46 protein-coding genes and 1 rRNA gene (1 of these 47 running past the window's edge) are annotated in these 57,671 nt (G+C 33.9%); 13 read left to right on the plus strand and 34 right to left on the minus strand.

The features are described from left to right. The 18 genes from FS85_RS0113985 to FS85_RS0114075 all read right to left on the minus strand — a co-directional run. Nucleotides 1–205: ribosomal RNA gene (locus FS85_RS0113985) — 16S ribosomal RNA — on the minus strand; the annotation flags it as partial. A 576-nt stretch (nt 206–781) separates the two neighbouring features. After that, nucleotides 782–1,288, minus strand: coding sequence for a DUF4252 domain-containing protein (locus tag FS85_RS0113995; RefSeq protein ID WP_010136993.1), 507 nt, complete (start codon nt 1,286–1,288; stop codon nt 782–784). Between the two features lie 3 nt (nt 1,289–1,291). Further along, nucleotides 1,292–1,801: a hypothetical protein gene (locus FS85_RS0114000; RefSeq protein ID WP_010136994.1), complete on the minus strand. Its 510-nt coding sequence runs from the start codon at nt 1,799–1,801 to the stop codon at nt 1,292–1,294. Further along, nucleotides 1,791–2,279, minus strand: coding sequence for an RNA polymerase sigma factor (locus FS85_RS0114005; protein ID WP_010136995.1), 489 nt, complete (start codon nt 2,277–2,279; stop codon nt 1,791–1,793). Before FS85_RS0114005 ends, FS85_RS0114000 begins: the two co-directional genes overlap by 11 nt. Before the next feature lie 5 nt (nt 2,280–2,284). Beyond that, nucleotides 2,285–2,770, minus strand: a complete 486-nt coding sequence (locus FS85_RS0114010) for a DUF4252 domain-containing protein (protein ID WP_010136996.1) — start codon at nt 2,768–2,770, stop codon at nt 2,285–2,287. Nucleotides 2,771–2,963: 193 nt separating this feature from the next. Next, the gene (locus FS85_RS0114015) at nt 2,964–5,822 is read right to left on the minus strand and encodes a right-handed parallel beta-helix repeat-containing protein (protein ID WP_010136997.1); all 2,859 of its coding nucleotides are present in this window, start codon (nt 5,820–5,822) and stop codon (nt 2,964–2,966) included. Between the two features lie 208 nt (nt 5,823–6,030). Next, nucleotides 6,031–8,484 (minus strand): T9SS type A sorting domain-containing protein, encoded by a 2,454-nt coding sequence (locus tag FS85_RS0114020; protein WP_010136998.1) that lies wholly within the window; start codon nt 8,482–8,484, stop codon nt 6,031–6,033. A 385-nt stretch (nt 8,485–8,869) separates the two neighbouring features. Further along, nucleotides 8,870–9,148: a pyrimidine/purine nucleoside phosphorylase gene (gene ppnP, locus FS85_RS0114025; protein ID WP_010136999.1), complete on the minus strand. Its 279-nt coding sequence runs from the start codon at nt 9,146–9,148 to the stop codon at nt 8,870–8,872. Between the two features lie 65 nt (nt 9,149–9,213). Then, nucleotides 9,214–10,182 (minus strand): family 16 glycosylhydrolase, encoded by a 969-nt coding sequence (locus FS85_RS0114030; protein WP_010137001.1) that lies wholly within the window; start codon nt 10,180–10,182, stop codon nt 9,214–9,216. 2 nt (nt 10,183–10,184) lie between these two features. Continuing rightward, the gene (locus FS85_RS0114035; RefSeq protein WP_033194784.1) at nt 10,185–12,770 is read right to left on the minus strand and encodes a glycoside hydrolase family 2 TIM barrel-domain containing protein; all 2,586 of its coding nucleotides are present in this window, start codon (nt 12,768–12,770) and stop codon (nt 10,185–10,187) included. A gap of 196 nt (nt 12,771–12,966) precedes the next feature. Then, nucleotides 12,967–14,742: a cytochrome c oxidase subunit I gene (locus tag FS85_RS0114040; protein ID WP_010137004.1), complete on the minus strand. Its 1,776-nt coding sequence runs from the start codon at nt 14,740–14,742 to the stop codon at nt 12,967–12,969. A gap of 31 nt (nt 14,743–14,773) precedes the next feature. Next, a complete protein-coding gene (locus FS85_RS0114045; RefSeq protein ID WP_010137005.1) occupies nt 14,774–15,838 on the minus strand; it encodes a cytochrome c oxidase subunit II in 1,065 nt (354 codons plus the stop codon). A 33-nt stretch (nt 15,839–15,871) separates the two neighbouring features. Continuing rightward, nucleotides 15,872–17,335, minus strand: a complete 1,464-nt coding sequence (locus FS85_RS0114050; protein ID WP_010137006.1) for a quinol:cytochrome C oxidoreductase — start codon at nt 17,333–17,335, stop codon at nt 15,872–15,874. Nucleotides 17,336–17,357: 22 nt separating this feature from the next. Then, nucleotides 17,358–17,909, minus strand: a complete 552-nt coding sequence (locus FS85_RS0114055; RefSeq protein ID WP_010137007.1) for a c-type cytochrome — start codon at nt 17,907–17,909, stop codon at nt 17,358–17,360. A gap of 5 nt (nt 17,910–17,914) precedes the next feature. Further along, the gene (locus FS85_RS0114060; RefSeq protein WP_010137008.1) at nt 17,915–18,442 is read right to left on the minus strand and encodes a DUF3341 domain-containing protein; all 528 of its coding nucleotides are present in this window, start codon (nt 18,440–18,442) and stop codon (nt 17,915–17,917) included. Next, entirely contained in the window at nt 18,432–19,832 is a 1,401-nt protein-coding gene (gene nrfD / locus FS85_RS0114065) for an NrfD/PsrC family molybdoenzyme membrane anchor subunit (RefSeq protein WP_010137009.1), read from the minus strand. Before nrfD ends, FS85_RS0114060 begins: the two co-directional genes overlap by 11 nt. A gap of 31 nt (nt 19,833–19,863) precedes the next feature. Beyond that, nucleotides 19,864–22,914: a TAT-variant-translocated molybdopterin oxidoreductase gene (locus FS85_RS0114070; RefSeq protein WP_010137010.1), complete on the minus strand. Its 3,051-nt coding sequence runs from the start codon at nt 22,912–22,914 to the stop codon at nt 19,864–19,866. A 62-nt stretch (nt 22,915–22,976) separates the two neighbouring features. Then, a complete protein-coding gene (locus FS85_RS0114075) occupies nt 22,977–24,194 on the minus strand; it encodes a c-type cytochrome (RefSeq protein ID WP_010137011.1) in 1,218 nt (405 codons plus the stop codon). 221 nt (nt 24,195–24,415) lie between these two features. Between FS85_RS0114075 and FS85_RS0114080 the strand changes: the two genes are divergently transcribed. After that, nucleotides 24,416–24,757 (plus strand): hypothetical protein, encoded by a 342-nt coding sequence (locus tag FS85_RS0114080; protein WP_010137012.1) that lies wholly within the window; start codon nt 24,416–24,418, stop codon nt 24,755–24,757. A gap of 79 nt (nt 24,758–24,836) precedes the next feature. On the opposite strand, the gene FS85_RS0114085 is transcribed toward FS85_RS0114080, so the two are convergent. The 14 genes from FS85_RS0114085 to FS85_RS0114155 all read right to left on the minus strand — a co-directional run bounded on the left by FS85_RS0114085 (nt 24,837) and on the right by FS85_RS0114155 (nt 43,767). Then, nucleotides 24,837–25,562, minus strand: coding sequence for an SDR family NAD(P)-dependent oxidoreductase (locus FS85_RS0114085; protein ID WP_010137013.1), 726 nt, complete (start codon nt 25,560–25,562; stop codon nt 24,837–24,839). 11 nt (nt 25,563–25,573) lie between these two features. After that, on the minus strand, nt 25,574–26,335 hold the full coding sequence (locus FS85_RS0114090; RefSeq protein WP_010137015.1) for an SDR family NAD(P)-dependent oxidoreductase: 762 nt from the start codon (nt 26,333–26,335) through the stop codon (nt 25,574–25,576). Nucleotides 26,336–26,361: 26 nt separating this feature from the next. Further along, nucleotides 26,362–27,642 (minus strand): MFS transporter, encoded by a 1,281-nt coding sequence (locus FS85_RS0114095; protein WP_010137017.1) that lies wholly within the window; start codon nt 27,640–27,642, stop codon nt 26,362–26,364. 210 nt (nt 27,643–27,852) lie between these two features. Then, the gene (locus FS85_RS0114100; RefSeq protein WP_010137019.1) at nt 27,853–28,554 is read right to left on the minus strand and encodes a FadR/GntR family transcriptional regulator; all 702 of its coding nucleotides are present in this window, start codon (nt 28,552–28,554) and stop codon (nt 27,853–27,855) included. Nucleotides 28,555–28,682: 128 nt separating this feature from the next. Next, nucleotides 28,683–29,603, minus strand: a complete 921-nt coding sequence (locus FS85_RS0114105) for a polysaccharide lyase family 7 protein (protein ID WP_010137022.1) — start codon at nt 29,601–29,603, stop codon at nt 28,683–28,685. 15 nt (nt 29,604–29,618) lie between these two features. Continuing rightward, nucleotides 29,619–30,515, minus strand: a complete 897-nt coding sequence (locus tag FS85_RS0114110; RefSeq protein WP_010137023.1) for a polysaccharide lyase family 7 protein — start codon at nt 30,513–30,515, stop codon at nt 29,619–29,621. A gap of 18 nt (nt 30,516–30,533) precedes the next feature. Further along, nucleotides 30,534–31,457, minus strand: coding sequence for a PKD domain-containing protein (locus FS85_RS16275; RefSeq protein ID WP_010137024.1), 924 nt, complete (start codon nt 31,455–31,457; stop codon nt 30,534–30,536). A gap of 32 nt (nt 31,458–31,489) precedes the next feature. Further along, on the minus strand, nt 31,490–32,920 hold the full coding sequence (locus FS85_RS0114120; RefSeq protein ID WP_010137025.1) for a RagB/SusD family nutrient uptake outer membrane protein: 1,431 nt from the start codon (nt 32,918–32,920) through the stop codon (nt 31,490–31,492). A gap of 18 nt (nt 32,921–32,938) precedes the next feature. Further along, nucleotides 32,939–36,106 carry a SusC/RagA family TonB-linked outer membrane protein gene (locus tag FS85_RS0114125; protein ID WP_010137026.1) on the minus strand — a complete coding sequence of 1,056 codons (3,168 nt, stop codon included), beginning with the start codon at nt 36,104–36,106 and terminating at the stop codon, nt 32,939–32,941. A 531-nt stretch (nt 36,107–36,637) separates the two neighbouring features. Next, nucleotides 36,638–36,988, minus strand: coding sequence for a cupin domain-containing protein (locus tag FS85_RS0114135; RefSeq protein WP_010137028.1), 351 nt, complete (start codon nt 36,986–36,988; stop codon nt 36,638–36,640). Between the two features lie 12 nt (nt 36,989–37,000). Next, on the minus strand, nt 37,001–39,253 hold the full coding sequence (locus tag FS85_RS0114140) for a heparinase II/III domain-containing protein (protein WP_010137029.1): 2,253 nt from the start codon (nt 39,251–39,253) through the stop codon (nt 37,001–37,003). A gap of 17 nt (nt 39,254–39,270) precedes the next feature. After that, nucleotides 39,271–41,598 (minus strand): polysaccharide lyase 6 family protein, encoded by a 2,328-nt coding sequence (locus FS85_RS0114145; protein ID WP_033194786.1) that lies wholly within the window; start codon nt 41,596–41,598, stop codon nt 39,271–39,273. Nucleotides 41,599–41,800: 202 nt separating this feature from the next. Then, a complete protein-coding gene (locus FS85_RS0114150; protein WP_010137031.1) occupies nt 41,801–43,228 on the minus strand; it encodes a CCA tRNA nucleotidyltransferase in 1,428 nt (475 codons plus the stop codon). Beyond that, a complete protein-coding gene (locus FS85_RS0114155) occupies nt 43,228–43,767 on the minus strand; it encodes an L-threonylcarbamoyladenylate synthase (RefSeq protein WP_010137032.1) in 540 nt (179 codons plus the stop codon). The genes FS85_RS0114150 and FS85_RS0114155 overlap by 1 nt, the downstream gene beginning before the upstream one ends. 44 nt (nt 43,768–43,811) lie before the next feature. On the opposite strand from FS85_RS0114155, the gene FS85_RS0114160 reads away from it, so the two are divergent. The 5 genes from FS85_RS0114160 to FS85_RS0114180 are packed head-to-tail and all read left to right on the plus strand — an operon-like array spanning nt 43,812 to nt 50,165. Next, the gene (locus FS85_RS0114160; RefSeq protein WP_010137033.1) at nt 43,812–45,644 is read left to right on the plus strand and encodes an ABC transporter ATP-binding protein; all 1,833 of its coding nucleotides are present in this window, start codon (nt 43,812–43,814) and stop codon (nt 45,642–45,644) included. A gap of 21 nt (nt 45,645–45,665) precedes the next feature. Then, nucleotides 45,666–47,099, plus strand: a complete 1,434-nt coding sequence (locus FS85_RS16815; protein WP_010137034.1) for an acetyltransferase (isoleucine patch superfamily)-like protein — start codon at nt 45,666–45,668, stop codon at nt 47,097–47,099. After that, nucleotides 47,096–48,001, plus strand: a complete 906-nt coding sequence (locus FS85_RS0114170; protein ID WP_010137035.1) for a polysaccharide pyruvyl transferase family protein — start codon at nt 47,096–47,098, stop codon at nt 47,999–48,001. Before FS85_RS16815 ends, FS85_RS0114170 begins: the two co-directional genes overlap by 4 nt. Nucleotides 48,002–48,004: 3 nt before the next feature. Continuing rightward, nucleotides 48,005–49,147 (plus strand): glycosyltransferase, encoded by a 1,143-nt coding sequence (locus FS85_RS15850; RefSeq protein WP_010137036.1) that lies wholly within the window; start codon nt 48,005–48,007, stop codon nt 49,145–49,147. Nucleotides 49,148–49,154: 7 nt separating this feature from the next. Then, entirely contained in the window at nt 49,155–50,165 is a 1,011-nt protein-coding gene (locus FS85_RS0114180) for a hypothetical protein (protein ID WP_139062229.1), read from the plus strand. Here FS85_RS0114180 and FS85_RS15855 read toward each other — a convergent pair. Beyond that, a complete protein-coding gene (locus tag FS85_RS15855) occupies nt 50,152–51,057 on the minus strand; it encodes a glycosyltransferase family A protein (RefSeq protein ID WP_010137038.1) in 906 nt (301 codons plus the stop codon). The genes FS85_RS0114180 and FS85_RS15855 overlap by 14 nt on opposite strands. A 264-nt stretch (nt 51,058–51,321) precedes the next feature. Next, nucleotides 51,322–52,434 carry a glycosyltransferase gene (locus FS85_RS15860; protein ID WP_010137039.1) on the minus strand — a complete coding sequence of 371 codons (1,113 nt, stop codon included), beginning with the start codon at nt 52,432–52,434 and terminating at the stop codon, nt 51,322–51,324. 115 nt (nt 52,435–52,549) lie between these two features. Here FS85_RS15860 and FS85_RS0114200 point away from each other — a divergent pair, with 115 nt between their 5' ends. The 7 genes in view from FS85_RS0114200 to rfbB are tightly spaced (at most 44 nt apart) and all read left to right on the plus strand, a layout consistent with a single transcriptional unit that may run on beyond the window. Then, entirely contained in the window at nt 52,550–53,365 is an 816-nt protein-coding gene (locus FS85_RS0114200) for a glycosyltransferase family 2 protein (protein WP_010137040.1), read from the plus strand. A gap of 1 nt (nt 53,366) precedes the next feature. After that, on the plus strand, nt 53,367–54,380 hold the full coding sequence (locus FS85_RS0114205; protein WP_010137041.1) for a glycosyltransferase family 4 protein: 1,014 nt from the start codon (nt 53,367–53,369) through the stop codon (nt 54,378–54,380). 9 nt (nt 54,381–54,389) lie between these two features. Further along, nucleotides 54,390–54,797 (plus strand): Holliday junction resolvase RuvX, encoded by a 408-nt coding sequence (gene ruvX, locus FS85_RS0114210; protein ID WP_010137042.1) that lies wholly within the window; start codon nt 54,390–54,392, stop codon nt 54,795–54,797. A 44-nt stretch (nt 54,798–54,841) separates the two neighbouring features. Further along, nucleotides 54,842–55,717, plus strand: a complete 876-nt coding sequence (gene rfbA, locus FS85_RS0114215; RefSeq protein WP_010137043.1) for a glucose-1-phosphate thymidylyltransferase RfbA — start codon at nt 54,842–54,844, stop codon at nt 55,715–55,717. After that, nucleotides 55,718–56,290, plus strand: coding sequence for a dTDP-4-dehydrorhamnose 3,5-epimerase (gene rfbC / locus FS85_RS0114220; protein WP_010137044.1), 573 nt, complete (start codon nt 55,718–55,720; stop codon nt 56,288–56,290). Next, nucleotides 56,283–57,146, plus strand: coding sequence for a dTDP-4-dehydrorhamnose reductase (rfbD, locus tag FS85_RS0114225; RefSeq protein WP_010137045.1), 864 nt, complete (start codon nt 56,283–56,285; stop codon nt 57,144–57,146). Before rfbC ends, rfbD begins: the two co-directional genes overlap by 8 nt. Then, on the plus strand, nt 57,143–57,671 hold the 5' portion of the coding sequence (gene rfbB, locus FS85_RS0114230) for a dTDP-glucose 4,6-dehydratase (protein WP_010137046.1). 485 nt of this gene lie beyond the right edge of the window; the window shows 529 of its 1,014 coding nt (coding positions 1–529); the start codon lies at nt 57,143–57,145; the stop codon falls past the right edge of the window. Before rfbD ends, rfbB begins: the two co-directional genes overlap by 4 nt.

The raw sequence follows: 57,671 nt of genomic DNA on the forward strand, positions 1-57,671 counted from the left end.
TCAGAAAGATGCCTCTCCAACACACCATCAGGTATTAATCTCAGTTTCCCAAGGCTATCCCTATGTTTAAGGTAGGTTCTATACGCGTTACGCACCCGTGCGCCGGTCGTCGGCAGATTGCAAGCAACCCCCGCTACCCCTCGACTTGCATGTGTTAGGCCTGCCGCTAGCGTTCATCCTGAGCCAGGATCAAACTCTTCATCGTTATGTTTTTATATTATATCGATGTCAAAAAATCTATGGCGATACCGAAAAAAATTCAGTACCCATCCATGCGATCTACTCTTTAATTCGCGCTGTCAATTTCAAATTTCTCAATGAACTTCGCTACCTCAGTAGCGTTTGTTTTTCCCGCCTCAGCGGGGCTGCAAATGTAAGAATCTTTTTTCATTCCAAACAAACTTTTTTGAAAGTTTTTTAAAAGAAATTTTAAGCTCGAAATACTCGTTTTTAAAAAACAGCTTTGCTACTCTTCTCCCTGACCATCCGTCACTTAAACTCTTACCCTTACAATGAACTTTTGCTCTCTCAGTAAGTATGCCTTACTGCGTTTGCGGGTGCAAAGATACACAAGAATCTTAATTAAACAAGCAAAAAACTGTAAAAAATCAGAAAAAATATTTAACTACCTTAAAACAAGGTTTTTACTAATTAAACAAAAGTAATATTTAACGTTGTGAGGCAAAAAACAAACAAAATCTTTTCCTGTTTTGAAGAAACAAAACGGAACGGTAATGTAATCTAAAAAGTATTTTATGGATCAGAACCTAATTTAATCGTTCTACTTGGAAGTACTACCTTGAATTGCTCCTACGGATTTTGATATTTTAGAAACATTACTCAAATTGATATTTCCTGTGATATGAATTAACATATTGTCTTCTCCTCCACCCAACATTAAAAATTCAACTATCTTTCCATCCTTTTTCTTAACCATCATTTTTAATTGTTGGTCTTTTTCTTTAATAGACATTAGCGTAGTATACCCTTCAAAAGAAAATTGTCCCTCTATCTCTTTGAAAAAGTTTAATGACTTATTTAATTCCCCATCCTCTACCGTTAAGATTCTAATTGACTTTAATCCGTCTAAAGCTTTTTTAACATCTTTATCTACATCCTTTTTACTTTCCTTATCCATAAATAACGTAAGCATGTCCTGAGAAATTAAAACTGTAGAAAAGCCATCCTTGTCAGCATACTTATTAAATAGTTTATCTAAACTATCTTGTTGTGCTGTAGCTGTACTTATAGTAAATAGTGTTATGATTACTATATATATTGTTTTCATTATCTATTCTTTTAAATGAGTATCTATTCTATCTAAATAACTTAATGGACTTAAATGCTGTTCCATTTTATCTAATCTTGAAATTTTTCCCAATTCTGAATTCATCACTTTAGATACATAAAATAAAGTTTCTTTGGTAGTATTATAAGCCTCTTGCTCTTTATTAAAGATTTCAGCCAATATTAACGTTTCTTTCTCAGGCTGCTTATAAAACATCATAAACAACAACCAACTTGCAGCTATTGTTGTTGGAATCCATAATAGTTTTCTTATTTTGACTTTTTTATCAGACTGTTCACTAATTACACTTATAGTATCTGTTTCTAAAGAAGAAGGTACCACTAACTCCTCCTCTTGCTGGTTATAAGAAGAAAACATTTCTTTTTCTAGCTCGAATTTTGAATCATCAGGCAAAGTCAACAAAAGCTCTTTCAGCTTTTTCTCCTCCTCTAAAGAAGTTTCTCCTAGATAATACTTTTCTAGTAAAGACTCTATTTTTTCATTACAATCCATAACTATATATTTTCTTTAATTCTTCTCTTACTTTTTTTCTAGCAATAGATAGTGAAACCCTTATAGTATTCTGAGGCAAATCTAAAGCTTTAGATATTTCATCAAAACTAAACCCATCAACATCTCTTAGCTGTATTACTAACCTTTGCTTCTCTGGTAATGTCGCTATCACTTTTTTAACCAACATTACTTTTTCTGAAGATTCGTGATACTGCTCCGTTATTTTATGATGCTGTTGAACTTCGGTCTGCGTTTTCTGTAACCTTATCTTATCTAAACAAGCGTTTTTGGTTATTCTTATAACGTAAGCCTCTTTATTAAGAATTGTTTTCAGCTTATTCTTATCCTCCCATAACTTACAGTATACGGTTTGAACTATATCTTTAGCCAAATCCACATCATTTAGCAACCTATAAGAAAGCCTGTACATCTTTTCATTTAAAGGAAGTAACTCTTTTATAAATTGCTTTTTTGTCATTTGATCTATTTGCTAGTAGCTACAGAACTGCTGTTTATTTTTAAACCTTCTAGAACTTTCCCAAAGTTTCCAAAGTTTAAATCTCCTTCAATATAAACCATTGTATTCTCATCTCCACCTGTAATAATTAAAAACTCTGGTTTTCCTTTGTTCTTTTTCTTTTTAGCTATCAATACCTGAGTATCTTCTCCTTCTACATTTATTAGTTTGTCATATTTCTTTAAGCTTAGCTTAGAAACTACTTCTTTATAGAAATTCAACCCTTTATTTAATTTATCATCCTCGACAGTTAAAACTTTTATATTTCCGATGTTCATATTCTTTACATCTTTATCATCAGAAAAAGCCTGAATCATATCCCCTGAAACATTCACTGTAGTAAAACCGTCTTTGTCAGCATATTTCTCGAAAATTTTATCAAAACTTTTATTTTGAGCAAATCCAAAGGTTGTAAATAAAATAAAGATTGAAATGTTTAATACGTTTTTCATAATTACTAATTTTTAATGGTTGTTTATATCTAGAAGACGAACAACTATTCATTTTGTTAAATCAGAAAGTCACTTTTTTTCAAAAAAACAAATTACCCCTATAAATCCCAGAAGTTTGGTACATAAAAAAACAGAGTTTATAATGATATAAACTCTGTTTGGAAATATTTCAGTTCTATTTAGTGCTAAAATTTTATTCTTGTTTAATAATCTTGACAACCTTAGGCTCTCCGTAATTTATTTTCACAAAATAAACTCCATAGGCAAACTGTGATAAATCAATATCTATCTGATTCTTGGTATACATCTTTCTAAGCAACAATGTAGACTGCATATTGTACACCTCTACTCCAACTTGATCTACACTAGAATCGGGTAAAGAAATCGTAATATTTCCTTTGGTAATGGTTGGGTAAACAACTACCCTATCTGTTAACAATACTCTTTTATTTAATTCTCCTTCACAATCTTTATCTGAAATAACATTTACAGAGTCTCCATGATTGGCATTCACAACAAATGAAGAAGCTTCTGTTTGAAGTACTTCTTTGTTATTTACTAATACGTGATAAGGTTTTGTACCACCATCAACATTAAATTCAACAAGTCCATTAGAAGCTACTTTTGCACTACCAGAAACTACGACACTTTTAGGAACTATAACCTCAAAGCAACTATCATCAGCTAATTCTGGTGCTGTTATACAGAAAGTGTATGTTTTTGGTTCTAAATCAGAGATTTCTAATTCATTGGTAAACGAGTAATCTTCACCATTTATAGTTACACGATAAGACAAAGGCTCTTTAGCAGTTATTTTAATTTTTCCATTGTTAGCATCTGGACAAAACTCACCTGTTGTTTGAATAGAAATATTATCATTTCCATAGTCTAGTTTGTCTAAACCAAAGAATGAATTGATTGTTAAATCAGATCCTGCATTTAGCACTCTATTTCTTAACTCAGGAGTATTCCCTTCCAAAGCTCCTAAAGCCGGACTTGAAGAAGTTGTGATATTGGGTATTATAGTTCCTCCACTATTAAAAGGTGAATCTGACCTTAGCCTAAAGTCTCCATTAGTGACATCTTCAAAATGAGCATTTGCATTAGAAATTGCTTGATTGGTTTTTACTGTAATTTGATAATTTAAAGGTGATTGTGCAGCTTTTTGAGCAAATACAGAAAGATCAGGCTCATCAATATTAGAAACTGAATTAATTTTACCTTGCATATAAAGGTTATTTGTCATCTCCAAATTTTCAGTTAACCCTGTTTCTGTTCGATGCCAAAAAGTTAAAAACTTATCATAATTCCAAAAGGTATTGTTGTAATAACCCATTTTAATATCAATCAACTTATCTCGTGGTCCTAAGTATAACATCTTACCATCACTCTGCGGATTATTAGAAGCCCCTCTTTTACTTTTGTAATTATCTCCTTTTATATTATAAGCTAGATTATGGTGAACCGTATAATTGTGTACATCTTCTAAATAAAATGCTACCACTGTTTGCCTTTTATAACCAGGAGTGGTGTCATAAGCAGGAATTCCAACCAGATCATGAACTTTATTATAAGCTATTTCAGTTCCTTGCATATCAAGTCCTTTAGGCCCTGGTTTGCCCGTACTTGTAAACATAATAGCACCTGCATCTTCTCCCATAGCCATGGCTTCTGCAAAATCATTATCTGTAATTTTTGCGTAAACCGATTCTGTGGTTCGAATATGAAACCTAGATGCTTTTCCTAATGTATTGTTTGTAATGGTGCTATTTTTTCCATTGTTCCAAACAGCAACCATAAATTGTCCCATCCAACCAATTTGTTCAATTGTACAATTATTAATTATTGTGTTTTCGCAATTGTCATCAATAATAATTCCGCCTGTCCACGTGTGTGCTATATAACAACTATCAAAAGTGGTATTATCAGCATTATCTAATACAATTCCTTCTTTTAATACTCCATAAGTTCTTCGGTACTTGTAAGGGTATAAATAGGTAAACGTACAATTTTGTGCTCTAAAATTTCTTGCATTTTTAATTTGAACAGCCGATGCTTGTATGTGAATATTTTTTACAGTAACATCGTTCGCACCAACTAACAATCCAAATTCTCTTTTTTTTACTTCGATGGTTTTATTTGCTAACGTTCCTCCAATGGGTTTGTAATACAATGTGTTTTCTGATTTTTTAAAAAACCACTCTCCTTCTATATCTAAAACAGACAAATCCATAATGTATCCAAATCCTTCGGGCTGTGTGTATGCATCTGTTTTTCCCCAGGAATTTCCTTGAGTATTTTTTGCCTTAAACGTTACCAATCTATTTCCTGCTCTGGTAACCTGTCCTCCATCTTGAGAATACGAAAAGATATTGTTTCTTAACTTCCCTATAAATCCACGGATGATGGCTTCGTCTGTAAATGCTACATTCGGAATTTCTGGAATTCCTTCATGACTAGAAAACGTAACTTGTCCTGTTTGATCAGTTCCTGCAGGTTTGCTAGCATTTAATAAAATTGCAAAACCACTTTGTGGATTGGTAGGACTCATCATTTCACTATGCTTACCAACCATATATTTTTTAACAGAAGTGGTATTGTTTGGATACCTTGCTATTTGCTGCAATACACCATTAACAAATAATTGAGTAAAATCTGTTTCTACATCGTTTTTATTCAGTGTGGTTTTATAAACTCCTGCCCTTTGCGAATCTGCCTGCCAACTAGAACCAGGAATAAGATCGGTTCCTGTTATGAACACTTTTTCTTGCTCAAAAGGAAGTAAGGTTACGTTACTAATATTTATAGTAACTGTTTCTCTATACACACCTTGATGTATTACAATTATATCTCCAGAATGTACCAAATCATTACTAAAAACATAAGAGATGGTGAGATAAGGAGCGGATTTATTTCCTCTTCCATTAAGAGCATCTACTCCATTTTTGGCCACATGTATCTCTGCAGAAAAACATGTAGAGCCATAAAAAAGTAATGCCCAAAAAACATTCTTTATTGAGCTATTTTTTTGAAACTGGCCAAATATCTTCATTTTATTATTTTTTGATTTCATCAAATTTACTGATAACCTTTGCATAGACCTAAAAACAAAAACTTATGAAAACACAACAAATACATCAATTAAAGTAAAAATTAGCAAAACAACTTTACAAAAACTTTATTTTTCTTTTGATGAAATAAATTATAAAAACCAGAAGTGCTAAAACTTCTGGTTTTTCTATTTATAGTTTTCGTTACGATTATTTAATTAATTTTTTTACGATGCTTCCTTCATCATGCTGAATGGTTAAAAAATAAATTCCTGATGCAAAATTACTTGTATTCAAATTTATATTTTTTGCCGTAGTTTGTTCAGAAAATACTTGCAAGCCATGGGTGTTGTATATGCTTAACGTAACTGCTCCTTTTATATCCTTGCTTAACAAAATAGTCAACGAGTTTTTAAAAGGGTTAGGACTAACCAAAGTCGTAGTTGAATTTTGGGACAGCAGCTCTGGTTGACTTTTTATTGGATTTGCAGCACTATTAAAAGAACTTGCATCTAAATTAGACCCTGCATTAAACACTCTTTCTTTCCACCAATTGGTATCTCCTTCCCAAGCTCCTATAGTTGGATTTGCTTCTCTAGTAATACCTGAAATCACTAAACCTCCAGAGTTGTAAGACGAACCAGATTTTAATCTAAAGTTTCCATTGCTTGCATCTACATAATGATCGCTTGCTGTGTTTACTGTTTTGTTTTTTCCAGTAGTAATGTTATAGTTTAGGGGTGCGCTGGCTACTTCTTGAGAAAATGTAAACAAGCTTTCTTCTTCTACACTATTATCACCAGCACTTACAATAGATGGTTTTCCTTGCATTAAAATGTTGTTTTTAAATTCTAAGTCATTAACACCTCCACCATCATGCTGCCAAAATGTTAAAAAGTAATCGTAGTTCCAACATGTATTGTTGTAATAATCCATCTTTCTAGTTAAGTTTCTATTTCTTGGCCCAAGGTACATAACATCTCCTTTGCTTTGTGTTTCGATAGGAGTAACTCCATCACTCTTAAGTCTTTTACTAGTATATGTATCTCCTTTAATATTGTATATTAAATTATGATGTACTGTATAATTATCTACATCTTCTAAATACAAACCAACTACTTTTTGCCTGTTGTAATTTGGATTGGTATCATATGCAGGAATTCCATGAATGTCGTGAATTTTATTCCAAGCAATTAAAGTTCCGTTCATGTTTAGCTGTGCTGTTTTTCCTGTGCTTGTAAACATAATAGAACCTGCATCTTCTCCCATAGACATCGCTCCATAAAAATCATTGTCTGTAATTTTCATGTATACCGATTCTGTAGTTCTGATGTGAAAACGAGATGCTTTTCCAAACGTATTGTTTGTAACCGTGGTATTGTTTCCATTGTTTAATAGTGCTACAGTAAACTGTCCCATCCAACCTATATCTTCTATAATTGAATTGTTAATTGTGGTATTGCTTGAATCGTCCTCTACGATAATTCCACTTCCCCAAGTGTGTCCGATGTAACAGTTTTCAAAGGTAGTGTTGTCCGCATTGTCTAGCATAATTCCTTCTTTTAGCACACCATAAGATCTACGATAGTGAAATGGAAACAAATAAGTAAATGTACAATTGCTTGCGGTTAAGTAATTGGCATTTTTTACTTCCATTGTTGCTGCTTTTATATGTAGGTTTTCTAAACGAACATTGTTGGCTTGAATTTTAAAAGCAAATTTTCTTCTTTTTACCTCAAAGTTTTTTCCGTTTACCGTTCCTCCTTCGGGCTTGTAGTATAGTTTATTTTCTGTTTGTTTGTAAAACCACTCTCCTTCTATGTCTAAAACAGACAAATCCATCACGTACCCAAACCCTTCTGGAGCAGTATAAGCATCCGAAGCTGCCCAAGAGTTTCCTTGTGTGCTAAAAGATTTAAACGTTACCATTCTATCATTGTTACCGCTTGCTCTTGTTACTTGACCTCCGTCTTGAGAATAAGAGAAAATATTATTTCTCAATTTTCCTATAAACCCTCTCAATACTGCCTCGTTTGTAAATGTTACATTAGGAAGTTTTGGAGTTCCATCATGCCAAGAAAAAGTTACTTGACTTGTTGCGTTTGCTCCTGAAGGTTTGCTAGCATTTAACAATACTGCAAAACCTGTTTTTTGATCTAATGGATTCATCATTTCCCTGTTAGTTCCCGAAACATAGTTTTTATAGGGAGACGTATTGTTGGGAAATCTAGCTATTTGTTGATGAACTCCATCCACAAAAAGTTGTGTAAAATCGGTTTCAACGTCACTTTTGTTTAAGGTCATTTCAAAAATTCCATCTCCATCGTTATCATTCCAGCTACTCGCCCCATACCAATTGGCTCCAGAAATAACAACATTGTCATTTTCATTGGCTTTAATAGTTACATTGGCTACGTTTACAGTAACAGTTTCTCTGTACACCCCTTCATGTACAATGATTACATCTCCAGAACTTATTAGATTGTTGGTGCTACTGTCATTATTAAAAATGTAGCTAATTGTTTTATAAGGAGCTGATGAAGCACCTCTTCCCGACAAGGCATTGGTTCCGTTTTTGGCTACATGAATTTCTTTTGCAAATAATGGCAGGCAAAAAATGAGTCCCATAACAGCTGTCCACTTTTTGAGTACTAAATGTTTCATTTTTATTATAGTTTTTAAGTTAGTATTTCTAAACTATAACTTTGTACTCTTAATTAAAGACAATTATGGTTAATCCCTATATGTTTATTTTTTCTCTAGTTGTCATCTTTTGATAATCCTAAGCTTTTGAAAGACATATCTAGTTTCCTTTTTCAGAAAATAAAGTAGTTGTATAGTCTAAAAACTAAAAAAATCAACAAAAAACAACTTAAAAAAAATAGAATCAGCGATTAAAGAGCTAAAAAAATTAATATATAGTAATTTTTTTAGCTTATTGTCAATACATATTCTGTATTTCTTTTGTGATGAAATACCCAAAAAATTGTGCATAAAAAAACGTCAACCATAAATGATTGACGTTTTTTAATTGTTTAGAAACTAAGTTCTATTGGTATTTACACAAGTATGAAGTTTGTTCTACTACTTTTACTTGGAATTTTTCGTTAGCTTCTATTTGGTAAGCTTCCCCCGCTTTGTAAGTTACCCATTCTATAGATCCTGGCAATTTAACTGTCATTTCTCCTTCTATTACATTCATTGTTTCATGCAAAGCTGTTGAAAATTCGTATTCACCTGGTTCCATAACTCCTAAAGTAGATTTTCCATCGTTAGCGTATCCTAGTGATTTAACGTTACCGTTAAAGTATTCATTTGCTATAATCATTTATTTCTTTTTTAAGTTCAGCTACAAAAGTATTGAAAATATAAGGATTTCACCAATTATTAGCCCTAGTTCCTCTTTTGCCAAACACGAATATAATCAATTTCAAAATCCATATATCCTCCTTGCTTCTGAGATTTGGTTCCATTTAATGTCAACTCTTCTTTACTTTCAGGCATTCCATTCCACGAAAATATTTCCATATCTAGCCAAAGATGAATAGGATTGGTAGCTACATACCCATTGTAATCATCGGCTACTTTTCTGTTTTTCTTTGCCCACTGGGTAGCTTGTTCTGCTGTTACTGATGAAAATAATTTCCCATCAATGTAATATTTAATTCCTTTCTCATTCCACTCAATCCCATAAATATGAAAATCATCAGCTCCACGGAAGCCCATATCTTTTTTCTCGGTATAAGAAGGTTTTCCTCTTAGATTTTTCCAGTCTCTTATAGACCACCAAAGTTGTCTATCCAAATGTTCTTTTCCTTTATCTCTACCATCTCCAAACATTTCAAAAAAATCGAACTCTATGTTTTTCCCCATAGACCAAAACCCACTGGTAATTTCGGCATCTATGGCTTTGCTTCTTATTTCTATGTATCCATATTTAAATGCTTTTCTGTTGATAAAACACGCTGTGGTTATATTTTCATAAGGTAAAGGATCTCCAAACACAGGCTTTCTGATTTCATCACTAAAAGGAAAATCGGGTTCCCAACGAGCTTCTAGTTTTAAGATCCCGTCTTCTAAACGGTAGTTACGCCCCGAAAATTGAGAAGGAGCCCTACCTTTCCATACTTTTTTATTAGGTTTGTCTGGATGTTTGTAAAAAGGCTTTCCGGTGTCATCAAATTTCCCTACAATATACCATCGGTCTTCATCTATTTCTTTAGCATTAAACTCATCACTAACTTCTTTATTATATTCCCATTTTTTCGTATTATCAGGATCTGATGTTGGTAAATGTTGTGCATTTAGCGTGGATAATGCACAAACAACAACCATTAACAAACAACTAGTTTTACATTTCATTTTTATTGATTTTTATTTCTGTTTTGTTCAATTTCTATCTTTATAGCTTTAGAAACAATAGTTCCGTTTTTATTTTTTGCTACAATTGTTACCTCCGATGGTGTTTTAGTAGCCTGAATGGCTAGCAAACATTGACCAAAATTAGTAGCAACAGTTTTGTTTTTAAAGTTTGTTATTTTGGTGCTATCTCCGCAATCTGTTCCTAAAAAACGGTGTGCTCCTGTAATTTCAAATGTAATTTCATCTTCTTGATATTTTACTGAATTTCCTTTTTTATCTACCAATTGTGCAACCAAATGAACAACATCTGTATTGTTAGCTCTAATTTTAGTCTTGTCTGGGTTTAGTACAATTCCTTTTACCACACCAACTGTTTTTAACTCAACTTGAGTCCTTTTTCCGTTTTTGCTTCCTTTAGCCAACAACCTTCCATTTTTGTATGTTGTAGCCCATTTATACGTATAGTCCTCTTGATTTTTTAAGTATTGCTTCCCCAATGATTTTCCATCCTGAAATAGTTCTACCCAATCGCAATTAGAATATACTTCTACAATAGTATGTGTACCTTTTTTGTAATTCCAATAAGGATTTACTTTTTGCCACTCTCTAGGTGCTAGTTCCCAATAACCTTTTTTCTTTTCAACAACTTTTCCTGATGTTGTTTTCTTGTAGATAGATTTATCTTCGGTTTGAGTATACATACTTATCACGGGAATATCGTCTCTCCACAATGCTTTGAACATGTAATAAGAACCTCTTGGAAAACCTGCCAAATCTAGAGGGCCATGAGTAGTTGCTTTTTCGGGCCAATTGTTAGCTCTTTTTTCTCCCATATAATCTACTCCTGTCCATAAAAACAATCCTGGAATAAAATCACGTTCTAACACCGCTTTCCACTCGTACCAACGAGGAACATTTTCGGTTCCCATCATGGCTTTGTTGGGATACGTTTTTTTAAAATAATCATATTTGTGAGGTTTGTAACTATAACCAACAACATCTAACACATCGGTATATCCTGTTTCAAAACTAGAAGTAGGAAGAATACAATTTGCTGTAACAGGTCGGGTAGTGTCCATTTCTCTTGTCCAATCTGCCAATTTCTTTGCAGTTGTACCTATATTAAACGTTTGTTCTGGAAAATTTTTCCAAAATTGTCGTACCTGTTCTGGTGTATGTGGTGGAACATTGGTTCGCCACAGAGTCCAGTCTATTTTATCGTCTTTATTAGTTTCTTTAAAAATTCCTGTTGCTCCTCTGTTTCCAGGATACGTCCATTCAATCTCATTCCCTATACTCCATTGAAAAATACTTGGATGGTTGCGACTAGATTTTACCGTGTTTTTTAAATCTTTTTCAGCCCACAATTGAAAATGTTCCGAATGCCCACGTGTAATATAATCTATCTCTTTGTCATGCATATTATAGCGCTTGTCTTTCGGCAAATCCCACTCGTCATAAAATTCATTCTGCACTAAAATCCCTAGTTCATCACACAAATCCAAAAATTCGTCCGATGCTGGATTATGGGCAGTTCTGATAGCATTGGTTCCTCCTTCTTTCAACAGCTGTAATCTTCTTTTCCAAACATCTTTAGGAACAGCAGCACCCACCATTCCTGCATCGTGATGCAAACAAACTCCTTTTATTTTTCTATTTTTTCCATTCAGGTAAAAACCTTTGTCTTTATCAAAATGGATGCTACGTATTCCAAAGCGAGTTGTTCTTGCTTTTGTTATTTTTTTATCAAAATGAATGGATGTTTTTGCTTTGTATAAAAATGGAGCATCTACGTCCCACAATTTAGGATTTTGGATATTGATAAACTGACGTACTTTTTTTTGTTGATTAGATGATAGCTCAAATTTATTCTCTATAATCTCTACAACATTGTCCTTGTCATCAATAATTTGAGTGAGCAATGTTCCTTTTTTGGTAGACTTATACTCATTTTTGATTTCTATTTCTAACTGAATTGTTGCTAATTTTTCATCTACTTTTGGAGTAGTTACAAAAGTACCCCAAACAGGTATATGCAATTTATCTGTAACAACCATTTGCACATTTCTGTAAATACCTGAACCCGTATACCATCTAGAATCTGCATAACGGCTGTGATCTACTCTTACAGACAATCTGTTTTTTTGACCTTTAGGTGCTAGTAAATCTGTTAAATCGTAAAAAATGGGTGCATAACCAAAAGGATGATTTCCGATACGCATTACGTTGATCCAAAACTCAGCATTGTTGTACACTCCATCAAACAAAATAAAGCACTTCTGGTTTTTATCAATACTTGTCTCAAAAATTTTACTATACCATCCAATTCCTCCAGGCATAAATCCTGTAGCACCTTCTAAGTTTTTAGAAAAGTCCATTTCTATAGACCAATCATGTGGCAAATCTAACTTTCTCCAGCTTGATGGTTCATAGGTAGTAAGTGGATAATTTTTACTATCTGATAAGGTAAAGTACCAATCATCATTAAAACTTGTTGTTCCTAACTTTTGTGCTTGTAATAAATAGTGATTGGTTGTAAGTAGTACAACTAACAAAATCGTTTTGAGAGTTAAAAAAAAGTGTTTCATCAATATACGAATTAATCTATCAAATATTTACTAGTTATAATTCGTGTAAACTTACAATACAACACTATTCAATCCTATTTATGGACAATAACTGAATTTGAATAGTCAATGGAGTACTTTTAAAAAAAGTATAAAAAAAAACTAGGTTTCTAAAAAATATAGAAACCTAGTTTTGTGTATATCGCTTACCGTTTACTTAAGACTCTTGTTCTCCTGGTTTTAACGGTACTGTTTGCATAATGTAATCTTCTCCGAAAATGTATTCTCCGTTTTCATCTACTTTGCTGTAGTCATATGGCCAACGGTACACTTCTGGTATTTCACCTGGCCAGTTTCCATGTACGTGTTCTACTGGTGTTGTCCACTCTAAAGTAGTAGCTCTCCATGGGTTTTGAGATGCTTTTTTTCCTTTGTAAATACTCATAAAGAAGTTTACTAAGAAAACAATTTGTGCAGCTCCACCAATCAACGCAAAAACAGTCATTACTTGGTTTACGTTTGCTAAATCATCAAATAACGGGAAGTTTGTGTTGGTGTAATATCTACGTGGTAATCCTGCCAATCCGATAAAGTGCATTGGGAAGAAAACTCCATAAGCTGCTACTGCAGTAATCCAGAAGTGAACATATCCTAAAGTTTTGTTCATCATTCTTCCATACATTTTAGGGAACCAGTGGTAAATACCAGCATACATTCCGTAGATAGCAGATACTCCCATTACTAAGTGGAAGTGAGCCACTACAAAGTAAGTATCGTGTACATTAATATCCAAAGCAGAATCTCCTAATACAATTCCTGTTAATCCTCCTGTAATAAAGGTAGAAACCAAACCAATAGAAAACAGCATTGCAGGGTTAAATTGCAAGTTTCCTTTCCATAAAGTAGTTATATAGTTAAATGCCTTTACTGCTGATGGAATTGCAATTAACAAAGTGGTAAAGGTAAACACAGACCCTAAGAATGGATTCATTCCTGATATAAACATGTGGTGTCCCCATACAATTGTTGATAAAAACGCAATGGCCATAATAGAACCAATCATAGCACGGTATCCAAAGATAGGTTTACGTGAGTTGGTTGATATAATTTCTGAAGTTAATCCTAAAGCAGGTAACAATACAATGTATACCTCTGGGTGACCTAAGAACCAAAATAAATGTTCAAACAATACTGGTGAACCTCCTTGGTAGTTCAACACCTCTCCTCCGATAAAAATATCAGATAAATAGAACGAAGTACCAAAACTTCTATCAAAAATTAACAACAATGCTGCTGATAACAATACTGGGAAAGAAACTACACCAATAATAGCTGTAATGAACAATGCCCACATGGTTAACGGCAATCTTGTCATTTTCATTCCCTTTGTTCTTAAGTTAAAAATGGTTACAATATAGTTTAATGAACCTATTAAAGATTGTGCAATAAATAAAGCCATAGAAACCAACCATAATGTCATACCCAAACCAGAACCTGGAATTGCTTGTGGCAATGCAGATAAAGGAGGATAAATAGTCCATCCTGCTGATGCTGGTCCTGCTTCTACAAATAAAGATACAACCATAATGATACAAGAAATGAAGAACAACCAGTAAGATAAGCAGTTCATAAATCCTGATGCCATGTCACGTGCACCAATTTGTAACGGAATTAATAAGTTAGAGAAAGTACCACTTAATCCTGCTGTTAATACAAAGAAAACCATAATGGTACCGTGAATAGTTACCAAAGCTAAGTAAATATCCGGTTTCATTACCCCTGCTTCAGACTGAAAACGTTCAGGTAAAAATGCTTCTATAATAGAGAATGATTGCTCTGGCCATGCTATTTGTAATCTAAATAACAAAGACATTAATACTCCTATCACCCCCATGATCATACCAGTTACTAAAAACTGCTTTGAAATCATTTTGTGATCAAAACTAAAAATGTATTTAGTTACGAAAGTTTCTTTATGATGATGTTCTGACATAATAAATTCTTTTTATTGATTCTAACAGTTCTTATAACTTGAATAATTCTTTAGCTGTTTTTTGTTGATTCAACCAGATTAAATAGTCTTTTTCTGATTCTACAACAATTTTCATTTGCATATTGTAGTGAGAAGGTCCACAAATTTTATTACATAATAACAAATAATCAAACTCATAAGGCTCTTCTCCTTTTGCCTGACGAACTTTGTTTACGCTAGCAACTTTTCTTTGTACATCTTTACGCTCTCTCATTTCCTCGGTAGTGTACTTTGGTGTAAAACCAAATTCAGTAACCATTCCAGGAACACAGTTCATTTGAGCTGTAAAATGTGGCATATAAGCAGAGTGCAATACATCTTGCGAGCGAAACTTAAATACTACTTTTTTTCCTACTGGTAAATGTAACTCTCTTACGGGAATATCGTCTGCAGATTTTGCATCAGATAAATCGATTCCCATGCTGTTTGCACCTTCAATAAATCGAACATTTCCACGTCCTAACTCATTGTCTCTTCCTGCATATCTTGCTTCCCAAGCAAATTGTTTTGCGTATACTTCTACAACTATTGCATCGTCTCCTTCTAAGTCTGTAACGTCATTCCAAATAGACAATCCATATAAAATCAATACAGCCAAAACAACAGTTGGTATGGTTGTCCATATCAATTCTAGCTTATGAGAATCTGCAAAGAACGTTGCTTTTCTTCCTTTAATTCCCCTGTATTTGTATGCAAAGAAATACAATAAGGCTTGAGTGATAAATTGTACAACTCCGATTAATACAAAAGAGATTGTGTATAAATTATCGTAATCTTCACCTTCTACAGATGCAGATCCTGGTAACATAATGTCGTGTAAGAAAATTAAACAGTATCCCATCATAAGATACAATCCTATCAAAAAGATAAAAAATAATTTTCCTTGAATATCATTGTCCTTTTCAGTTGCAAAAGGATTATCATATTCCTCTAAACTGCTTACTTGTTTCCCTTCTTTAAGGTCTTTTATTAGTGTTCTGTAAGAAAGTAGTTTGTTTACTTGCCAAATTCCAATGGCAAAGGCAACAGCTACGAAAAAATAAAATAAAGCTAACATAATTCTGTTTTAATTTTTTTGCAAATGTAACGATTAATGATATTCGAAATGCTCACTTTCGTGTAAAAATGGATTTCCTTTAGTGATTAATGGAGCTTTACTTAATGTTGTAAATACTGCATAGATGAACATCCCTAAGAAAAATAATACACTCCCAATTTCAGTAAATCCGAATCCCCATTGATCTCCAACAGTCGCTGGCATGATTAAAACAAAAACATCAATGTAGTGACCTACTAAAATAATGGTACCTGTAGCTAATACAATTTGTGGAATTCTCTTAAACTTACTGTTTACTAGTAATAAAACAGGCAATATAAAGTTTAAAGGAATCATTCCTAAGAACAATAACTTGTAATCTTCAAAACGTTGGATGTAGTACACAGTTTCTTCTGGCATATCTGCATACCATATCAACATAAATTGTGCAAACCATAAATACGTCCAAAAGATAGAGAATCCAAACATAAATTTAGCTAAGTCATGTAAGTGGCTATCATTTACAATTTCTAAATATCCTTTAGATTTTAAATAAACTGTAACCATTGCAATTAAAGTGATTGCTGCTGCTAAAAATGTTGCCAATACATACCATCCAAACAATGTAGAGAACCAGTGTGGATCTAATCCCATAATCCAGTCCCAAACTGACATAGATGAAGTAAAGATAAAAAAGGCCAAGAAACCAACTCCAAAGTGGTAGTTTTTCTTGTAGTGAAATAAATCAGTTGCGTTATCTTGTGCTAAAGAATGTTTTCTATTTAGGAATCTAAATACATTCCATCCCACTAAATAAATAATACTAAAAATCAACCATCTTGGGGTATTTAGCCATCCTGATTTGTTAGCTATGATAGCATCAAAATTAGGTGATGTTGGGTCTGTTACTCCTTCTGTCATCCACACAAACAAATGATTTGCTCCCATGGCTGTTAAAATTAAGAAAATGATAAAAATTACAGACACATACGGTAAAAATCCTGAGATTCCCTCCATTACTCTAAACAATACAATAGACCATCCTGCTTGTGCTACTCTCTGGATATTTAAGAATGCAAACACAACTACTGTAATAAAGGTAAAGAAGAATAAAGCTACAAAAAATGCTGCCCATGGTCTATTTTGTAATTGGTGCAAAACATGAGCTAAATGATGATCTCCGTGTGTTTCTTGGTGATGTACTTCTTCTTTGTGTGCAGCTTTTTTATCATGACCATGTGAAGCTTGATGTTTATCTGCTGTGTGATGAGCCTCTTTTGCAGGAGCATCATGTCCGTGTTTTTCTTCTTTGTGGGTATCTGCTTCAACATGTGCTTTGGTATCATGACTTGTTTCAGCATGTGCTCCATGAGCACCGTGTGATGCTTGATGTGCTAATATTTCTGCTACTTCAGCTTCTGTGCTTGGTGCAGATACAAATCCAATAACTATACCTATGAAACCAATTACCATTAAGGCAATAGCCGATATTTTTAATTTACTTGAAAATTGATACATAATCTATCTAATTGTTTGGTAATTATTTTAACAAGTTGTTTCTTAGTTCTTGAACGTATCCTACAACCAACCAACGTTCTGTTTCTGTTAATTGAGAAGCGTGAGACCCCATCATATTTTTACCATGCATAATTACGTGGTATATGCTTCCTTCTGTAATGTCTCTATCTTTGTAATTAGGAATTCCTAAAAACTTCTCTCTTTTTACTAAGTCTCCTTGTCCATCTCCTTTTTTACCATGACAAACAGAACAGTAAATAGTATACAATTCTTTTGCTTTGTTACTGTCTAAATCCTCTGCTGTTAATGGAGATTTTAAATTTGCTTTTGCTGCTTCGTATCCTTCATTTGTATCAGGATATTCGTAAGGAACATGTCCTCTAGAAATGGTTCCTGCTACAGGTTTTTGTGCTTCAATTCCATTTTCAAAAACGGTACTTTCTGCGTAAGGTTCTCCAGCTACAGAGCGATACATGTCTGGCATGTACTGAAGGTTACGCTTCGTTTTATCACATGATGTAAATACTAATGCTGCTACTGCTAAAACTGCTGTAATGTTGAATAATCTACTCATGATGCTTAGTGCTTTTCAATTACTTTAATCTCAACAGCATTGGTTGTATTTAACAAAGCTGTTAATTCTTCTTCGTTATCGTGTACAGGTATTTCCATTAAGAAAATATCGTCTGTTGTTCTTGGATCTGGATTTTCTGCTTCTTTAAAAGGCCATATTCTACTTCTCATGTAAAATGTAATAACCATTAGGTGAGCTGCAAAAAACACGGTTAATTCAAACATAATAGGAACAAACGCAGGCATGTTTAAAATCCATGAAAAGTTAGGTTTTCCTCCAATATCTTGTGGCCAATCTTCAATCATCATGTAATTGGTCATCCACACAGCAAAAGAAAGACCTGTTAATCCGTACAAAAAGGCACAAATTCCTAATCTACTTCTTTCAAGACCTAATAATTTGTCTAATCCGTGAACAGGAAACGGTGTAAAAACTTCTTCAATATGATGATCTGCCTTTTTTACTGTTTTAACGGCATCCATTAAAACATCGTCATCATTGTATAATGCGTGTATAACTTTATTAGTGCTCATTGTTTCCGTCTCTTAATTTTTTATAATTCTCTCCTGATGATTTCAAAATCGTTTTTACTTCTGCCTGTGCAATTACTGGGAATGTTCTGGCATATAGCAAGAACAATACAAAGAAGAATCCTATTGTTCCTACAAACACACCTACATCTACAAAAGTAGGTTCAAATCTTGTCCAAGTAGATGGTAAGTGACCTTTACTTAATACGATTGCAATAATGTCAAAACGTTCGAACCACATTCCGATGTTGATTGCGATAGAAACTAAGAAAGAAACGATGAAACTTCTTCTAAACTTTTTAATCCATAATACTTGAGGAATCAAGATATTAAAGATAATCAACGACCAGAAAGCCCATCCGTAAGGCCCTGTTGCTGCTCCTACAGACATATATGTATAGTTTTCGTAAGGCGATCCTGTGTACCATGCAATAAAGAACTCAGATGCATAAGCTACTGCTACTATTCCTCCTGTTAAGATAATAACGATGTTCATATATTCCACGTGCAAACGTGTGATATAGTTTTCTAAGTTGGTCACTTTTCTCATGACTCCTAATAATGTTTGTACCATGGCAAACCCTGAGAAGATTGCCCCAGCCACGAAGTAAGGAGGGAATATTGTTGAGTGCCATCCTGGGTTAATAGAGGTAGCAAAGTCAAAAGATACAATAGTGTGTACAGAAAGTACCAACGGTGTTGCTAAACCGGCTAACACTAACGATACTTCTTCAAAACGTTGCCAATCTTTAGCTCTACCAGACCATCCGAAAGATAACAAAGCGTATATTTTCTTTTGGAAAGGCTTAACAGCTCTATCGCGAATCATTGCGAAATCTGGAAGTAATCCTGTCCACCAGAACACTAACGAAACCGATAAATAGGTAGAGATTGCAAATACGTCCCACAATAAAGGTGAGTTAAAGTTTACCCATAAAGATCCAAATTGGTTTGGAATAGGTAATACCCAATAACCGTTCCATGGACGTCCCATGTGGATAATTGGGAACAAACCTGCTTGGAATACAGCAAAAATGGTCATGGCTTCTGCAGAACGGTTAATTGCCATTCTCCATTTTTGACGGAATAATAAAAGTACAGCTGATATCAATGTTCCTGCGTGACCAATACCTACCCACCATACAAAGTTGGTAATATCCCAAGCCCATCCTATGTTCTTGTTCAATCCCCACACTCCAATTCCAGTTCCAACGGTATATAAAATACAACCGATTCCCCACAAAAATGCGACCAATGCAATTGTAAATGCGATGTACCAATTTTTATTTGCCTTACCCTCTATTGGTTGTACAATATCTAATGTGATATCGTGATAACTCTTATCCCCTAAAACTAAAGGTTCTCTAATGGGTGCTTCGTAATGAGACGACATATAATTAATTTTAAATTTTAGTTATTCCTTTTTAAGCTTCGTTTGTGTTTCTAATCTTTGTTTGATAAACAACATTATTATCCGTTCCAATAAACTCTAACAATCTGTATGCACGTTTATCTTTACGCAATGCTGTAACCTCATCTTCTGGGTTATTGATATCTCCAAACTGAATAGAACCTGTTGCACAAGCACTAGAACAAGCTGTAGAGAATTCATTAACATCTACGGGTCTTCCTTCTTTCTTGGCTTCCAAGATAGTAGCTTGAGTCATTTGAATACACATAGAACATTTTTCCATAACTCCACGAGAACGAACGACCACGTCTGGATTTAACACCATTTTTCCTAAGTCATCATTCATGTTAAAGTCAAACTCATCGTTGTTATTGTACTTAAACCAGTTAAAACGACGAACTCTATAAGGACAGTTGTTTGCACAATAACGGGTTCCAACACATCTGTTGTAAGCCATTTGGTTTTGACCTTGGCGACCATGAGAAGTTGCCGCAACAGGACAAACTGTTTCACAAGGTGCGTGGTTACAGTGCTGACACATTACTGGTTGGAAAGCAACCTGAGGATTTACAGTTTCTGGAGTTTCTAGTTTTTGATACAATTCTGCAGAATCTAAAGATGATGCAGAGTTCACTTTTTTGTTATCCGTTTCTAAATCTCCTACCGAAGTATAGTATCTATCAATACGTAACCAATGCATGTCTCTACCTACACGTACTTCGTGTTTTCCAACAACGGGTACGTTATTTTCTGCGTGACATGCAATTACACATGAACCACATCCTGTACAAGAAGTTAAATCAATAGACAAATTAAAGTGATGTCCTATAGATCTATCATGATCGTCCCATAAGTCTACCTTAGTAACATCTGTTTCTTCATGTTTTAAAGAAACTTCAGGTCTTGGGTTCCACTCTTCTGCATGTCCGTGTTGGTATTCAGAAAGACTAGTTTCTCTTAAAATATCATGACGACCTGCAATTGTGTGTTGTAATTGTTCACATGCAAATAAGTGTTTACCTCCTGCATTTTCTACTTTAGCAATTAAGGCACCTGAAAAATTTACTGCGTAAGCATTTACTCCCACTAACATTTCTTCTTTCATTGCTTTTGTCTTTCCGTATCCGTAAGACAATCCTAAAGTTCCTTTTGCTTGACCTGGTTGAATTAACACAGGAACGTTATCTATAACAACACCATTAACAGTAATTTTTGCATACTGTCCGTTAATAGCACCATTATCTTTTACTGGATTTGTAAATCCTAATTCGTTAGCATCTGCTTGAGACATTAACAAGTAATTGTCCCATGCTGCTCTTGTTAATGGGTCTGGCAATTCTTGTAACCAAGGGTTATTTGCTTGCTGACCATCTCCTATCGCTACAGAAGAATACAATGTTAACTCAAAAGCACCTGTTTTAACAGTAGATTTTAATGCTTTAGCTGCTTCAGCCACATTGATTTCTTGTGCTGATAAAGCAGTAGCTGCTACAGTTGTAAATCCATCGTGTAATGTTTGATTCCAAGATGCACCGTTCAACGCATTCTCTTTGGCAAATGCAGCTAAATAATCATAATAAGCAATTGATTGATCTGTCCAAGCCAATAAACAATCTTGAAATTGCTTCGTATCAAACAGAGGTTTGATTGTTGGCTGCGTTAAACTGTACTGATTTGCTGTGATCTTTACATCTCCCCAAGCCTCTAAATAACTTGGAGTTGGTAAAGCGTATTGCATTTCACTTAAAGTTTCGTCTTCTTTAGAAGAGAATCCAACTGTTAATTTTGTTTTCTTTAATCCTGCTTTAAAATCAGCAGCATTGGTTAATGTATAAACTGGGTTAGTGTTGTAAGTAATTAATGCTCCAACTTTCCCTGTTTTTAATTCAGCAACTAATTTAGCAACTTCAGCATCATTACCTCCTCTTACATACTTAACATTTGTAGTATCTAATATTTCAGATTGCAATGCTTGGTTAATTGCTAAAGCTAATAATTGAGCGTTTTTATTTTGAATTCCTGTTACAACAACAGCTTTATTTCCTGCTTTCTTTAATTGCAAAGCTGCTTTTTTAATATCAGCATCCACAGGTGTTTTTTTAGAAGCTAAACGCTGACCTGTAATTTCGTTGTACAAATTAATCAAAGCATATATTTGCTCTGATGGCTTTAATACAATTCTCTTGTCTGCATTGGCACCAGTTAAAGAGTAATTCGATTCAACTTGAATATGTCTAGAAAACTTACCAGCTTTTACATCTCTACCTGCAGCATATCCAGCTTCAAATCCTCCACCTTGCCAGTCTCCTAAGAAATCTGCACCAATAGATACAATTGTCTTAGCATCTTCTAACTTATAGTTTGGCAAAGCTCTTTCTCCGTACACTTCTTCAAAAGCATCTAGTGCAGCAGATTCAGAAATTGCATCATAAACTACATGAGATACGTTGTTATATTTGGCAGCAAACTCAGCAATTAAAGCTTGTGTTGATGGACTAGCCAAAGTACCTGTTAAGAAAACTATTTTTTCTCCTGCTTCTGACAATGCTTTTAATTGAGAAGAAATTTTTGAGTTTACATCAGACCAAGAGGCCGTATTACCTTTTACTTTGGGTCCTTTTAAACGTAAGCTATCGTACAATGATAGTACCGATGCATTTACACGAGCATTGGTAGTTCCTTTAGCCTCTTTATTAGGCAAAATAAAAACAGGTCTTCCTTCTTTCGTTTTCACCAAAACATTTGCAAAATCAAAACCATCAGCAATTGTTGATGCATAATAATTTGCGATACCTGGAGTTACCTCCTCTGGTTTTACAACGTAAGGGATGGATTTAACCACGGGCCCTTCACAAGCTGCTAATGAAGCTGCTGCTGTTGTAAATCCAACATATTTTAAGAAATCACGTCTTGTAGTGTTAGACGATTCTAAAGTTTCTTTATCACCTAAAAACGATTCAGGAGCTTGTCCTTCATTAAATTCGTTTTCTTCAAGCGAAGCAACAATCGAACTATTTTCATTTAGTTCTTCAACACTTTTCCAGTATTTTCTGTTTGATGCCATGTTAATTTGTTTTTCTATAGTTGATGCTAACTTTAAAAACTTAGCTTAAAATTTCATTAATCCTAGTAGTGACATTTACCACATTCTTTTCCACCTAACTGAGCAATGGTTACTTTTTCAACCCCGTATTTCTCAGACAATTGCTCGTGAATTTTCTTGTAGTATCCGTTACCTTCAATGTTCACCTCTGTTTCTTTGTGACAATCTATACACCATCCCATTGTTAATGGAGAATATTGATACAACTCTTCCATTTCTTCTACTGGACCGTGACATTTTTGACACTTTACTCCTGCAACAGTAACGTGTTGTGAGTGATTAAAGTAAGCAAAGTCTGGCAAATTATGAATCCTAACCCATTTTACTGGTTTTGTTTCCCCTGTGTATGCTAAGTTATCTGCATCCCATCCTGCTGCATCGTACACTTTCTGAATCTCTTTATCCAAATCTGCTTTGGTTAACGTTTTATTTTCAAAATGAACAACTGTTTCTTCTGACACTTCAGAAATGTTTTTGTGACAATTCATACAAACGTTTACTGACGGAATTCCCGAAGTTTTAGAATGCTTTGCAGATGAGTGACAATATTGACAATCAATTTTATTATCCCCTGCGTGAATTTTGTGAGAAAACGCAATAGGCTGTACTGGTTGGTATCCTTCGTCTACACCTACATCCATTAATGCACCAAACCCAAAATAAACACCCACAAAAACTAAAATTATAATGGATACAATTTTTAAGAATCCGTTATTACTTTTCAAGAACACATAACCACCCAAAGCCAACAAAACCAAAACAACAACGATTGTTGCTATCTTAGGCAAAACTTCATTTGGTGTAGAGTCTACATCAACTGCGTGAGCATCAGACACTGCTGTAGCAGATTTTTTAGCATCTCCTAAAGTAGTGTACGCAATAATGTCTTCAATTTGCTTGTCTGACAAAAACTCAAAAACACTCATCGCAACCCCACCGTACTCTTCGTAAATTGCTTTTGCATCTGCATCTCCAGACGCTCTTAACTTGTTGTTGTTTTTAATCCATGCTTTTAACCAATCCATCTCGCGACGTTCTGCCACTCCTGCCAATGCTGGACCTGTAGATTTTTTGTTTAATTTGTGACATGATGCACAATGCATGTTAAACAATGCTTTCCCCGCTTTTGCCTGCTCTTCTGTAGGGGCTTGTGCCGATAAACTCAAAGAAAAAGAGAAGAAAAGTACTAGACTCAACTTTAAAACACCAGATAATTTTCTGTGTAAATTCACAATTTTCATACAGTTGTATAATAAGTTTTATATATGTTTTAACACTATAAAATGCCCAAATTTTAAGCTTTAAACATTTTTACAGGTTGGCACAAAAGTAATATTATACATCCAAATGGGGAACACATAAAAGCCCTAAAATCTAATTTATATATATTCTAAATAACACTTTATTCCTTTTTATTTTATTACTTTTGTTAGATAATTTAAGTTTGATTTATTAGAGTACAATGAAAACATATAATCTTATCCTTTTTAGTTTTTTTACCTTGCTTTTTACACAAACCAATGCTCAGGAAACAACTTCTAAACTCGAAAATTTTATTCAGAAAAAAAGAAATTACAACAAAAACACAAAAAGCGGATACAGTGTAATTCTTTACAGCGGAGACGAAGAAAAAGCTAGAGAGTTATTTGCTAAATTTAAAGAGGAGTTTCAAGATATTGATATTAAATTAAGCTACACAAGTCCTGACTGGAAAGTTGCTACCAAAGTGTTTCCATCTAAAATAGAGTCAGAAAGAGTACTATTGCTAATCAAAGAAAAATTCCCTTTTGCCAAGCTTTTATAAATAGCAAGCATAAAAAAGCAGCCTAAGAACCATAAACCTTAGACTGCCTGAAATTAAAAAAACTAAAAACCATAAAGAATTAGCGATAACTCAATCCTTTATTGATATCGATATGATTTCCCGTAATATACGAGGAAGAGTCTGATGCCAAATATGCAATTAAGTTAGAAATAGAACGATGTTCTTTCCATTTTAAACTATTTGTTTCTTTGGCTACTTTAATTGATGTTACTTCTTTCTTTTGGCCACTCGAATGTAGCGTATTTACCCTAATTCCATAAGATTGTACCTGAGTAGCCAAACGTTCTGTAAAAGAAGTTATAGCCGCATTGGATGCGGTACTTAATAAGATAAGTTCTTCTGGGCTTTGTTCCGAAAATTCATACGTAAAATTTACAATAGAACCTCCGTTAACCAAGCAAGGCTTGAATGCTTGATTTAAAAACAGGCATGATTTTACTTGGTTATTCATCAATCCATTATAAGAGTCTTCGTTTAATGTAGATTTTTGAGCCACAAGTTGATCTTGATACATACAGACCAAAAGATGAATTTTTTCTCCAAAAGCACTAATTGTTTTTTCTACAAAATCCTTGACTTCTTGGCTTTTAGACAAATCTGCTTTTAACATAAGACATTCTCCTCCTAAATTATGAATCTCTTTAGCTATTGCAATAGCTTGTTGCTGATTTTCTTTGTAATGCACCACTACTTTGGCTCCTTCTTGTACCAGTTTTAACGAAATTTCTCTCCCTAATTCTGATGCATCTCCAGCTATAACAGCTACTTTTCCTTGTAAAATCATATTATTTTTTTTTAGATCCCTAAAGCTTGTCCCCCTCCTATTTGGATAGTTTCTGCCGTAATAAAAGAAGCATCTTTACTTGCTAAGAACGACACTACAGATGCTACTTCTTCTGGCTGACCTAGTCGTCCTAATAGAATATTGTTCTTCCACGATGCAAAAACCTCAGGCTTGGTAGACTTAATTTGTGCATGAAATGGTGTATCGATAGTACCTGGAGATACTGCATTTACACGAATACCATATTCTGCTAGATCTTTTGCCAAGGCTCTAGTAATAGCGTGTACACCTGCTTTGGAAGTTCCATAAACTCCTGCACCTGGCCCACCTGCGTTCCAACCTGCATTAGAGGTATAGTTAATAATGGTTGCATTTTCTCCTTTCTTTAAAAAAGGAATAGCTGCTCTTGAAGCAAAAAATACAGAATCTAAGTTAAGAGCCATCACAAATCTGTAAAATTCGGTTGTCATTTCTTCAAACCTAGATCTTCCTCCTAAACCTCCTGCATTGTTAACAAGCACATCTATTTTACCATACTTTTCTCCAATAGCTTGGATATTTTCGGTAACTGCTTTTTCATCAGTTACATCAAAACCATAATAAGCAGCTGTAATTCCTTCCGCTGTTAAGTCCTCTACTCTTTGTGCTCCCACATCGTCTTGAATACCATTTAAAATTACAGTATATCCATCATTTCCTAATCTTTTCGCAACTTCGAATCCGATACCACCAGTTGCACCAGTGATAACGGCAATTTTCCCTTTTGAATTCATTTGTTTAAATTTTGTGCATTTACTAATTATTTACTTTCAACCTCTACAGGTTTTATATTTTTGATTAATACGAATATGGATCCTATTGCCAATGGTGCCAATACTGCTATAACAATAAAAGCAGGTGTATAAGAAACGGATGCAATTAAAGGAATTAATGCATTCATAATAATTACAGACAAGGCTGCAATTGTTCCTGCCAATCCTGCAAGTGTTCCTACCGAAGGACCACTAAACAAATCACTTGGTATGGTTTGTATATTTCCAATAGCAAACTGAAATCCAAACAACACAACTGCTACGATATAAATAAAAGTCATTGGGTTGTTTTCATTCACTAAAAAGATAATTCCTAACAATCCTAAAAAGATTAAGATTCCACCGATTGATATGGTTGTTTTTCGTGCTACATCAACAGATTTGGTTTCCATTAATTTTCCAGAGTACCAACCTCCAATTATACTTCCTGCCATTCCTCCTAAATAAGAAATCCAAATAGTCGCTCCTATTTCTTCAATACTAAATCCAAATTTTGAATTTAAATATAAAGGCATCCACCCCACAAACAACCACCAAATAGGCTCTATAAAAAAGCGTGCTGTTAAAACTCCCCATGCCTCTTTATGACTTAGCAATTTCCCTAAAGAAAGTCCCTTAGGCTTTTCGGTTGTGCTTGTTGGCTTTTCAATTCTATCTTTTAGAATCAATTCTTTTTCTTTATCTGTAATCCATGGGTGTAGTTCTGGCTTTGCTTTGTTTACAATCAACCAAGGTATAACCCATAAAAGCCCTATCATCCCAATAATAATGAAGGTAGTTCTCCATCCAAAATGTCCGTATAAATAAGCAATTAATACAGGGGCAATTACACTACCTAGAGATGCTCCTGCATTAAAAATTCCTTGTGCAATAGCTCTTTGTTTTATAGGAAACCACTCTCCATTGCTTTTTACAGCTCCTGGCCAGTTTCCTGCTTCACCTAATCCTAAAAACGCTCTAAAGGCCGTAAGACTTACTAAACCACCTGCAAAAGCATGAAAAACAGATGATAAAGACCAAACTACTATAGATACTACAAAACCTAATCTTGTACCTATTTCATCGTACAATTTACCTGACAGAAACTTTCCTAGTGCGTAGGTAACCATAAAAATATTTAACATAATGGCATAATCTGATTCGTCTAGACCTAAATCTTTTCCCATTTCTGGCCACATAACTCCAAACGCAGTTCTATCTATGTAGTTGATTACTGTGGCCAAACATATCAGCATAATAACCCACCATCTTAATCCTTTAACTTTCATAATTGTGTCTTTTTTAGTCTTTTATAATTTCTTTTTATGTTAGTGTTAGAGCAATAAAATCCTAGCACCAAAAAAGACTAGCTTTTTTGAGGTTTGATAATGCCCAAAAACAAATTTGATTTTTGCTTTAGTTGATTGCTGTTGGTTTTACTCTAAATTTTACTTCCCTTCTATTTTTTAACGTTTGATGCAACGTGCAACTGCATCTTTTTATGAACTGTGGTAACAATATTGATACAAAGCTCCAAAGTGTTTTTTCATATTTTCTCTGGCTTTTGCTGAATTTTGATTTTTAATGGCTTCAAAAATGTCTTGATGTTCTTGAATTCCAATAAATGCTTGGTTCTTGTCACACACATGATATTTTTCAAAATTTGTGATGATATTAGGAGTAATCATCAACATAAATTTATTCATCGTACTATTTCCGCTTGCTTGTGCAATTGCTAAGTGAAATAGCAAATCTTCTTGTACTGCATTTTGTCCATTTATTACTTTTTCTTTGTAAGCCAATAATGCATTTTCTATCTGTTCTAATTGTTCTAGAGTTCTTCTCTCAGAGGCTAATTCTACTGCTTTTAGTTCAAACATAATTCTTGTTTCTACAAGCGATCTAAAATCAGGATCTTGCAATCTTAAGATGTCATCTATCATTCCGTTTAAAGCAATGGGACCAATATCAGCTATAAAAGTTCCACTTTGTGGTTTAGATTTTAATAAATCGTAAAACTCTAGCAACTGTAATGCTTCTCTTATATTACTTCTGCTTACCTCAAATTTTTCTGACAACATTCTCTCTGATGGTAGTTTATCACCTGTTTCTAAATTTTTAGCATTGATCAAATCTCTTAACTTAGAAATTATTTCATTCTGAACGTTTTTTTCTCCTTTGGACACTAACTCTAACTTCATACGATTCACTTTTATGAACAAAATTGGTTAACCAATTACTCTTTTACAAATATACTAAAATATTTAAATTGGTTAACCAATTTTATTTTTGTTTATAATAAATATTTACTCTTATAAATATCAGACAATTAATGCTTCAAAATTAGCGAATAATAAGCAACTTTGGCATACGCATTTGGCTCTATGGTTGTTAAATAATTCCCTGCTTTGAAATAGTTCTCAAATACAGACCATTTTTGGATGTGTATATTGTTGTATACAACAGATTGGTTATTTAAAACAACTTCCATTCTGTTTTCTGATACTTTTATTTCTAATGTAAATTTATCAAAGCCTACATATTCAGGAAATGTATATCCTTCATCATCCCCCCAAGCATTGGTGTGCAATATTTCTGTTGCTGATGCATTTATGTTCTTTAGCACTTTAGTTTTTACTCTAACATATCCTTTATGCCAATAAATTTTTAATATTGGAGGGGCATTGTTGTCTTTTTGACCAATTAGATCTCTTTGTGCGTTTGTTAACCTTCCGTGGATTTGCATTACAATAGTTCTATGGTAGTCTCCTTGTTCATCTTTACTAATATCAGTAATGGCAAGCTCTCCTTTTAAATACCCTCCTTGTTTAAACGTCCAATTGATTGTATTGCTTCCTGGTACCATTTGCTCTCTTAACTCAGTTCTAGAGTATTTCGTATTGGTTGTAGTACTACCTGGATAGGTATAAAACACTAATGAACCTTGAATAGAGTCATTATACATAAATGGTTCTAACGTTTTGTTCGTTGCATACTCTAATATTTCTGGAGGACTGACTTCTGTAGGCTTTCCAATAGGCAAAGTTACTTTCCAGTGTGATAAATCTATAGAGGGCAACTTATAGTCCTTTGTGGCAGTACTGTCCGTAGGTCCTTTATCATCAACATCTGTTTCAGTTTTTATTGGAGTTTCATTAGCTTCTATATTCGCGTTATTTTCAGAACTGCAATAAACAAAACTAACACAAATTAATCCTAAGAAACACTGTAGTATAGCTTTTAAAACCATAAATCCACTAAAATTTTAATGACTAACTTTTAACTTGTAATAATGCACTTTGGCATATGCCCCTTCATCTCTAGACTGAAAATAATTTCCTGCTTTGAAATAATTTTCAAAAATCCCCCACTTTTCCATATGTACCCCTTCGTAAACTTTATAATTGTGACCATTTAGAACAATAACCATCTTTCCTTCTGACACTTTTACTTCTAAGGTAAACTTTCTGTGTCCTACTTTATCATCAAACGTATATCCTTCGTCATCTCCCCATGCATCTTCATGCAACATTTCTTGATACGTAGCATCTAATTTTTTTAGCACTTTTGTTTTTACTCTAATCTTACCATCCTGCCAATAAATTTTTAATATAGGTGGGGCATTGTTATCTTTTTGACCAATTAAATCTCGTTGTTCATTAGTTAGCCTACCATGAATTTGCATAATAATTACTTTGTGATACTTCCCTTTATCATTTTTACTTACCTCATCCACCTTTAACGTTCCTTTCATTTTTCCTCCTTGTTTAAAGGTCCAGTTTACATTATTATTTCCTGGTTCCATTTGCTCCCTTAACTCGGATCTAGAATACTTGGTATTGGCTGTTGTTGCATTGCTTGGATAAGCATAAAAAACTAATGTTCCTTTAATAGAATCGTTGTACATGTAAGGAATTAACCTATTATTGGTTGCATAGTTTAAAATTTCTGGTGGTTCTATAGTAGTTGCTTTTCCTTTAGAGTTCAATTCTGGCGTAGTAACACTCCAGTGGTTTAAGTCTATTTTAGGTAACTTATATTTTTTAGACTTCTTTTTCTTTGTATGTGTTTCTGTAATGCTACTTGCCTTTTCTTGGCAAGTAACATTTACAGAAATGAATGTAAACAAAAAAACTACTACTAACTTATTACAAACTGTCATCATATTTTGTTGTTGTAACTATTCTACCGGATACACTTTTACATTGTCTAAATAAGCATCCTGCTGTGTTTCTCCCCAGAATAAAATCATAATATTACCTGTTGCATTGGCCGTAAAATTCTGCGTTACTTTGGTAAAGTTCCCTTTACCCTCTAATTTTGTGCCTTCATTGGTAATGATTCTAGGAGCATTGTCTACTGCTTCTTTTCCATCTTCAAAATGACCATCTAATATTTCCACAACTATTTTTGCCCCAGTATTCAATCCATCGTCATTCTTTATTGCATATTCATACTCTAGCACATAATCTCTGTTGGCTGAAACTACAATTGCTTGTCCTCCGTATCTACTTGAGCTACTTCTATAAATCCCTCCCGAAGTTCCTTTGGTAAATTTAGCTCCTCCTGTTTTTGCTCCAGAATCGGTTCCGTCTATTAACAAAGTAGAACCATCGCTTGTAGATCCAAAAGGATAGGTAGTTCCATCTGTAAAAGTTGTCCAGCCCCAACCATCTCTAGGAGAACCACTATCCATATCACCATTGATAATTTCTGGTGTAATTGCAGCAGGAATTTCTGGTTCTACAACCTCAATTTCCATAGAATAAGTACTTGTAACTCCCAACTTGTCTGCTGCAGTTAGCGTAACAGTAAAAGTTCCTTCACCAGGAAATGTATTTTCTCCATCTATCCCTGTAGATGTATTTCCATCTCCATAATCCCACATATAATCTGTAGCGCTAGAAGATGTGTTTCCGAAAGTATAGGTTAAATAATCTTCTGTTACCGAAGCAGAAAAACTAGCTGATGGTGGAGTTGTATCTTCTTTAGAATTAGCTTCAGGCAAATCGTATTCAAATGAATCACAAGAAGTGGTTGCAAATAAGGTCAGTGCCATAAAAACGGCTGACAATTGCATTTTTATAATATCTATTTTGTTCATGATTTCAATTTTTAAATGTGTTAAACATGGTATTAATACCCTGGATTTTGTTTCATTATACCATCGCTAAGATTGATTTCTCTTTGGGGTATTGGCAACAATAAATCTGAGGAAGAATATCCCAATCCGTTAGCAGCTGAAAAAGCAGAAAATACAGCTTCGGCTCTTCCCAGTCTTACCAAATCAAAAAAGCGATGATTTTCAAAAGCCAACTCTACTCTTCGCTCTATTAGCAATTCGTCTTTAGTAACAATTCCATCACTATCGTCTGCTAATCCAGCTCTATTTCTTACTTGGTTAAAAGAGTTTACGGCATTTACGTTTGAAGTCTCCGTTGCTCCTGCCATAATAGCTTCGGTATGTAGTAATAAAACATCTGCATAGCGTAGTACAATCCAATCGTTACCTGCCAATGTTGCATCTAAAGTGAATGTTTTTCCATCTGCTCCTCCATTTTCACCATTAGGCAAATATTTGGTTACTTGGTTTTGTGTAGTTTGACTAGGATCTATTCTGTAAGAATACTGTGTTCTATCCCCTCCAAAAGCATCCAAAGCAGCTACTGCATCTGCAGTTACATAGTTTACCCCTGATGTTCTTCCTACACCATTCATCCATTCTGCCGAAAAGTTTTGACTATCATCAGAAGTAGTATTGTATCCTATTGCAAAAATAATTTCAGCATTTTCTTCGGTATAAAAAACATCATTAAAATTAGGTAGTAAAGAGTATCCACTGGTCATTACATCTTCTAACAATAACTGTGCTTGTGTGTAGTCTTTGTCTTCTTTGGTTAAATAGACTTTAGCCAAAAGTGTTTGTGCAGCTGCTTTGCTTGCTCTGGTTTTGTATGTGTTATCCAAACCTGCTACTGCTGTTGTCAAATCACTTACAATTAACTCATAAATTTGAGCAGTTGCTACTCTAGTAAATTGTATTTCTGTTTCTAACGGAGAAATTACTCTATCTATTAAGGGAAGATCTCCAAACAATCTTACCAAATTAAAATATGCATAGGCTCTTAAAAACTTTGCCTCGGCCTCAAAAGCCATTTTTGTGGTTTCATCGGTAACAACGTCTAAGTTTGCCAAAACAATATTTGCCCTATAGATTACATTGTAAAAACTTGCATAATAATCTTTTACAATACCATTGGTCGCTTCAACATTGTAAAACTCAAACTGAGCAGCTTCTCCTTCTTGACTTTTGGTTCTGGTATTATCACTTCGCATTTCGGTAATATAATACTCGTACATAATGGCATGGTTGTCATCAGGGTCTGTGCTGTTTTGTCCCTGTATTGCATCGTAAATTCCAATAATTCCTGTTTCTACCTCTCCTGCATCGTTAAAATATGCATCTACGGTAATCCCTGAATCTGGTGTTAGCTCTAAATAATCGCTACTACAAGAAGCTACTAAGCCTCCTACGAAAAGTAATAGCATTAATTTTATATGTTTCATGGTCTATTTTTTAAATTTTTAGAAGTCTAGGTTTAATCCAAAAGAGATGGTTCTATATATTGGCGAACCTGCACGTTGATATCCATAGTTTGTAGGACTGGTTCTATCTATAGATTCTGGGTTGAATCCTGTATAGTCGTCTGCTGTAACGTACAACAAGTTCTGTCCAGTAGCGTAAACTCTTAAACCTTCTATTTTGTATTTTGATAAAAAGTCTTTTGGGAAATTGTATCCTATGTTTACGTTACGTAGTGCTAGATAAGAAGCATCTTGAATAATATCGTCTGTAAAGATCTTTTGTTTGATAAATTCCTGATTAGGCGTTGAATCAATAAAATCTTGGGCACTGTTAAACTGATTGAAGATATATTGATCTCCCATATTTCTAACCTCAGCTCCATGAGAACCTTGGAACATAAAGCTAAAATCTACATTTCCGTATTTAAATTCGTTGGTAATACTCCAAACCAATTCTGGGTATGGGTCTCCTAAAGCTGCTTTGTCTTCATCATCTATAATACCATCACCATTTAAATCTTTTACATATACATCTTGCGCTTCACCTCCTACTGGATGGAATGGATTTGCTAAGTACTCTGCAGGAATATCTTTATCAACTACCCACCCATAAAAAGTAGAAATAGGTTGTCCTTCTAGGTTAATCCACTCGGCAGCTCTCTTAGAATCTACACTAGAAATTTGTCCGTCAGAATCTGCAAAGTCTACCAAAGTGTTTTTATTGGTGGTTGCAATCAGCGTTGAGTTCCAACTAAATTTTTCTGTAGATACGTTTTTAGTTCTTAACTCAAATTCCCACCCTTCGTTTTTAACCTCTCCTAGGTTAACCAATGCACTTTCAAAACCAGTAGTGTAAGAAATAGGGTTGTTTAGTAATAATTGATCACTTGTTCTTTGGTACCAATCTAAAGATCCTGAAATTCTGTTATTTAAAAATCCGAAGTCAATCCCTGGGTTAATTTCTATCAATCGTTCCCATTTTAGCTCTGGATTTGCAATGTTTAACGGAGAAAAACCTGTAGTAATGGCTCCGTTGGTAATTGCTGTATTTGCTTGTAACAAAGCCAAGGAAGGATAGTAATCTACCAAAATATTTCCAGTACTTAAACTACTTGTACTACTACTAACGTCTGGATCTACGCTTCCTGTATTTAACCTATCGTTACCTGTAACCCCATAACTAGCTCTTACTTTTAAACGGTTTACAAAATCACTATCTTCCATAAAATCTTCGTTAGAAATGTTCCATCCTACAGAAGCGGCTGGGAAATTACCATATTTATAATCCGAACCAAAAATAGAACTACCGTCTCTTCTATAGCTAAAAGAAGCTAAATACTTGTCGTTGTAAGCATAGTTTAACCTTGCTACATAAGAGATTCCTCTCTTTTGCCATTCAAAAGCATCTGCACCACTAATAATAGATGCGTTGGTTATTTCTTTTACCAAATCGTTGGTATACCCTGTACCGCTAATAGACGAATATGAGTAGTTTCTGTTTTCTACTACCAAACCTACTGTAGCACCTATATCATGTAGATTGTTTAAAGTAGTGTTGTAGTTAAAAAAGTTATCCGAAATCACGTACAACTCTCTTTGAGTAATTTCATTCATCTGAGCTGCAGAAGCTCCATTTCTGTTAGATTCTACTCCTTGCCATCTAGAGCGTTTGGTATCTTGATAAGATCCAGACAAAGTTGTTTTAAAATTCAGTCCTTTTAACAGTTGGTAACTTCCATAAACACTACCAAACATTTTAAATTTGTCATCGTATCGTTCGCGTTCCAAAATTTTAGCTGCTGGGTTAGTATTAGATGTATTGCTTATGTCTACCAAAGTACTTCCATCACCATACAAATCATAGTTATCAAAGTGACGTTGAAAAGCATAATCTCCAATTTGCACATTAGGATATACATTTCTATCTACATACTGAATTGTGTTCTCATCATGATAAACTGGCAACCAGTTAGTTTGTCTTAAAATATCATGAGTAGAACCATCAAAACGTCTTCTTTTGGTATATGACGGACTTAAATTTACCCCCAAAGATAGCTTGTCGTTTAGTTTGCTATCTACTTTGATACGCATTCCGTATTTTTCAAAATTATCGGTTAACAAAACTCCTTCGTCATTAGCGTAATTTATACTTGTTGCATACTTTGTTTTCTTATTACCTCCTCTTACAGATAATGAGTGACTTTTGATAGTACCTCCATCAAAAATTACATCTTGCCAAGAACGATCTATACCAATTAACTGCTTGTATTTAGTTCTATCTGATAAGTAAATCCCTCCATTTTCTTCTCTATGTCCCAAAGCAGCAAAAGCTGTAGGATTGTTTGCTTCTAAAGCTTGATAATAAGCGGACTCTGCAGCCGCTGTTTCTGCAATAGAAAAGTTATAACTATCACTCTGTTTAGCTTCTTTAAAACCTATGTACGTGCTGTAGTTAATTTTTGTCTCTCCTTCTACTCCATCTTTCATAGTAATCATAATAATACCGTTAGACCCTTTAGATCCATAGATAGAAGAAGAAGCTGCATCTTTTAAAATTTCAAAAGATTCAACATCATTCATGTTTAAAGACCCTAAAAAGTCTGAATCAACAATTACTCCATCTACAACAATTAAGGGAGTAGAGTCTCCTGCCATAGAACCAACCCCACGAATATTAATAGTTGGAGCAGCTCCTGCCTCTCCGTCAGTTGCCTGTATGTTAACCCCTGAAACTTGCCCCACTAAGGCATCATCTACCCTAGAGACCGCTATTTGATCTAAACTTTCATTGGTTACTTTTGATATAGAACCTGTTAAATGTGATTTTTTTTGGGTACCATATCCCACAATTATTACCTCATCTAATTCTGATGAACTTGCAGTTAATTGAGTGGTTAGTTTTTTCTGATCACCTATTGTGACATTTTTTGTTTCGTATCCTATAAAAGAAATTTCTAGAACATCTCCTTTTTTAACAGTCAGCTGATACAGACCATCAAAATCAGAAATAGTACCTCTTGAAGTTCCTTTTACAACAATACTAGCTCCAGGAATTGGTTCGTTTTCTGTAGAAACAACGGTTCCTGTTAGCTCAAAATCTTGTTGTGCAAACAAAGCAATATTGAAAAACAATAAAGCCGCTAGTGTTAAACTCCTCTTTAGTTTCATTGGTATTAGTATTAAGTTAAGTTGATTTGAAATTGGGACTTTCCCAAGACAGTGTTTTTACGAGTATGACTTGTAGGCTTCACTGTCTTTTACACACTAGCACGTAGATAAATTTTTATTACTTTTGTAGTAGCGTGTGTTATTGATTGCATGCTGTAGATATTACTTCCCTTCGCAATGAAGTAATTTCCCTTTGCAGAGGATGGGCGTGCACTCATCCTCTTTTTTTTATCCTGTTTTGAACTCCATTTTAATTTTTTGTTTTTGTGTTTATTATTTAAGTTTCTTTGCTTTGAGTAAACTGGTTTACCAGTTTGGTTTACCAAATATATAGAAATGATTTAGTAATCGCAAAAAAAAGTTGATTAATTTATATATTTACTAAACAACTTAGTTTTAAAATAAATATTTAACATATAAAAAACAGATACTCTAATATAAGCTCAACATACATTACAAAAAAAACACCCCTAATAAAGAAATGTTTTTCTTTAAAAGGGGTATAAAAAATATAAGTAACAGACAATTTTTCTACTTCTTCATAAAGTCTTCTCTAATAGGGCTAAAAACATCTATTAAAACACCTGATTCTTTACAAATAGCACCGTGTAATGCATGTGGTGGAATGTATACAGAATCTCCTCCTTTAACTGTTTTTACTTGATCGCCAATAGTAAACTCAAACGTTCCACTAGCCACATAAGTTGCTTGAGAATGGTAGTGTTCGTGTGCATAGCCTTGCGATCCTTCTTCAAATTTTACTTTTACAAGCATGATCTTATCGTCATACCCCATAATTTGTCTTGACACTCCTTCTCCTACTTTTTCCCATTCCATATCTTCTGTATAGAAAAACTCTTTGCTTGATCCAAATGATTCCATGATTGATTGTATTTATTTGATTGTTAAAAATTTGTAAGTTCCTTTCCAACTAAACAGTTGTTCTCCCACCTGTAAAGTATGTTCAGCAGTAGGTTTGTTTTGATTGTTGGCTAAACAAAGTACGTACTCTTGCCCATTGGTAAGAATCAGTTTTACCAATGTATAACTTTCTGAATTCCATAAAATATCTATGTTATGAAGACTACTTTTTGCACCTGTTGAAAATTCCGAAACGTAACTATAACCTCCATGAGGCTCTACCACAGTAGCAAAAAGTGTATTTTTGGCATTTCTTCTTAACATATATCCAGCATCTCTTCTTAAGTTAAATTTTGGGTCATTTGCTCCAATTCTAGTCAACAAAACCTGATCATCTGCTGTTGTTGCTGTAGAAATCGTATAGTATTTTTGATGGTTTAAAAAAGTAAACTGACTTAATGTACTATTGGCAAGTCCGCTACCTTCTAACCATAAATGCTGATAGCCATGTTTTTTAGACAAAGTAACAAGTGTAGAAGAACATTTAGTTGTAAAATTAGTCGCAATTAATTGTCCTAAATAATAAAAAGGCAAATCATATTGATGAACGGTATCTGAGCTAACACGCAGCAAGTCTAACAAAACCGGATCTTTAAGTGCTTCTAATTTAATCATAACCTGAGTTCTTTGCAAAGTAGTTTTTGGATAAGCATTTGTTTCTTTGGCACTTACCAACTGAAAACTAGCTTTCTCCGTATCTAAAAAATACAATTCAGAATGGTGTTTACTTCCAATTTCATATTTTCCATTAAAGTGAGAAACCTCATCCTGAACCAATGTATTGTGAGCAATAGTTTGCTTTGCCCAGGTCTTGTTTTCTTTCAAATAATTTCCACCTCCTTTTTGTTCAATATTAACAAATCTTGCCAAACCATAATCTTGCAACACCTCATCTCCCTGAGCGTTGTATAACGAAAAAGAGAGTTTGTCATAATGGCCGTGACTTAACCCCTGAGCTGCGTATTTAAACACCGATGTAAGAGCTTCATCTTCTCCATACCTAATCACACTAATTCCTCCTTGATTTCCCTTTGCTCCATCCGTTAGATGTATCGTTTTTTTTACAAACGGAATTGTTTTTCCATCTCTAACTGCCATAGCTACTGCTAACCCAGCATCGTTTAGCAAAACACGCCCTTGTTTTTTTGCTATGCTTAACAAAGACGGATTCTTATCTCCATAATAATAAGCCAAATCTACTGCAGTATGAAGCTCTCTAGAATGGTACGACATTCCTTTTTGTCCATCATTAAGTGGAAAAAATTCACCATTAGCATCTGTTAAATTCAGCAAAACACTTACAGAATTAAGTAAAACTTCATTTTTATATTTAAAAATACGAAGCTCTGGTTTTGCATTCTGCAAAGCTTGAGCAAATGCTAAAAAAGGATACATAGCATAGCGTTGATAATAGGGTCCTTCAGTATAATATCCTTCAGGAGAAAAAGGCTCATCAATATTAGCAATAAAACCTGCTTTTTGATTTTCGTTGCTTATAAAACCGCCATCATTATCTTTTACACCTTTGGCTAAATTTGCATTTTCTATTCCATAAAGTGCTCGCTTAACAAGCTCATCATCTTGCATCACCAAACCTATCATTCCCACTGCTGCATTTCCCCATGTACTATGATTGTGTACACGATTAAAAAACTGTGGATTCTCTACAGAAATAAAATCAGCAAAAGGCCTGAATAAGTTTTTTTCTAATAGTTTTCGTTCTTTATAAGACAGCCAGTCATAAATACAATCGTAGGCCTGACTGGTATATACCAACCAATTAGAGTCGTTTAAACACTGCCAAAACAATTTTCCACGAGCATAAGATCTAGTTTGCGGATGCAAGGGTAAGGTTTTGTATAACTTTTCGTATGCAAAAAGTAAGTCTCTTACATAAACAGCATAACTTTGATCTTGTAAAATCTGATACAAGAGTCCTGCTTTTTGCATTATTAAAAAATTACGTTTGTGCGTTTCGTGGGTATATCCGCCAGAATAATCTTTGGGTACGGGAACGTCTATGCCTGCAGCTATTGCCTGATCTACTTCTATTTTAACATTTTTGATAGATGCATCAAATAAGGGAACTTTACCCAATTCTTGTCTAATTTTTTGCACTCCAGCTTTGGTTACCATCAACATAGGATGCTCTTGTGCAAATATGTGTATTGATACGATGCTACAAAAAGCAAAGCAAAACACTAATTTATTTCTTATTGTTTTCATACAGCAAATCTTTCTAATTATTGAATCAGTCCTAAATCCTTCCCGTTAGTTCCCTTACCTTTTAGTTGTGATTCTTCTTCCAAACGGTAAGTTTTATTGATAAATTTAGGCTTGTAATTCCATACGTTTTCAAGAGTATATTTTTGGTCTCCTGTAACAACCACCTTATCCGATTGATAAAAATTATTATTCAATACCTCAACCACAGGCTCTCCAACTACCAAATGCATTTTTACGCCTTTACTTTGATTAAAAATATTATTCTTCACTTCTATTTTTTGCACACCGTGTAAGACCACAGCTGCATTTGTCTTATTTCTTTTGTTGTTTCCTACATTATCAAAAACAGAATTTTCTAGGATCAAAAAGGGACCGTATGTACTTTCATCAGTTCCTCCTCTATACAAATCTACCACGGCTCCTCCTACATTTTTAAACGTATTGTTTTTAAGCGTTACGTATTCGGCATTGTAAATACCAATGTCATCTGTTTCTTTGTTTAGTGCTACAATATTTCCTGTGACATTGCTAAATGATGTATGTATGATTTGTAGAGTGTCTGCAAAAGTATTTTTATATATTTTGATGGCATCAAATGCATAATTGATATCTAAATTTATAAAACTACAATGCTCTATAAACAAATTGTAATTGGTATTCATAGAATATTTGCTTGTAGATATAACAGCATTTCCATTATCATCTGGAGAATTCTTACCATCAAATTCAACTCCCTGCAATTTAAGCGAGCCATGATTGTTGATTTGAAACAAAAACTTTTTCTGAAACAATACCTTTGGCTTTTGCTCTTTATCTCCTACAACCGTAATAGGTCTATCAATAACTATAGCTTTGCTATTTTTATACACTTTGCCTGCTTGTAACTGCAATACATCACCAGCATTTGCTTGTGCTACAGCATCTACCAAAGTATTTAAACCTGGTGCTACCACAATGGTTTTTCCTGAAGACAACAAAACTTTTTTATCTTTTTTAGAATACCAACTTGCCCCCGTATTATCTTTGGTTGGCAAATCCGTTTTTATCTGTGCTCCATGTGTAGCGTTGTTAGATACTAGCAAGCCTTGGGAATTGCGTGTCCATTCTAAGGTTTGCTTTGTAAAGCCCTTTGACGTTAATGGTGCTATATTGGGGCTAATAACATTTTGTTTAAAAGTAATACCGCTAATGTCGTCATAAGCTGTAAATACATCACTTTTAGCTTCGTTGTAAAAAATATTATTTGCAACAACTGATGATTCTGGCACAGCACTTCGTTCTGCATCACTTCCTGCACACAGCTGTACATTGGCACAATTAACAAAGGTGTTGTTAGTTACCACAGCATCTTTTACTTGGTGATAACGGTTGATGGGCGAATTGGGAACTCCATTCATGATAACAAAAGCTCCTCTAAAACGAGATCCCATAAGACCTTCTGCATAATTATTTATCACTTTTTGCTGTCCGTTTATTACTCTAATCCCACCTGTACAGGGTTTGTTATTTCCAAAAAACACATTTCCTTCTACCAAAGTTTGATTTCCATGTCTCATCGTCAACGTTCCACGACATTCAAAAAACACATTGTTTCTATATATGTTCTGACAAGATTTGTTAGAAATGGTTTCGTGCTCCCCATCACATCGATCAAAATAATTGAATTCTACCACCGTTTGAGAATTACTTAATGAATAATGACTAGTACCAATACGCAAAGTTTCTCCTCCATTAGATCCTAAATTAGGTCTTGGCCCAAAATAATTATGATCTATTTGATGTTTATTCTCTTGACTTTCCTTACTATTTAAACGAACAATCATGGTTACTCCTTTGTTGTTTTTCCCTTCTAAATGGCAATGATCTACACGGTTGTGTTTTCCATATATTGCTACCCAAGTATCCGTTTCAAAACGTTCTGGGTTGTTGTAGTTTTCAATCACACATTCCGTCAATCTAGAATGGTGTGCTAAATTTTTCTCGTCTTTCTTAAACGATATAACTTCATTAGTTGGGGTGTATCCGTTTTTAAAAACTAAACCTTTAACCACTAAATAACTACCTGCAATTCTTAGATTAGATTGTCCTGTAAACAAAACCTTTCCACTTTCTTCTGCCCTTAATACAATGGGCTTTTCGGCTGTTCCATTTGCTTCAAACAAAACTTCTGCATTGTTCCAAACACCATTAGCTAATACCAACTCGTCTCCTGGTTTTGCCTTTGCTATCTGCTGTTGCAATTCTTGTACATTGTGTAATACAGAGGATGATGAATTGGATGATTTACTACACGAGATCCATAACAAAGAAATGAACCCTACTAAAAAAGATATTGTTGTCTTCATTTTAAATTGGTTTACCAGTTTGGTTGACCAAATATATTTATTTAAAATCATCCTTCCAAAATATTTATCAACAAAAAGATGTAAAAATTGTTTTTTTAATAAAAACCACACCAAAACATTAGAGAAACTAACAAAAAATCAAACTATATAAAATAAAAAAACCGAAGCTTGCGACTTCGGTTGATTGTATCTCTACAAAAAATTATGTTTTGGGAACCAAACCTAAATCTTTCCCTCTTTGTAGCATGAGTATATAAGCCTGATCATAATCATTTGCAATGGCTCCGTCTAAAATGGCCTCTTTGATATAATCTTTTATTTGGCCTATTTCACGGCAAGGTTTCAAATTAAACGTATCCATTATTACTTCCCCAGAAATAGGTGGCTCAAAGTTTCGTACTCGATCTCGTTCTTCTACTTCTTTTATTTTTTGACGAACTATTTTAAAATTATTGTGATATTTTTTGAATTTATGTGGGTTTTTAGTCGTGATATCAGCTTCACACAATGTCATCAAACTGTCAATATCATCTCCTGCATCAAAAACAAGTCTTCGTACAGCAGAATCGGTTACTTCTGAGGCCAAAACAATAGGTCTTGAACTTAATAAAACCATTTTCTGCACAAATTTCATCTTGTTGTTTAAAGGCAATCTGAGTCGTTTAAAAAGTTTAAACACCATTTTTGACCCTACAAATTCATGATTATGAAAAGTCCATCCTACTTTTTTTGAAAAACGTTTGGTTGGAGCTTTTCCAATATCATGCAACAAAGCAGCCCAACGCAACCATAAATCTTCAGTATTTTTAGAAATATTATCAACCACCTCAAGGGTATGGTAAAAATTATCTTTGTGTTTCTGCCCCTCTACCTCTTGTACACCTTTAAGTGCAGTAAGTTCGGGTAAAATTTGCTGTAATAATCCTGTTGTTTCTAAATGTAAAAAACCAATAGAAGGCACAGGAGCTTCTAGAATTTTATTTACCTCAACCATTACGCGTTCTCGAGTGATGATTTTTAATCGTTCGGCATTGGTAGTTATAGCTTTTAAAGAATTTGATTCTATGGTAAAGTTTAACTGGGTAGCAAAACGAATGGCACGTAACATGCGCAAAGGGTCGTCTGAATAAGTAATATCAGGATCTAGCGGGGTACGGATGATTTGAGTTTTTAAATCATCTATCCCACCAAACGGATCTAGCAATGTACCCAAATTTGATGTATTTAAAGAGATAGCCAATGCATTGATGGTAAAATCTCTTCTATTTTGATCGTCTTGCAAAGAGCCTTGCTCTACTTGAGGATTGCGACTATCTTCTGTGTAAGATTCTTTACGAGCACCAACAAACTCTACTTCTAAATCTTGGTAACGCAACATAGCGGTTCCGTAGGTTTTAAAAACCTGAACTTTTGGCTTATTAGGCAATAGCTCTGCTACTTTTAAAGCCAATTCAATTCCGCTACCTACAGCTACTACATCTACATCTTTAGCAGCACCTCTTTGTAAAATAAAATCGCGTACAAACCCTCCAATTACATAAGTATCTACGTTAAGCTGTAGAGCAGCTTGTGTAATGTATTTAAAAACGGGGTGCTTTAAGGCAGGTGTATAGTTTTCTAAAAGTTGCATTAAGGTCTTATTACGGTTACCTGATTGTCTGCATTGATCTTAAGAATTGTTGAAGATTTTTCGCAGATTTTTTCGTGATGCAAATCTACTACATAATCAACAGCCTCCAAAATAGCAGGACTAATTTCAGAAAATTGTTTGGGTGTAGCCTCACCGCTAATATTTGCCGAAGTAGAAACAATGGGCTTTCCAAAGTCCGTAATTAATTGTTGGCAAAATACATCCGAAGCTATTCGGATGGCAATAGTGTCATCGACTCCTACAGCATTGGTTGCCAACCCTATAGGCCCGTCGTATACAATGGTAGTAGGCTTTGTGGCTTTGTTGATAATTTCTAATGCTTTGGCAGGAATATGTTTTACGTATTGTTGTAACATATCCAAATGGGCTACCAAAACCACTAAGCTTTTGCTCTCGGCTCGTTTTTTTATTTTGTATATTTTAGCTACTGCTTCTTCACTAGTTGCATCGCATCCTAATCCCCAAACGGTATCTGTTGGGTAAAGAATTACTCTCTTTTGTTCTAACTCTCTAATCACAGTACAAAAATACTATATTTGCCTTTACTATATCTATATCATAAATGAACAACTTTAAACGTTTTGTTAGCTACGCAAATCCTTATAAATTCACTGCTTTTTTAGGAATCTTTTTTAATATTCTATATGCACTTTTTACCACGCTATCGTATGTAATATTAATGCCTACTCTTGATGTTTTGTTTGGAGACACTGAACGTGTTAGTACAGAACCAACATATCCTGGAATTAATAACTTATCTAAGGACTATTTACAAGACTATTTAAACTATCACGTTACTTATACCAATGAAGTTTTTGGAGAAGAACGTACCCTGATGTATTTAATTGTTACTATTATCTCGGTTTTTTTGTTAAAAAATATTTTTGCATACTTGGGAAAAATCACCATGGCTTTTCTTAAAAACAACGTGCTAAAAGATTTAAGAAACGAGATTTATAGCAAAATCATCAGCCTGCCTATTTTCTTTTATTCAGAAAAGAGAAAAGGAGATATTATTGCCAGAGCAACGGGTGATATTGGAACCGTAAACTCAACCTATTTAGATTTGGTTATTACATACATAAGAGAGCCTTTAAATATTGTGTTTACTCTATTTGTTATGTTTAAAGTAAGTTGGCAACTGACCTTAGTAATGTTTGGTTTTATTCCTTTATCTGGATTTATTATTTCATTAATAAGTAAAAAAATCAAACAACAGTCCAAAGAAATATTTGCTAAAGGAGGTAATTTATTGGGGATTATTGAAGAAACCATTGGGGGCTTAAAAATTATCAAAGCCTTTACTTCTGAACTTTTTTTTGATAAAAAATATAGACAAGAAACCGAAGAAATTAGAAAACTTAGCAATCAAATGTCTGCTCGCCAGTCTTTGGCAAGTCCTGTAAGCGAATTTTTAGGAGTAGTTTCTATATCTTCTTTACTGTGGTTTGGGGGGAAAATGGTACTTATTGATCAGGTAATGACTGGTGGAGTTTTTATTGGGTTTATGGCATCAGCTTACAACATCCTAACTCCTGCAAAAACCTTGTCTAAAGCCAACAATGCTATTAAGGTAGCTAACTCTGCCGCAGAACGTGTTATTGAAGTTTTGGACACAGAAAATCCTTTGGCCGATCAAGACAATGCAAAAGAAATTGATCGTTTTAATTTTGAAATTGAGTTTAAAAATATTTCATTTAAATATGACGAGCAATATGTGCTTAAAAATTTCTCTTTAAAGATTCCTAAAGGAAAAAAAGTAGCCTTGGTGGGGCAATCTGGTAGTGGAAAATCGACCCTAGCGAATTTAATTACTCGCTTTTGGGATGTAAATGAAGGTGAAATTTTGATTGATGGAATTAACATCAAAGAACTAAACTCTTCATCTTTACGAAAGTTGATGGGAATTGTAACTCAAGATTCTATCCTTTTTAACGATAGCATCAAAAACAACATTGCTTTGGGCGAAAGCACAGAAGACCTAGACAAAATTAAGGAAGCTGCCAAAACAGCCAATGCTCACGACTTTATAGAAGATTTCCCGTATAAATACGATACGGCTGTAGGAGATAGAGGAGGCATGTTATCTGGAGGTCAAAGACAACGTGTATCCATTGCTAGAGCTATTTACAAAAATCCGCCCATCATGATATTTGACGAAGCAACCTCTGCCTTAGATACCGAATCCGAAAAACTAGTGCAAGATGCTTTAGAAAAATTGATGACCAATAGAACCTCTTTGGTAATTGCGCATCGACTCTCTACCATCCAAAATGCAGATACTATTGTAGTGCTTAAAAAAGGAAAAATTGTAGAACAAGGAACACACGAACAATTGATAGCCGCCAATGGTAATTATAAAAAATTAGTAGAACTGCAAAGTTTGGAAGGATAAACTTACTTTAAAAATAAAAATATGTTTTTTACGAAAAAGAAAAATCATAAAATTGCAAGAAGACCTAAAGTAGCAATTGTTTATTACATACCAAAAACTAATACTTCTAAATACAAAAATTGGTCCGATGGCTTTACCAAAAGCATTGCTCTTATCAAAGAAGATTTTGATTTTTCATGGATCAATATTGAAAACGGTATGCCGTCTTGTGAGGAACTAAACAGCTTTGATTTTATATTAGCAAAATGTTGCTGGGATTCAAAAATTGACATTTATTTAAGAAGCTTAAAAAAAATAACTAAACCAGTAGGAATTGCCATTTCTTGTTCTACCTTTCCTAAAAACAAAAAAAATTATCACTTTTACAAAGTTTTATGGTATGAAACTTTTTGGTATGGTAAGCAACTACCTAAACATCCTTGTAAGATTCATGCTTTCGGTATAGATTCATCTGTTTATCAAAATAAACAAACAGAAAAAAAAATTGATGTATTGAGTATTGGTACAGTAACCAGTTACAAACGTCCTGAAAAAATTATTGAGCTAAAGGGAGCAAAAAAAATAATTATTGGAGATACAACAGCATCAGACTCAGAAAAAATAATTAAAAATCTACATAAACACAATATAGAGGTTCGTAATTTTGTATCCCCTGTAGAACTAACAGAACTTATAAACCAAAGCAGACTAGTTTACATACCCTGCAAACTAAATGGAGGTGGAGAAAGAGCTTTACTTGAAGCACGCTCTTGTGCTACTCATGTAAAAATAGAGCCAGACAACCCAAAACTATACGAATTAACCCAATCTCCTATTTGGGATGAATTTTACTATGCGCAACAACTAAGATTAGGTATAGAAAAAATCCTTCAACTAAATCAAGATTCTGTAGCAGCTACAAATCCAATTAACTCGAACCCTAAACTAAAGGCAGGTAGATATAGTTTTCATAATGGGAATTTATCAATTACTGGAGACGAGTACGTAACTATTGGCTCTTTTTGTTCTTTTGGTAAAAACATTTCCATAATCACATCTAACCACGACACCAATTATATGAGCTCTCAAGGGTTTGTTTATAGATTCTTTTTTAAGACTCAACACCCAGGTGAAGATATCAATCATAAAAATAAAGAACGTTCCAAAGGACCAGTTTCTATTGGCAATGATGTATGGATTGGTGATGATGTGAAGATTCTATCTGGTGTACATGTTGGTGATGGAGTTTGTATTGGTGCGGGTTCAATTGTCACTAAAAACATTCCAAGCTATGAAATACACGCAGGGGTTCCCAATAAAAAAATAAAAATGCGTTTTAAAGATGATATGATAGAATATTTAACAAATCTTAAATGGTGGTATTGGTCTAATACTAAAATCAAAAGAAACAAATCACTTTTTGAAGCACAACTGAACAATAGCCCATTAGATATCATAAAAAAACTTGAACAATGAAACTGATTACCTACGAATCTAAAAAAGGAAATTTTGGAGATGATTTAAATGGATGGCTCTGGCCTAAAATATTTCACAAAGATGCCCTAAACGAAAAAGACAATATAGCTCTTTTGGCAATTGGATCTATATTAATAGGTAATTCTGACTATATAAAAAAAGCCAATCAACATCAAAAAAAAGTAATTGTAGGAACCGGCGTTAGAAGCATTGCTGAGCAATTAAAATTTGACGAGAGCTGGGATTTAACCTTTTTCAGAGGTCCATTTAGTTCCATGGTAGCTACAGGGGAACCAGGCAACTATATCTCTGATAGTGCATATTATTTAACCCTATTAAAAGATTATAAACAATGGAAAACTGCTCCCAAAAAGTATAAAGTAAGTGTGATTCCATACTATAAATCTATAGATACAATTGACTGGAAAAGTTGTTGTGAACAGCTCGGTTGGAATTTGATTGACCCTACAGGGTTTGATATTGAATATTTTATAAAAGAAGTTAGCCAAAGTGAATTTGTAATTAGTGAGGCTATGCACGGAGCAATAATAGCAGATATATTAAGAGTACCATGGCAAAGACTTAAATACAAAGCTCACTTATTTGAAGGAGAAGCTGTATCTGAATTTAAATGGCACGATTGGATGTACTCTATCAACATAACCAATTCTAATACGATTGAAGTATTTGAAAAAAAGAAAAAATTGAAATACAAATTTTTCCCTCACTTATACACCAAAAAAAATCAAGCTCGCTTTAAAGCTATGATTAGCAAAAATTTTAATAAAAATAGTTTTTCTCTTTCTTCTGATGAAACATTAAACACAATTATTGACAAACTTAAAAAAAATCAAGCATACCTTCAAAAAACGTATTTTTCACAACATTTCAAAAGCAATTAGATAATGCAAAAAAAAATTCTCTTCTTTTATCCTGACAACCCAAATTTAATTAACCAAGGAAACAACGCTAGAGCTCATTTTTTACTTGCTTATTTTAAGGCTAGAAATTTTAAAGTTCATTTACTCGGTGAAAAAAGACACGATTATTCTACAAAAGATCATAAAGAACTCTTCCAAAAAGGATTGATAAACAAAGGGGGCTTCATCACGAGAAATAAAAACAAAGGACTACGTTATATGATAAACGAATCCATCCCAAAAAAAATAAAAAGTACGGTTAATAGAGAGCTTAATCGAGTACGTTCAGGCCAGCAAAATCAATTTAATGCCTTTTTACAAGATGAGCCTTATGATTATATCTTAATCTCTTATGCCTACTGGTTGCCTTTGATAGAAAACAATCCCTTAATTAATAAAGCTAAAATTTTGGTAGATACACATGATTTTTTAACCTCGCAGTTACAACACAAAAAAAAGTTTGACTTAGGTAAAGGGTTTGCCAAAGAGATGAGATTATTAGCTTTATCCGATGTGATTTGGGCCATTTCTGATGAAGAAAATTATTTATTTTCTCAATTTACCAATACAAAAGTGATCACTATTCCGCACGGAGCAAAAAAACAAATAGTTGGCAAAAAAGAAATTGCTTACGACTTGTTTTATGTAGCAAGCAACAACCCTCACAACTTAGCTTCTGCTCAATGGTTTTTTGAAAAAGTGTATCCTCTTTTAGATCCCAACCTACGTATCGCTGTTGTTGGTAGAGTTAATCAAGTCATTGAAAAGAAAAGCAATATCACTAAAATTGATTTTACTGAAGATCTATCTGTATATTACCAAAAGAGCAAAATTGCCCTATGCCCTATGTTGAGTGGTACTGGACTCAAAATAAAAGTAGTTGAAGCCTTGTCTTACGGAATTCCTGTGGTTGGAAACGTAAGAGCTGTGGATGGACTTCCAAACAAAATTAACAATGGCTGTTGGGTGGCAACCTCCGTAACTTCTTTTGCAAATGCCATTGAACAACTGCTATTACAACCACATTTGTATACAAAATACAGCGCTGATGCAATTCAGTTATTTGATAGCTATTTTAGCGAAGAAAGAGTCTTTGAAAAGCTAGATGAACAATTTGATCTTCAATAAAAAAATCATGAAAATTGCAATCGTAGAAATTAATGACTGGCACGGAGAGTGTATTTATTCGCAAGTAAAAAGCCTAGAGAATAAAGCACAGCAGATAACTGTTATTGCACATAGCAAACTAAAAAAAGATTTAGAACAGCTAAATCCTTCATTTAAAAAACTATATGTAGATTTTAGCAAAAAAAAAGCAGATTTTAACAGCAAAATGGGCGTTTGGTGGTTTTTATATCGTGGTAGTTTTGATAAAATAATTTTTAATACTGCCGAAAAAAAAGCATGGAAATTAATTTTAATGCCTTACCCTAAAAGAACAGAATTGATTGGTTGTGTACACAACGTACAACGCTTTTATACGCATAAAACACAACAAAAAATAGGATTAAAACTACACAAGATATTGGTTCTAAGTAAGGCACTGGTAACAGCAATTCCTAAAAACTTACAACATAAAACTCATTATTATTACAGTATTCACTATCCAAAAACAAACGAAACCATTTACAAACCTAAAAATGAAATATGGATTTGTATCCCTGGAGGTATTGATAGTAGACGTAGAGATTATTCGTTTTTACTGGATTTAAATTTGCCTGTAAATCATCCTCTTAAATTTATTTTGCTGGGTAAAAAAAGCACTCAAAAAGATGCAGACTTATCTAACAGATTACAAGAAAAAACTTGGATAGTTACTTTTGATCAGCACGTTAGTCAACCTAAGTTTAATGCGTACCTTACCCAAAGTGATTATGTTATGTCTTGCATACATCCAAACGTAATGTTTTACAAAGATTATGTAAGCAGCAAGCAAAGTGGCACTCATAACTTGGCCATGGGCTTTGGCAAAACCTTGTTGTTAGAGCATGGTTTTTATAAGCATGAAGACTTTAAAGACAAAGCTCTTTTTTACAATCTACAAAATCTAAAACACTTTTTATTAACTCTTGCTCCTAACCCCGTAAAAGTAGATTACGAGTTGGGTACTTCTCAACAAAATTACGTTAACTTTATTTGCTCATAAGCTTACGCTTGGTAAACTTTATGTAACCTAACGCAATCGAAGGCAAAATTAGTGCTCTTTTTTTATTGATAGCTCGTTGGTAGATATCAAACCATTTTTTCCCATTATAGAACTCAAACTTTGCGTACTGTGCATTATGTTTGATATAGTGAATAGGACTTAACGAAAAATGATTCAACTCGTTATAATATATGGCATTTGATACAGGATACTTAAACAATCGTTTTTCATTGTTAATACAAGATGTTATTCCTCCTTCCAAATATTCTTTGGTCATAATCATCAAGTTACATACACCTACCACTCCCTTGCAACCAATTCTATTATATAAGATGCTCATGCGTTGGTTTTCGCCAAACACACTAGGGAACTTATTTTTTTGGAGCTCTTTGGTTAAAAAAACTAAGGCCTTATCGCCCCTAACTTTATGTTTGTAACGAATATCATAGGTATTTGTAAAACGTAAATCATCTGGAAATTTATCTCCAATTAAAGATTTGTTATGATGGTAATTTGCTAAAAAACGCATGGCCACCAACTTCTTATTTTCTTTTTGATATGTTTTCCATTTGTTTTCTATAATTTCTAAAGCATCTGGAGTGACGTAGTCATCAGAGTCTAGTTCAAAAGTAAGAGTTCCTTTAATAAAGGGAATACAATAGTTATATGCGCTGGGTTTTCTTCCGTTCTTTTTTTTGTAATAACGAACAGGAAAAGATGCTGTTTTTACATAAGTCTGCACCAAGTTCTCTGTATTATCTGTAGAACCATCGTCTACAACTAACACATCAAAATTCCTAACTGCCTGTTGTTCAAGACTATCAAAAAGTCTTGGTAAATACTTTTCCCTATTATAGGTAGGTATAAATACAGTTATAAAATTAGCTTTCATGCTTTTCTGTTTTGTTCTAAGTCCTTTACCAAACTATAACTTATTAGACTCTCTTTTTTATACAAAGTTTGCCTATTAACTACATCATAGATGCAAAAACAAAAAAAGGTTGCTTGTAAAAAAGCAAATTTTATGTTTCTGTTGGAATTCTTGCAATTTTTCTCTCTTAAAAAAAGGCAAAAGTACACAACAACTTTAAATTAAAAACAAGAAAATGTTAAAAAACACTCAAAAAAAGCTAATTCATAATCAAAAAAAATAAGTCTATAGAAGCGTAGATTCTGCCAAAACTTTAATTTTTTCTATTTGTTTACTCTGTAAATAGAAATGTTCTATGTGTTGTCTTGCAGCAATTCCCATTGTTTTTGCCTCTTCTCTATTTTCATACAATCTTAACATGTAACTAGCCATTCCATCAACATCTTCTTCAGCCACTAAGAAACCTGTTTTATTGTGTACTACAGCATCTTTAATTCCCCCGTGTTCCGTGCTAATTACTGGTAATTGGGATGCACTGGCCTCCATAATACTTACAGGAGTTCCTTCCATATCACCATTAGGTGCTGTTATAGAATGTTGCACAAAAGCTATCGATGTTTGCATTAATAAAGCAATCTCTTTGGGGCTTAAAATCCCTGTAAAAGATACAGATTCTGTAAGGTTTAATTCTTTTACAAGTGCTTCACACTCGGAATACAAACCTCCTTTAGATCCTGCCATTATTAGTTTTGCTTCTGGATATTTACGTACTACTTGATAAAATGCTTTAATGGTGTGCAAAGGTCCTTTTTTAACAGCAAACCTTCCTACTGCCAAAAATTGATTTTCTTTCTTACTTGTTTCATTCGGTCTGAATTTGGCTATATCTACTCCGCAAGGAATGACGACTATCTTATCAGCTGGTGCTCCATAGCTAATCAATTTTACTTTAATTTCTTCGGAGACTGCTATTAAATAAGAAGCGTATACAAATAGTTTTTGATATTTTGTTCTGTATTGATTAATGATTTTATTTTCTGTAGCATCATGTCCGTGAAATATAACTAGGAGAGGAATATTTAATGCTTTGCAAATGGGTACCATATGAGAACCTGTGGTTCCGTAATTGCAAAGAACCACATCAATCTTATTTTCCTTTAGGTACTTTTTCATACCATAATTACTAAAGCTATTGTTTCTACCCACAATTATTTTAAATGTTTTGTGTAATAACCAAAATAAATAAGGGCTTAACAATGTATTGTTTTCACACCTTTCAGGAAATCTACCTGTATGAACAGGGTAAACTTCAGAAAAATCAGAAAACAAAGCTATTTGGTCTTTGATAAAGGTTTCAGAATACGATGATTTTTTAGTTCGTGTTATACATATTTTCATGTTTTAGTTTAGTCTTTGGTGTTGTTTTTAAGTTTAGTAACATCTAAATTACAATTTAATACCATTAATTGCTTCAATCCTTTTATTTTTGCTGAAAATAAAATTAATCTACTACATGTCTGAGAAATCTATTTCTGTTATTATCAGCACTTACAACTCTAAAGAATGGCTTAAGAAAGTGATGATAGGCTACAATCAACAAACCTTACAAAATTTTGAAATGGTAATAGCCGATGACGGTTCTAGACAAGATACTAAAGACATGATTGAAGCCTTTCCTGCCAATTATCCCATTACACATGTTTGGCATGAAGACAATGGTTTTCAAAAATCGCAAATTTTAAACAAAGCAATTCTGGCCTGTAACACAGACTATATTATTATGTCTGATGGTGATTGTATTCCTAGAAAAGACTTTATTGCTGTACATGAAAAATATCGAGAACCTGGGTGTTTTTTATCAGGAGGCTATTATAAATTAACCATGCCTATTTCAGAAAAAATAGACGAAGAATTGATAAAAAATCAAACTTGTTTTAATTTGAATTGGCTATTACAAAATGGTTTAAAAAAAACATTTAAAAACAACAAACTGAATTCTTTTGGAAAAAAAGCGACTTTTTTAAATTGGATTACTCCCACTAAAGCCACGTGGAACGGTCACAATGCATCTGGTTGGAAAAAAGATATTTTAGCAGTGAATGGTTTTGATGAACGCATGCAATATGGGGGACAAGATCGAGAATTAGGAGAACGATTGATAAACTTAGGAATTAAGTCTAAGCAAATTCGCTACAGTGCTATTGTTATTCACCTAGATCACCCCAGAGGCTATATGAACAAAGAAAGCTGGGAAATTAACAACAACATCCGAAGAAATACACGTAGTAAGAACGTAAACTTTACTCCTTTTGGAATAAAAAAAGACTAGCATGTTTAAAGAACTACTTATTTTCAACTTTCTTTACAAATGGAAATATATTCTGGCATTTCTAAAAAGTAAGCTTAATAAAATACCCGTTACTAAATCTGTTAACACAATTACTTATGTAGCTAGAGAGGTTGACCAACAATGGATTTTTGGAGCCAAAGTCAGAAGGTTATCTCAATTTTCCACACTAAATGCAAAGGCTTATTATCATAATAAACTTAGAAATTTACCTGTATCCGATGGATACTTTTTTATTTTTCCTCAATATTTTTGTCGTGCTTTACGTCATAATCCATTTATCTTGAAAAAGAAAATTATTGTGATGTTCACCCATACAAATTGGACTTCCTCATATTCTAAAACACACATTATTTGGTGTTTAAACATAGTAGACAAAGTGATTTGCTTAAACTCTGAAGTAAAAAAACAACTCATCACTGATGGTTTGGAAGCATCTAAAATCGAAGTATTGCATATTGCTTCATCTGCCAGTACTTTTACAAGTCATATGCGAAACTCCCAAACCGTTGGTTTTTGCAGTGCTTTTGGAGATCGAAAAAATCCTGAGATGGTTTATCAGTTGGTAAAAAACATGCCTCATATGCACTTTTTTCTCATTGGTAAAAACTGGGAAAAATACGAAAAATACGAAAAATTAATTCGCTTTAGCAATTTTACTTATTATAACAATCAACCTTACGAAAACTATCCTGATTACTACCACCAAATAGATGTATTTGTATCACCATCAACATTAGAAGGTGGCCCAGTACCTGTGTTAGAAGCCATGTTGTCTAACTGTATTCCAGTTGCTTCAAAAACTGGATTTTGTCCAGATATCATAAGCCATGGTGAAAACGGTTTTTTGTTTGATGTAGATGCCGATTACTCAACTGTTATGCGCTTAATTGAACAGGCTGCTAAAGATACTAAAACCAATGTAAGAGCTACTGTAATGGAACATACATGGGAGAATTGTAGCAAAAAAATAGATCAATTATTTACAGAACTTTAAACTCATTATATGCCTAAAATCATCGGAATAGATTACGGAACCGTTCGTATTGGACTTGCAGAAACCGACGACTTAAAAATGATGGCTTTTGGATTAGATACAGTAGCTACCAAAGATATTTTCAGGTATTTAAATGAGTATTTACAAAACAATACGGTTGAACTTTTTGTAGTAGGAGAACCTAAACAAATGGATGGATCGTTTAGCGAAAGTGAAATTCACATACAAGAATTCATCAAAAAATTAGACAGTACTTACCACATCCCTATTCAACGTTTTGATGAACGTTTTACATCCAAAATGGCTTTTAACACCATGCTTGCAAGTGGCATCAGCAAAAAGAAAAGACAAAACAAAGGTTTAATAGATAAAATAAGTGCCACGATCATTTTACAAGAGTACCTAAACACTTTGTAAGCTTAGAAGAAAATTGAGTATCTTCACCCCATAAGCATTCATTTATGAAAGGAATTATTTTGGCTGGGGGTTCTGGAACACGATTGTATCCTTTAACCAAAGCCACCAGCAAGCAATTATTGGCTATTTACGACAAACCGATGATTTACTATCCTTTATCGGTTTTGTTACTGGCAGGTATTAAAGAAATTCTTATCATTACCACCCCTGAAGACCAAGTTCGTTTTCAAAATTTATTAAGTGACGGAAGCCAGTTAGGAATTTCTATTAGTTATGCTATACAACCACAACCCGAAGGCTTGGCACAGGCTTTTATAATTGGTAAAGATTTTATAGGCAATGACGATGTTGCTTTAATATTGGGAGACAATATTTTTTATGGTCAAGGATTTACCCATTTGCTAAAAGATGCTATTCAGCGAGTAAAACAAGAACAAAAAGCCACCATATTTGGTTATTATATAAACAACCCTCAACGCTATGGAGTGGTTGCTTTTGATACCGATGGAAATGCCCTTAGTATAGAAGAAAAGCCCAAAAAACCTAAGAGCAACTATGCTGTTTCTGGTTTGTATTTTTATACCAATGATGTTGTGAAAATTGCCGAAAAAATTGAGCCAAGTAACAGAGGAGAATTAGAAATTACTACGGTAAACCAAATTTACCTAGACAAAAAACAATTGCACGTAGAAACTATGGGCAGAGGTTACGCATGGTTAGACACAGGAACTTGCGAATCTATGCTAGAAGCTAGCAATTTTATACATACTTTAGAAAAAAGACAGGGCCTTAAAGTAGCTTGTATTGAAGAAATTGCTTTTGAAAAAGGCTACATAAACAAAGAACAATTATTAGCTTTGGGCACAGCCATGAAAAAAAATGAATACGGTCAGTATTTGATTAGAAAAGCACTAAAATAAATGAAGTATTCAAGAACCCAAATACCTGATATTATTGTATGTGAACCTAGAGTTTTTGGAGATCACAGAGGGTATTTTATGGAAGCCTTTAAACAAGCAAGCCTGAATGATTTTTTAGGACATTCTATTTCTTTTTGTCAAGACAATGAGGCCAGCTCAAAAAAAGGTGTATTAAGAGGCTTGCATTATCAAATAGGCGAATATGCACAAACCAAACTGGTACGTGTAGTACACGGCAATGTTTTGGATATTGCGGTAGACATTAGAAAGGGTTCTCCAACATTTGGTCAGCACATTGCTGTAGAACTATCGGCCGAAAATAAAAAACAACTACTAATCCCTAAAGGATTTGCTCATGGGTATATTACCCTAAGCGATACTGCTATTTTTAGTTATAAAATAGATGCTCCTTATAGTTTTGAACACGAAAGAGGCATTGCTTACAACGATGCTAAGCTAGCCATTGATTGGCAATTGCCAAGTAATGAATTTATCTTGTCTGATAAAGACACCCAAAACCCCCATTTTGATCAGGCAACTTTGTTTGATTATGATTTGAATTATTATGAGTAATATTCTTATTACAGGAAGTGATGGTCAACTGGGTTGCGAGCTAAAGTGGCTTGCATCAAACTATCCACAGCATCGTTTTTATTTTACAACCCGTAAAGAAGTAGATATTTGTTACCCTGAACAAATAGCAGCTTTTTGTCAAGAACATCAAATAGAAAATATCATTAACTGTGCTGCATACACCAAAGTAGACAGAGCCGAATCAGAAAAAGAAATTTGCTATTTAGTGAATGCTACAGCGGTAAAAAACTTAGGCTTGATAGCAAAAAAAATGAACATTCAGCTTACGCACCTTTCTACAGATTATGTATTTGATGGACAAAAAAAAGAACCTTATAAAGAAAATGAAAGTACTCATCCCATTAATATATACGGCAAGTCTAAACAAATAGGGGAACAGTATTTACTAGACATCAATCCCAAAAATTGCATTATTATTAGAACAGCTTGGGTATACTCATCTGCAGGAAATAATTTTGTAAAAAGCATGCTCCGCTTGTCTGAAAAAAATCAAGAGTTAAAAATTGTTTGCGACCAAATAGGAACCCCTACCTATGCTGGGGATTTGGCACAAATGCTACTAGATCTCTTGCCCAAAATTAAAAATACAAACACAGCAATTTATCATTATACGCATATGGGGAGTGCAAGTTGGTTTGAATTTGCTAAAGAGATCTTTAAGCAAGCCCATAATTCTTGCCGTGTAAAACCGATTGCTACTGCAAACTACCCAACGGCTGCACAAAGACCTTTGTTTACTGTTTTAGACAAGTCAAAAATAATTACAGATTTCGACCTTAAGATTCCTCATTGGAAAACAGCCTTAACTGTTTGTTTAAAAAAACTAAGCACATGAAAACCATTTTACTAACCGGAACTGCAGGATTTATAGGTTCTAATTTTGTTTCTTATTTTTTAGAACAACACAAGAACTACCAGCTCATCAGCTTGGACAGTTTGACTTATGCGGGTAGCTTAGACAATTTAAAAGAAGTAGCACAACATCCTAGACACTTATTTGTAAAAGGAGATATTATAGACCGAGCGCTTTTAACTTCTTTGTTTGACACTTATTCTATAAACGGAGTAATTCACTTTGCGGCAGAATCTCATGTAGACAACTCCATTGCCAACCCAGATGTGTTTATACAAACCAATGTAAACGGAACATTTACCTTACTCGATGTAGCATATAAACATTGGATGGAACAACCTTTTACTTACAAAACCAACTACAAAGATGCTCGTTTTTTGCACATTTCAACAGACGAAGTGTACGGCTCCTTAGAAGCTACAGGTTTGTTTACAGAAACAACACCTTATGCTCCCAATTCGCCATACAGTGCCTCAAAAGCCAGCAGTGATTTGTTGGTAAGAAGTT

Source organism: Ochrovirga pacifica (genome assembly GCF_000220525.1).
In the GTDB taxonomy this organism is placed as follows: domain Bacteria; phylum Bacteroidota; class Bacteroidia; order Flavobacteriales; family Flavobacteriaceae; genus Ochrovirga; species Ochrovirga pacifica.

Bases quoted from the DNA above. Each gene is read 5' to 3' on its own strand.
- FS85_RS0113995 (WP_010136993.1), bottom strand. From the start codon at position 1,288: ATGAAAACAATATATATAGTAATCATAACACTATTTACTATAAGTACA.
- FS85_RS0114000 (WP_010136994.1), bottom strand. From the start codon at position 1,801: ATGGATTGTAATGAAAAAATAGAGTCTTTACTAGAAAAGTATTATCTA.
- FS85_RS0114005 (WP_010136995.1), bottom strand. From the start codon at position 2,279: ATGACAAAAAAGCAATTTATAAAAGAGTTACTTCCTTTAAATGAAAAG.
- FS85_RS0114010 (WP_010136996.1), bottom strand. From the start codon at position 2,770: ATGAAAAACGTATTAAACATTTCAATCTTTATTTTATTTACAACCTTT.
- FS85_RS0114015 (WP_010136997.1), bottom strand. From the start codon at position 5,822: ATGAAGATATTTGGCCAGTTTCAAAAAAATAGCTCAATAAAGAATGTT.
- FS85_RS0114020 (WP_010136998.1), bottom strand. From the start codon at position 8,484: ATGAAACATTTAGTACTCAAAAAGTGGACAGCTGTTATGGGACTCATT.
- ppnP (WP_010136999.1), bottom strand. From the start codon at position 9,148: ATGATTATAGCAAATGAATACTTTAACGGTAACGTTAAATCACTAGGA.
- FS85_RS0114030 (WP_010137001.1), bottom strand. From the start codon at position 10,182: ATGAAATGTAAAACTAGTTGTTTGTTAATGGTTGTTGTTTGTGCATTA.
- FS85_RS0114035 (WP_033194784.1), bottom strand. From the start codon at position 12,770: ATGAAACACTTTTTTTTAACTCTCAAAACGATTTTGTTAGTTGTACTA.
- FS85_RS0114040 (WP_010137004.1), bottom strand. From the start codon at position 14,742: ATGTCAGAACATCATCATAAAGAAACTTTCGTAACTAAATACATTTTT.
- FS85_RS0114045 (WP_010137005.1), bottom strand. From the start codon at position 15,838: ATGTTAGCTTTATTTTATTTTTTCGTAGCTGTTGCCTTTGCCATTGGA.
- FS85_RS0114050 (WP_010137006.1), bottom strand. From the start codon at position 17,335: ATGTATCAATTTTCAAGTAAATTAAAAATATCGGCTATTGCCTTAATG.
- FS85_RS0114055 (WP_010137007.1), bottom strand. From the start codon at position 17,909: ATGAGTAGATTATTCAACATTACAGCAGTTTTAGCAGTAGCAGCATTA.
- FS85_RS0114060 (WP_010137008.1), bottom strand. From the start codon at position 18,442: ATGAGCACTAATAAAGTTATACACGCATTATACAATGATGACGATGTT.
- nrfD (WP_010137009.1), bottom strand. From the start codon at position 19,832: ATGTCGTCTCATTACGAAGCACCCATTAGAGAACCTTTAGTTTTAGGG.
- FS85_RS0114070 (WP_010137010.1), bottom strand. From the start codon at position 22,914: ATGGCATCAAACAGAAAATACTGGAAAAGTGTTGAAGAACTAAATGAA.
- FS85_RS0114075 (WP_010137011.1), bottom strand. From the start codon at position 24,194: ATGAAAATTGTGAATTTACACAGAAAATTATCTGGTGTTTTAAAGTTG.
- FS85_RS0114080 (WP_010137012.1), top strand. From the start codon at position 24,416: ATGAAAACATATAATCTTATCCTTTTTAGTTTTTTTACCTTGCTTTTT.
- FS85_RS0114085 (WP_010137013.1), bottom strand. From the start codon at position 25,562: ATGATTTTACAAGGAAAAGTAGCTGTTATAGCTGGAGATGCATCAGAA.
- FS85_RS0114090 (WP_010137015.1), bottom strand. From the start codon at position 26,335: ATGAATTCAAAAGGGAAAATTGCCGTTATCACTGGTGCAACTGGTGGT.
- FS85_RS0114095 (WP_010137017.1), bottom strand. From the start codon at position 27,642: ATGAAAGTTAAAGGATTAAGATGGTGGGTTATTATGCTGATATGTTTG.
- FS85_RS0114100 (WP_010137019.1), bottom strand. From the start codon at position 28,554: ATGAAGTTAGAGTTAGTGTCCAAAGGAGAAAAAAACGTTCAGAATGAA.
- FS85_RS0114105 (WP_010137022.1), bottom strand. From the start codon at position 29,603: ATGGTTTTAAAAGCTATACTACAGTGTTTCTTAGGATTAATTTGTGTT.
- FS85_RS0114110 (WP_010137023.1), bottom strand. From the start codon at position 30,515: ATGACAGTTTGTAATAAGTTAGTAGTAGTTTTTTTGTTTACATTCATT.
- FS85_RS16275 (WP_010137024.1), bottom strand. From the start codon at position 31,457: ATGAACAAAATAGATATTATAAAAATGCAATTGTCAGCCGTTTTTATG.
- FS85_RS0114120 (WP_010137025.1), bottom strand. From the start codon at position 32,920: ATGAAACATATAAAATTAATGCTATTACTTTTCGTAGGAGGCTTAGTA.
- FS85_RS0114125 (WP_010137026.1), bottom strand. From the start codon at position 36,106: ATGAAACTAAAGAGGAGTTTAACACTAGCGGCTTTATTGTTTTTCAAT.
- FS85_RS0114135 (WP_010137028.1), bottom strand. From the start codon at position 36,988: ATGGAATCATTTGGATCAAGCAAAGAGTTTTTCTATACAGAAGATATG.
- FS85_RS0114140 (WP_010137029.1), bottom strand. From the start codon at position 39,253: ATGAAAACAATAAGAAATAAATTAGTGTTTTGCTTTGCTTTTTGTAGC.
- FS85_RS0114145 (WP_033194786.1), bottom strand. From the start codon at position 41,598: ATGAAGACAACAATATCTTTTTTAGTAGGGTTCATTTCTTTGTTATGG.
- FS85_RS0114150 (WP_010137031.1), bottom strand. From the start codon at position 43,228: ATGCAACTTTTAGAAAACTATACACCTGCCTTAAAGCACCCCGTTTTT.
- FS85_RS0114160 (WP_010137033.1), top strand. From the start codon at position 43,812: ATGAACAACTTTAAACGTTTTGTTAGCTACGCAAATCCTTATAAATTC.
- FS85_RS16815 (WP_010137034.1), top strand. From the start codon at position 45,666: ATGTTTTTTACGAAAAAGAAAAATCATAAAATTGCAAGAAGACCTAAA.
- FS85_RS0114170 (WP_010137035.1), top strand. From the start codon at position 47,096: ATGAAACTGATTACCTACGAATCTAAAAAAGGAAATTTTGGAGATGAT.
- FS85_RS15850 (WP_010137036.1), top strand. From the start codon at position 48,005: ATGCAAAAAAAAATTCTCTTCTTTTATCCTGACAACCCAAATTTAATT.
- FS85_RS0114180 (WP_139062229.1), top strand. From the start codon at position 49,155: ATGAAAATTGCAATCGTAGAAATTAATGACTGGCACGGAGAGTGTATT.
- FS85_RS15855 (WP_010137038.1), bottom strand. From the start codon at position 51,057: ATGAAAGCTAATTTTATAACTGTATTTATACCTACCTATAATAGGGAA.
- FS85_RS15860 (WP_010137039.1), bottom strand. From the start codon at position 52,434: ATGAAAATATGTATAACACGAACTAAAAAATCATCGTATTCTGAAACC.
- FS85_RS0114200 (WP_010137040.1), top strand. From the start codon at position 52,550: ATGTCTGAGAAATCTATTTCTGTTATTATCAGCACTTACAACTCTAAA.
- FS85_RS0114205 (WP_010137041.1), top strand. From the start codon at position 53,367: ATGTTTAAAGAACTACTTATTTTCAACTTTCTTTACAAATGGAAATAT.
- ruvX (WP_010137042.1), top strand. From the start codon at position 54,390: ATGCCTAAAATCATCGGAATAGATTACGGAACCGTTCGTATTGGACTT.
- rfbA (WP_010137043.1), top strand. From the start codon at position 54,842: ATGAAAGGAATTATTTTGGCTGGGGGTTCTGGAACACGATTGTATCCT.
- rfbC (WP_010137044.1), top strand. From the start codon at position 55,718: ATGAAGTATTCAAGAACCCAAATACCTGATATTATTGTATGTGAACCT.
- rfbD (WP_010137045.1), top strand. From the start codon at position 56,283: ATGAGTAATATTCTTATTACAGGAAGTGATGGTCAACTGGGTTGCGAG.